At 57.8% G+C, this 57,061-nt stretch carries 53 protein-coding genes and 1 pseudogene (2 of these 54 running past the window's edge); 27 read left to right on the top strand and 27 right to left on the bottom strand.

Annotated elements, in window-relative coordinates:
- The 6 genes from B347_RS0107475 to B347_RS0107450 form a co-directional block, all read left to right on the top strand.
- A protein-coding gene (locus tag B347_RS0107475; protein WP_019409081.1) for an MATE family efflux transporter crosses the window boundary here: on the top strand, positions 1-928 show its 3' portion. It extends 428 nt beyond the left edge of the window; the window shows 928 of its 1,356 coding nt (coding positions 429-1,356); the start codon falls outside the window, past its left edge; it ends in the stop codon at positions 926-928.
- A 138-nt stretch (positions 929-1,066) separates the two neighbouring features.
- Positions 1,067-2,485 (top strand): aspartate aminotransferase family protein, encoded by a 1,419-nt coding sequence (locus B347_RS0107470; protein WP_019409080.1) that lies wholly within the window; start codon positions 1,067-1,069, stop codon positions 2,483-2,485.
- Positions 2,486-2,866: 381 nt separating this feature from the next.
- Positions 2,867-4,069 carry an SfnB family sulfur acquisition oxidoreductase gene (locus tag B347_RS0107465; RefSeq protein WP_019409079.1) on the top strand — a complete coding sequence of 401 codons (1,203 nt, stop codon included), beginning with the start codon at positions 2,867-2,869 and terminating at the stop codon, positions 4,067-4,069.
- Positions 4,070-4,085: 16 nt separating this feature from the next.
- Positions 4,086-4,532, top strand: a complete 447-nt coding sequence (locus B347_RS0107460; protein WP_019409078.1) for a hypothetical protein — start codon at positions 4,086-4,088, stop codon at positions 4,530-4,532.
- 4 nt (positions 4,533-4,536) lie between these two features.
- Positions 4,537-5,937 carry an LLM class flavin-dependent oxidoreductase gene (locus B347_RS0107455; RefSeq protein ID WP_019409077.1) on the top strand — a complete coding sequence of 467 codons (1,401 nt, stop codon included), beginning with the start codon at positions 4,537-4,539 and terminating at the stop codon, positions 5,935-5,937.
- A gap of 73 nt (positions 5,938-6,010) precedes the next feature.
- On the top strand, positions 6,011-7,450 hold the full coding sequence (locus B347_RS0107450; RefSeq protein WP_019409076.1) for an FAD/NAD(P)-binding protein: 1,440 nt from the start codon (positions 6,011-6,013) through the stop codon (positions 7,448-7,450).
- A gap of 50 nt (positions 7,451-7,500) precedes the next feature.
- On the opposite strand, the gene mgrA is transcribed toward B347_RS0107450, so the two are convergent.
- From mgrA to B347_RS25820, 3 genes and pseudogenes are all read right to left on the bottom strand, one after another.
- Positions 7,501-8,538, bottom strand: a complete 1,038-nt coding sequence (gene mgrA, locus B347_RS0107445) for an L-glyceraldehyde 3-phosphate reductase (protein ID WP_019409075.1) — start codon at positions 8,536-8,538, stop codon at positions 7,501-7,503.
- Between the two features lie 217 nt (positions 8,539-8,755).
- Entirely contained in the window at positions 8,756-9,898 is a 1,143-nt protein-coding gene (gene ssuD / locus B347_RS0107440; RefSeq protein WP_019409074.1) for an FMNH2-dependent alkanesulfonate monooxygenase, read from the bottom strand.
- 11 nt (positions 9,899-9,909) lie between these two features.
- A pseudogene (locus tag B347_RS25820) lies at positions 9,910-10,020 on the bottom strand (FMN reductase); the annotation flags it as partial.
- A gap of 402 nt (positions 10,021-10,422) precedes the next feature.
- Here B347_RS25820 and B347_RS0107435 point away from each other — a divergent pair.
- A complete protein-coding gene (locus tag B347_RS0107435) occupies positions 10,423-11,523 on the top strand; it encodes a polyamine ABC transporter substrate-binding protein (RefSeq protein ID WP_026014042.1) in 1,101 nt (366 codons plus the stop codon).
- 95 nt (positions 11,524-11,618) lie between these two features.
- On the opposite strand, the gene alr is transcribed toward B347_RS0107435, so the two are convergent.
- Positions 11,619-12,848, bottom strand: coding sequence for an alanine racemase (gene alr, locus B347_RS0107430; RefSeq protein WP_026014041.1), 1,230 nt, complete (start codon positions 12,846-12,848; stop codon positions 11,619-11,621).
- Between the two features lie 194 nt (positions 12,849-13,042).
- A complete protein-coding gene (locus B347_RS0107425) occupies positions 13,043-14,413 on the bottom strand; it encodes a PLP-dependent aminotransferase family protein (RefSeq protein ID WP_019409071.1) in 1,371 nt (456 codons plus the stop codon).
- A 131-nt stretch (positions 14,414-14,544) separates the two neighbouring features.
- On the opposite strand from B347_RS0107425, the gene B347_RS0107420 reads away from it, so the two are divergent.
- The 3 genes from B347_RS0107420 to B347_RS0107410 all read left to right on the top strand — a co-directional run bounded on the left by B347_RS0107420 (position 14,545) and on the right by B347_RS0107410 (position 17,786).
- Positions 14,545-15,831, top strand: a complete 1,287-nt coding sequence (locus tag B347_RS0107420; protein WP_019409070.1) for a hydroxymethylglutaryl-CoA reductase, degradative — start codon at positions 14,545-14,547, stop codon at positions 15,829-15,831.
- A 90-nt stretch (positions 15,832-15,921) separates the two neighbouring features.
- Positions 15,922-16,401: a hypothetical protein gene (locus B347_RS0107415; RefSeq protein ID WP_019409069.1), complete on the top strand. Its 480-nt coding sequence runs from the start codon at positions 15,922-15,924 to the stop codon at positions 16,399-16,401.
- Positions 16,398-17,786 carry a tripartite tricarboxylate transporter permease gene (locus tag B347_RS0107410; RefSeq protein ID WP_019409068.1) on the top strand — a complete coding sequence of 463 codons (1,389 nt, stop codon included), beginning with the start codon at positions 16,398-16,400 and terminating at the stop codon, positions 17,784-17,786. Before B347_RS0107415 ends, B347_RS0107410 begins: the two co-directional genes overlap by 4 nt.
- A 271-nt stretch (positions 17,787-18,057) precedes the next feature.
- Here B347_RS0107410 and B347_RS26670 read toward each other — a convergent pair whose 3' ends face one another.
- The 3 genes from B347_RS26670 to B347_RS26665 form a co-directional block, all read right to left on the bottom strand.
- Positions 18,058-18,579, bottom strand: a complete 522-nt coding sequence (locus tag B347_RS26670; protein ID WP_026014040.1) for a hypothetical protein — start codon at positions 18,577-18,579, stop codon at positions 18,058-18,060.
- A 159-nt stretch (positions 18,580-18,738) separates the two neighbouring features.
- Positions 18,739-19,377 carry a helix-turn-helix domain-containing protein gene (locus B347_RS0107400; protein ID WP_019409066.1) on the bottom strand — a complete coding sequence of 213 codons (639 nt, stop codon included), beginning with the start codon at positions 19,375-19,377 and terminating at the stop codon, positions 18,739-18,741.
- A gap of 5 nt (positions 19,378-19,382) precedes the next feature.
- Positions 19,383-19,544, bottom strand: coding sequence for a hypothetical protein (locus B347_RS26665; protein ID WP_019409065.1), 162 nt, complete (start codon positions 19,542-19,544; stop codon positions 19,383-19,385).
- A 317-nt stretch (positions 19,545-19,861) separates the two neighbouring features.
- Between B347_RS26665 and B347_RS0107390 the strand changes: the two genes are divergently transcribed.
- From B347_RS0107390 to B347_RS0107375, 4 genes are read left to right on the top strand one after another with little or no spacing between them, the layout of a single operon-like run.
- Positions 19,862-20,899 carry an isopenicillin N synthase family dioxygenase gene (locus tag B347_RS0107390; RefSeq protein ID WP_019409064.1) on the top strand — a complete coding sequence of 346 codons (1,038 nt, stop codon included), beginning with the start codon at positions 19,862-19,864 and terminating at the stop codon, positions 20,897-20,899.
- Between the two features lie 28 nt (positions 20,900-20,927).
- The gene (locus B347_RS0107385) at positions 20,928-21,743 is read left to right on the top strand and encodes a MetQ/NlpA family ABC transporter substrate-binding protein (RefSeq protein ID WP_019409063.1); all 816 of its coding nucleotides are present in this window, start codon (positions 20,928-20,930) and stop codon (positions 21,741-21,743) included.
- Complete coding sequence (locus B347_RS0107380) at positions 21,740-22,720, top strand: methionine ABC transporter ATP-binding protein (protein ID WP_019409062.1); 981 nt, start codon at positions 21,740-21,742, stop codon at positions 22,718-22,720. The genes B347_RS0107385 and B347_RS0107380 overlap by 4 nt, the downstream gene beginning before the upstream one ends.
- On the top strand, positions 22,717-23,388 hold the full coding sequence (locus tag B347_RS0107375) for a methionine ABC transporter permease (RefSeq protein WP_019409061.1): 672 nt from the start codon (positions 22,717-22,719) through the stop codon (positions 23,386-23,388). The genes B347_RS0107380 and B347_RS0107375 overlap by 4 nt, the downstream gene beginning before the upstream one ends.
- A gap of 36 nt (positions 23,389-23,424) precedes the next feature.
- Here the strand turns inward: B347_RS0107375 and B347_RS0107370 are convergent, their stop codons facing one another.
- From B347_RS0107370 to B347_RS0107360, 3 genes are all read right to left on the bottom strand, one after another.
- Entirely contained in the window at positions 23,425-25,851 is a 2,427-nt protein-coding gene (locus tag B347_RS0107370; RefSeq protein ID WP_019409060.1) for a TonB-dependent siderophore receptor, read from the bottom strand.
- 111 nt (positions 25,852-25,962) lie between these two features.
- The gene (locus B347_RS0107365) at positions 25,963-26,943 is read right to left on the bottom strand and encodes a DUF4880 domain-containing protein (RefSeq protein ID WP_019409059.1); all 981 of its coding nucleotides are present in this window, start codon (positions 26,941-26,943) and stop codon (positions 25,963-25,965) included.
- Positions 26,940-27,449, bottom strand: a complete 510-nt coding sequence (locus B347_RS0107360; RefSeq protein ID WP_019409058.1) for a sigma-70 family RNA polymerase sigma factor — start codon at positions 27,447-27,449, stop codon at positions 26,940-26,942. The genes B347_RS0107365 and B347_RS0107360 overlap by 4 nt, the downstream gene beginning before the upstream one ends.
- Positions 27,450-27,678: 229 nt before the next feature.
- Here B347_RS0107360 and B347_RS0107355 point away from each other — a divergent pair, with 229 nt between their 5' ends.
- From B347_RS0107355 to B347_RS0107330, 6 genes are all read left to right on the top strand, one after another.
- Positions 27,679-28,692 carry a helix-turn-helix domain-containing protein gene (locus B347_RS0107355; RefSeq protein WP_019409057.1) on the top strand — a complete coding sequence of 338 codons (1,014 nt, stop codon included), beginning with the start codon at positions 27,679-27,681 and terminating at the stop codon, positions 28,690-28,692.
- A gap of 102 nt (positions 28,693-28,794) precedes the next feature.
- Positions 28,795-29,304: a sigma-70 family RNA polymerase sigma factor gene (locus B347_RS0107350; protein ID WP_019409056.1), complete on the top strand. Its 510-nt coding sequence runs from the start codon at positions 28,795-28,797 to the stop codon at positions 29,302-29,304.
- Positions 29,301-30,251: a FecR domain-containing protein gene (locus B347_RS0107345; protein WP_019409055.1), complete on the top strand. Its 951-nt coding sequence runs from the start codon at positions 29,301-29,303 to the stop codon at positions 30,249-30,251. Before B347_RS0107350 ends, B347_RS0107345 begins: the two co-directional genes overlap by 4 nt.
- A 166-nt stretch (positions 30,252-30,417) precedes the next feature.
- Positions 30,418-32,808, top strand: a complete 2,391-nt coding sequence (locus B347_RS0107340) for a TonB-dependent receptor (protein WP_019409054.1) — start codon at positions 30,418-30,420, stop codon at positions 32,806-32,808.
- A gap of 175 nt (positions 32,809-32,983) precedes the next feature.
- Complete coding sequence (locus B347_RS0107335; RefSeq protein WP_019409053.1) at positions 32,984-33,769, top strand: hypothetical protein; 786 nt, start codon at positions 32,984-32,986, stop codon at positions 33,767-33,769.
- A 23-nt stretch (positions 33,770-33,792) separates the two neighbouring features.
- Positions 33,793-34,848 (top strand): linear amide C-N hydrolase, encoded by a 1,056-nt coding sequence (locus tag B347_RS0107330; RefSeq protein WP_019409052.1) that lies wholly within the window; start codon positions 33,793-33,795, stop codon positions 34,846-34,848.
- Positions 34,849-34,922: 74 nt separating this feature from the next.
- On the opposite strand, the gene B347_RS0107325 is transcribed toward B347_RS0107330, so the two are convergent.
- A complete protein-coding gene (locus tag B347_RS0107325; RefSeq protein ID WP_019409051.1) occupies positions 34,923-35,777 on the bottom strand; it encodes a LysR family transcriptional regulator in 855 nt (284 codons plus the stop codon).
- A gap of 128 nt (positions 35,778-35,905) precedes the next feature.
- Here B347_RS0107325 and B347_RS0107320 point away from each other — a divergent pair, with 128 nt between their 5' ends.
- Positions 35,906-37,408 carry an MFS transporter gene (locus B347_RS0107320; RefSeq protein ID WP_019409050.1) on the top strand — a complete coding sequence of 501 codons (1,503 nt, stop codon included), beginning with the start codon at positions 35,906-35,908 and terminating at the stop codon, positions 37,406-37,408.
- Positions 37,409-37,619: 211 nt separating this feature from the next.
- Here B347_RS0107320 and B347_RS0107315 read toward each other — a convergent pair whose 3' ends face one another.
- From B347_RS0107315 to B347_RS0107300, 4 genes are all read right to left on the bottom strand, one after another.
- Complete coding sequence (locus B347_RS0107315; RefSeq protein WP_019409049.1) at positions 37,620-40,061, bottom strand: TonB-dependent siderophore receptor; 2,442 nt, start codon at positions 40,059-40,061, stop codon at positions 37,620-37,622.
- A 106-nt stretch (positions 40,062-40,167) separates the two neighbouring features.
- Positions 40,168-41,136 carry a FecR family protein gene (locus B347_RS0107310; protein ID WP_019409048.1) on the bottom strand — a complete coding sequence of 323 codons (969 nt, stop codon included), beginning with the start codon at positions 41,134-41,136 and terminating at the stop codon, positions 40,168-40,170.
- Positions 41,129-41,662, bottom strand: a complete 534-nt coding sequence (locus tag B347_RS0107305) for an RNA polymerase sigma factor (protein WP_019409047.1) — start codon at positions 41,660-41,662, stop codon at positions 41,129-41,131. The genes B347_RS0107310 and B347_RS0107305 overlap by 8 nt, the downstream gene beginning before the upstream one ends.
- A gap of 111 nt (positions 41,663-41,773) precedes the next feature.
- Complete coding sequence (locus tag B347_RS0107300; protein WP_019409046.1) at positions 41,774-42,304, bottom strand: glyoxalase superfamily protein; 531 nt, start codon at positions 42,302-42,304, stop codon at positions 41,774-41,776.
- Positions 42,305-42,555: 251 nt separating this feature from the next.
- Here B347_RS0107300 and B347_RS0107295 point away from each other — a divergent pair, with 251 nt between their 5' ends.
- Positions 42,556-43,035 carry an AAA family ATPase gene (locus B347_RS0107295; RefSeq protein WP_019409045.1) on the top strand — a complete coding sequence of 160 codons (480 nt, stop codon included), beginning with the start codon at positions 42,556-42,558 and terminating at the stop codon, positions 43,033-43,035.
- Between the two features lie 6 nt (positions 43,036-43,041).
- On the opposite strand, the gene B347_RS0107290 is transcribed toward B347_RS0107295, so the two are convergent.
- From B347_RS0107290 to B347_RS0107280, 3 genes are all read right to left on the bottom strand, one after another.
- Positions 43,042-43,533, bottom strand: a complete 492-nt coding sequence (locus B347_RS0107290; protein WP_019409044.1) for a hypothetical protein — start codon at positions 43,531-43,533, stop codon at positions 43,042-43,044.
- Positions 43,534-43,650: 117 nt separating this feature from the next.
- On the bottom strand, positions 43,651-44,226 hold the full coding sequence (locus tag B347_RS0107285) for a flavin reductase family protein (protein ID WP_019409043.1): 576 nt from the start codon (positions 44,224-44,226) through the stop codon (positions 43,651-43,653).
- 101 nt (positions 44,227-44,327) lie between these two features.
- Positions 44,328-44,909 (bottom strand): NAD(P)H-dependent oxidoreductase, encoded by a 582-nt coding sequence (locus tag B347_RS0107280; RefSeq protein ID WP_019409042.1) that lies wholly within the window; start codon positions 44,907-44,909, stop codon positions 44,328-44,330.
- A gap of 92 nt (positions 44,910-45,001) precedes the next feature.
- Here B347_RS0107280 and B347_RS0107275 point away from each other — a divergent pair, with 92 nt between their 5' ends.
- The 5 genes from B347_RS0107275 to B347_RS0107255 all read left to right on the top strand — a co-directional run bounded on the left by B347_RS0107275 (position 45,002) and on the right by B347_RS0107255 (position 49,526).
- Positions 45,002-45,631, top strand: coding sequence for a TetR/AcrR family transcriptional regulator (locus B347_RS0107275; protein WP_019409041.1), 630 nt, complete (start codon positions 45,002-45,004; stop codon positions 45,629-45,631).
- 191 nt (positions 45,632-45,822) lie between these two features.
- Positions 45,823-46,719, top strand: a complete 897-nt coding sequence (locus tag B347_RS0107270) for a TauD/TfdA dioxygenase family protein (protein WP_019409040.1) — start codon at positions 45,823-45,825, stop codon at positions 46,717-46,719.
- Positions 46,720-46,755: 36 nt separating this feature from the next.
- Entirely contained in the window at positions 46,756-47,775 is a 1,020-nt protein-coding gene (locus tag B347_RS0107265; RefSeq protein WP_019409039.1) for an ABC transporter substrate-binding protein, read from the top strand.
- 5 nt (positions 47,776-47,780) lie between these two features.
- Complete coding sequence (locus tag B347_RS0107260) at positions 47,781-48,641, top strand: ABC transporter ATP-binding protein (protein WP_019409038.1); 861 nt, start codon at positions 47,781-47,783, stop codon at positions 48,639-48,641.
- Positions 48,642-48,659: 18 nt separating this feature from the next.
- Complete coding sequence (locus B347_RS0107255) at positions 48,660-49,526, top strand: ABC transporter permease (protein ID WP_019409037.1); 867 nt, start codon at positions 48,660-48,662, stop codon at positions 49,524-49,526.
- A gap of 67 nt (positions 49,527-49,593) precedes the next feature.
- Here the strand turns inward: B347_RS0107255 and B347_RS0107250 are convergent, their stop codons facing one another.
- The 8 genes from B347_RS0107250 to cdd form a co-directional block, all read right to left on the bottom strand.
- A complete protein-coding gene (locus tag B347_RS0107250) occupies positions 49,594-50,214 on the bottom strand; it encodes a TetR/AcrR family transcriptional regulator (RefSeq protein ID WP_019409036.1) in 621 nt (206 codons plus the stop codon).
- Between the two features lie 119 nt (positions 50,215-50,333).
- Positions 50,334-51,422 (bottom strand): endonuclease/exonuclease/phosphatase family protein, encoded by a 1,089-nt coding sequence (locus B347_RS0107245; RefSeq protein WP_019409035.1) that lies wholly within the window; start codon positions 51,420-51,422, stop codon positions 50,334-50,336.
- 94 nt (positions 51,423-51,516) lie between these two features.
- Entirely contained in the window at positions 51,517-52,236 is a 720-nt protein-coding gene (deoD, locus tag B347_RS0107240; protein WP_019409034.1) for a purine-nucleoside phosphorylase, read from the bottom strand.
- Between the two features lie 2 nt (positions 52,237-52,238).
- Positions 52,239-53,480 (bottom strand): phosphopentomutase, encoded by a 1,242-nt coding sequence (locus B347_RS0107235; RefSeq protein WP_019409033.1) that lies wholly within the window; start codon positions 53,478-53,480, stop codon positions 52,239-52,241.
- Complete coding sequence (deoA, locus tag B347_RS0107230) at positions 53,477-54,799, bottom strand: thymidine phosphorylase (RefSeq protein ID WP_019409032.1); 1,323 nt, start codon at positions 54,797-54,799, stop codon at positions 53,477-53,479. Before deoA ends, B347_RS0107235 begins: the two co-directional genes overlap by 4 nt.
- Positions 54,799-55,572, bottom strand: a complete 774-nt coding sequence (gene deoC / locus B347_RS0107225) for a deoxyribose-phosphate aldolase (protein WP_019409031.1) — start codon at positions 55,570-55,572, stop codon at positions 54,799-54,801. Before deoC ends, deoA begins: the two co-directional genes overlap by 1 nt.
- Before the next feature lie 65 nt (positions 55,573-55,637).
- Positions 55,638-56,897 (bottom strand): NupC/NupG family nucleoside CNT transporter, encoded by a 1,260-nt coding sequence (locus B347_RS0107220; protein WP_019409030.1) that lies wholly within the window; start codon positions 56,895-56,897, stop codon positions 55,638-55,640.
- A gap of 80 nt (positions 56,898-56,977) precedes the next feature.
- Positions 56,978-57,061, bottom strand: the end of a protein-coding gene (cdd, locus tag B347_RS0107215) for a cytidine deaminase (RefSeq protein ID WP_019409029.1). It continues 333 nt past the right edge of the window; 84 of the gene's 417 nt are visible here — the last part of the coding sequence; its start codon lies off the right edge, out of view — the gene reads right to left on this strand; the stop codon is at positions 56,978-56,980.

Below are 57,061 nucleotides of genomic sequence, written 5' to 3'. Positions count from 1 at the left end.
GCTGCTGGTGTTCATCCTCTTTACACAGTTGCTGCGGGGGGTGAGTGACACGGTATCGCCGTTGTTGGCGTTGATGGTCTCGACTGCTGTGGGTCTGATACTGACCCCAGCATTGATCCTCGGCTGGGCAGGGTTGCCGAAAATGGGCATCCAAAGTGCCGCGCTGGCGGGTTTGGTGAGTAACCTGTTGGCCATGCTGTTTTTGGTGCTGCGCTTGCGTCATAAAAAACATGTCATGTCGCCTGATCGCCAATTGTGGCTGGCGTTGCGCCTGAACCGGGAAATTCTTGGCAAGGTGCTGCGCATCGGCCTGCCGACCGGCTTGCAGATGGTGGTGTTATCGCTGTCGGAGTTGGTGATTCTGGCCTTGGTGAACAGCCATGGCTCCGAGGCGACGGCGGCGTATGGTGCGGTGACGCAAATCGTCAACTACGTGCAATTCCCGGCGCTGTCGATTGCCATCACCGCGTCTATCCTAGGCGCCCAAGCGATTGGTGCCGGGCATCCTGAGCGCATCGGTTCGATCTTGCGCACGGGGTTGATGATCAACCTGTGTCTGACCGGTTTTTTGGTGGTGCTCGGCTACGTGTTGTCCGACTGGTTACTCGGGTTGTTCATCACTGACGTGCAGGCGCATGCACGGGCAGAGCACCTGCTGCACATCATGCTCTGGAGTATTTTGCTGTTTGGCTTCCAGGCCGCGATCAGCGGTGTCATGCGCGCCAGCGGCGTGGTGCTGGTACCGATGGGCATCACTGTATTCTGCGTGCTGTGCATTGAACTGCCAGTTGCCTATGCACTTAATGCCCATTTCGGCTTGGAGGGCGTGTGGATGGCGTTTCCGGTGACCTATATCGCGATGTTGGTGATGCAGACCGTCTACTACCAACTGGTCTGGCGGCATAAGCCTATTCAGCGATTGGTATAGGGATCTAGGGTAAGAGCAGAATTTGCGGGGCAACTGCGCACACCGGCTTTGAAATGGCCGACACTTTTGCGGGTGATCTCCGCTGGCTGGCAATGAACGACTACCCAAACACGCGTGATTAATAAAAGGGGTTTATGTATGTCGAGCAGTGGAATCAGTGAGTCAGCGGTGGCGTTATTCTCCGCCAAAGAGCGTGAACGCTTTACCCACAACAACCCCAAGTCGATTGAGCTGGCGGAGCGTGCTAAGGCCAATCTGTACAACGGCGTGCCCATGCATTGGATGAGCGACTGGTCCATGCCCACGCCGCTTTTTGTGCAGCACGCTCAAGGCGCGCGATTTACCGACGTCGACGGTCATGAGTACATCGACTTTTGCCTGGGCGACACCGGCAGCATGTTCGGCCATTCACCCGCCCCCATCGCCCGTGCGATTAGCGAACAGGCGAGCAAAGGGCTCACCACTATGCTCCCGGGTGAAGATGCGGTGGTCTGCGGCGAACTGCTGGCCGAGCGCTTTGGTTTGCCGTATTGGCAAGTCACCGCCACCGCTACTGACGCCAATCGATATGTCGTGCGCTGGGCGCGGGCGATCACTCAGCGCAACACATTGCTGGTGTTCGATGGCTGCTACCACGGCACGGTCGATGACGTGATGGTGCGTAATCGCGATGGTGCCACCGTGCATCGTTCGGGCTTAGTCGGCCAAGCTTACGACCTGACGCAGTACAGCCGCTCTATCCCGTTCAATGACATCGACGCGTTGGAGGCCGCTCTGGCTCAGGGTGATGTGTGTGCGCTGCTGTGCGAGCCAGCGATGACCAACATCGGCATGGTCCTGCCTGAGCCTGGGTTTATGCAAAAATGCCGCGAATTGACGCGCCAATACGCCAGCCTGCTGATCATCGACGAAACCCACACCATCTCCACCGGCATCGGCGGTTGCACTCGCCTGTGGGACTTGCAGCCGGATTTCTTTGTGGTCGGCAAACCCATTGCCGGGGGCGTTCCGTGCGCGGTGTTCGGCTTTAGCCAGCAAGTGGCGGCGGATATGCACGCTGTGCAGCACAAAAACAGCGAGCAGGGCACTGGCCATGGCCACAGCGGCATGGGCACGACCTTGTCGGCCAACGCATTGGCGATGCATTGCATGCGTGCCAACTTGCAAGATGTCATGACCGAACAGGCCTACCAGCACATCTTGCCGCTGGCGGCCCAGTTAGCCCAAGGGTTGCGGCAGGTGTTTAAGCGGCACGGGTTGCACTGGTCGGTGACAGAGTTGGGGGCACGCTGCGAGTTTCAATTCTGCGCCACGCCGCCCAAGACCGGCGCGCAAGCAGAGGCCGCTTTCCACGACAGCCTGCAAATGGCTTTACACCTGTACCTGATCAACCGTGGGATCCTGATCACGCCGTTCCACAACATGACCTTGTGTTGCCCGCAGACCAGCACTGCCGATGTCGGGCGCTTGATCAGCGAATTGGATCAGGCACTGAGTGTATTGCTGGCAATACCCGGCGCGCGCATCGAACTCCCAGCACACTCCCAAGGCGCCTGAGCCGGTATCTGCCAGACAGACAGGGGCTCGGCCGAACGCAAGGTCGCAGCCTAATCGGCATATACCTGTGCCGATATTTGCCCGACCACGTGTTGTATGTGTGCATCGCCGCGCGTGGTCTCGGCGGTCCCAGGGGTTTAAATAATGAGCGAAGGTCCTTCGGCCCTTATCGCAGCCTGCGGCAACGGCTTCAACGCGGGTACCGCGTGTGTTGCCCAGGCAACTGTTGGCACAGCAACAGCAAGTCGACAGGTTGTTTATTGTTTGTAGCTGCGGTTAGTGTGATTTTGCATATAACCAATTGAATTTAAACGTTATTTAAAAACGGCACGACCTGTGCAATGCCACCTTCAGTGTTTTCCATTGCATTGGAGTTTGCCCATGAGCATTTCTGTATCCCCCCCTGCCAAGGCCCATGTGATCACGTCCGATGCCGAGGCTATTGAGGTGGCTAAAGTGTTGGCGGCACGTTTTGCCGAGGAAGCCTCGGTGCGTGATCGCGACCGCCGCTTGCCGGTGCCTGAGTTGGATGAGTTTGCTGCCAGTGGCCTATGGGGCATTACTGTGCCCAAGGCTTATGGTGGCGCCGGGGTGTCTTATGTGACGGTCGCAGAGGTGATCAAAATCATTTCGGCCGCTGATTCTTCCTTGGGGCAGATCCCGCAAAACCACTTGGGCGTGCTGGACATTCTGTTGCACACCGGCAGCGAAGCACAAAAGCGTTATTACTACGCCAAGGTGCTGGACGGTTGGCGTTTCGGTAATGCTTTTTCGGAGTCCAAAAGCAAGAACGTAGGCGCTTTTCAAACCCGTATTCGTTTTGAAGGCGAACACGCGGTGATCGACGGAGAGAAGTTCTACTGCACCGGCGCATTGTTCGCCCACATCGTTCCGGCCGTTGGGGTCGATGAGCAGAATCGGGCGTTTATCGCCTTCGTTGAACGTGACAATCCGGGGTTGACCATCATCGACAGTTGGGACGGCTTCGGTCAGCGCACCACCGCCAGTGGCGGCGCTGTGCTTGACGCTGTGCGTGTCCCGCTGAGCGCCGTTATCCCTGCACACAAAGCGTTTGACGAACCCACCGCCGACGGTCCGATCTCGCAGATTATTCAGGCCGCAGTGGACACCGGTATCGCCCATGGCGCGTTTGAACAGGCGCTGATCCACGCGCGGCTGGCGCGGCCTTGGGTTGACAGCCAGCAGGAGCATGGCTGGCAAGACCCTTACACGATTGCCGCCATCGGCGATCTGCAATGGCGCCTGCATGGCGCCGACGCGATTTTGGCCAAGGCCGGTCGCGCCATTGACCACGCATTGGCTTCGCCTAGCGAAGAGAGCGTGGCCGAGGCCTCGGTGATCGTGGCCCAGGCCAAAGTGCTGTCGACTGAAATCGCCTTGCTCGCGAGTAGCAAGCTTTTCGAACTGGCCGGCACTCGCTCGGTGCTCGGCAAACACAACCTGGACCGTTTTTGGCGCAATGCGCGGACCCATACCCTGCATGACCCGGCGCGCTGGAAATATCACCTCATTGGTAACCGCCTGCTCAACGGCATTCAGCCCCCACGCCATGCTTGGAATTGATCGAGGAATCACGACGATGAACAGCCCCGCAATTGTTTTGCCCAGCCAGCTTGCCGCAGCAGCGCACGATGTGCGTCTTGCGCGCCAAGGTTTGGAACAAACCGTGATCTTCGTGCGCGAACAGGCGCGGCCATGGGCGCTGAGCGGCCTGAACAAGGCCGTAGACGACCCGTACATTATTGGCAAATTGGGTGATTTGCAGATTCGCATTGACGTTGCCGATGCGCTCTATCAGCGCGCCGAGCAGTTTATTGGCTCAGCCTCCGAGACGTTGGTCGCGACCGCCGAAGCGGTAATCGCCAGCGCCGAGGCGTTGCAGGCGGTGGGCAATGTGCAGCAAGAACTTACTGGCAGTCGTCCGGCGTCGCCCTCCCAAGAAGGTCGCGAACCCTTGCGCTGGCAGTACCAGATTATTGGCAACTACCGTTTAAACGACGTCGTGCCGCCACAGCTTCAGGAGTAACGCGATGTCCCGTGAAATTCGTCTCAACGCTTTTGACATGAACTGTGTGGGCCACCAATCGCCCGGCCTTTGGGCGCACCCGCGTGACCGTTCATGGCAGTACAAAGACCTCGAATACTGGACCGATCTGGCAAAGATCCTTGAGCGTGGCAGGTTCGACGGGCTCTTTATCGCCGACGTGCTGGGCATTTATGACGTTTATCAAGGCAACGGTAATGCGGCGATTCGCCAAGGCGCGCAAGTACCGGTCAATGACCCACTGCAACTGATTCCACCGATGGCGATGGTCACCGAGCATCTGGGTTTTGGCCTGACGGCGTCCTTGTCGTTTGAGCACCCGTATCCATTCGCCCGTCGCTTGTCCACGCTCGATCACCTGACCAAGGGGCGCGCAGGCTGGAACATCGTCACCTCGTACCTAGAAAGCGGTGCCAAGAACATCGGGCAAAAAGCCCTGACCGAACACGACTCGCGCTACGACTACGCCGAGGAGTACCTGGAAGTTTGCTACAAACTCTGGGAAGGCAGTTGGGAGGAGGGTGCCATCCTGCGTGACCGCGAGCGCCGGGTGTTCAGTGACCCGAGCAAAATCCACCAAATCCAGCATGTCGGCAAACACTTCCAAGTACCGGGCATCCACCTTTGCGAGCCATCGCCACAACGTACCCCGGTGCTCTACCAGGCTGGAGCATCCAGCCGAGGCAAGCAGTTTGCCGCTGAGCAGGCAGAGTGCGTGTTTGTGGCGGCGCCGTCCAAAGTGCTGCTGAAAAAGACCGTGGCTGATATTCGCCGTCGCGCTGCCGAAGCGGGCCGCGACCCGTCGAAAATCCTGATTTTCAACTTGCAAACAGTGATCCTCGGCGAAACCGACGCCAAGGCCAAAGCCAAGTTTGAAGAGTACAAATGCTACGTCAGTTACGAAGGCGCGATGGCCTTGATCTCCGGCTGGACCGGGATCGACTTCAGCCAGTTCAAGCCTAACGAGCCGCTTAAACATGTGCACACCAACGCCATTCAATCCGCGGTGGAAACGTTTTCGACAGCTGATCCAGACACCCTCTGGACCCCCAATGCGCTGGCCGATTGGGTAGGCATTGGCGGTTTTGGCCCGCTGTTTGTTGGCAGCCCGCAAACCGTGGCCGACCTGCTTGAAGAATGGGTTGCCGAGACCGACGTTGACGGCTTCAACTTGGCTTACGCGGTGACCCACGAAACCTTTATCGATGCTGTGGACCTGCTGGTGCCAGAATTGCAAAAACGCGGGGTGTACAAAAAGGAATACGCGCCGGGTACTTTGCGCGAGAAGCTGTTTGGTGAAGGCCCGAAACTGGCCGATTGGCACCCGGGTGCTGCGTACCGTAACCTCGGCGAACTGAACCGAGCGCAAGAAAAAGACCGCGCCTGATGCAATGTTGTTCGTTTAAGTGACAGAGGCCCCTGTAGCAGCGAGCTTGCTACATCCAATAGAGAGAATAACCATGAGCGAGCCACACGGCGGACGGGCAACCTCTGCCATCCGCGATGCCGATGTGCTGATTGTTGGCGGTGGTCTGAGCGGCACCTTGCTGGCCATGCAACTGCTGCGTTTACCCGGCGCTCGGCACATTGTTCTGGTCGAGCCGCGTGCCGAACTGGGCCGGGGCGAGGCTTACAGCGCCACTGAGTTGGGACATACCCTTAACGGCAACGCGGCGCGCATGAGCATCGACCCGGACGATGCCGATGACCTGACCCGCTGGCTGCAAGCGCATATTGCGGACGGCGGTTGGCCCGAGTCTGCAGAGCAGCAGGTGCCGGTCGCGCATTTGTTCCCGCCACGCGGGCTGTTTGGCCAGTACGCCCAGCAGCGCTTGGCCGAGGCGTTGGCCATCGGTTCGCGGCAAGGGTCGAGCCTGACCCATGTTCGCGACGAGGTGGTCGACCTGCTAACCGATGAACAGCGGGTGCAGGTGACCCTCAAAGACGGCCGCCAGTTACAGGCCGCTGCGGCGGTACTGGCTACCGGCATGTTCCCGGCGGCGCGCACGGCGCAACGTCAGTCCAGCGGCTTGAACGCGGCGGCGCTGGACCCGTGGGATGTCGAGGCATTGCGCGGCTTGGCGGTGGATGCGCGGGTGCTGATCATTGGTTCTGGGCTGACCATGGTGGATGCGCTGGAGTCACTGAATCGGGCTGGGCATCGCGGGCCAATCGAGGTGTTTTCACGCCATGGCTTGTTGCCGCACGTGCGACGCCAGCCACCGGCTTGGGAAGACTTCTTGACCCTATCGCCCGAGGTGCGCAGTCCGCTGCAACTGCTACGGGCGTTGCGTCGACAGTGCGAACTGGCTGAGGCGGCGGGGGTAGATTGGCAGGCACCGCTGGACACAGTGCGCGTGCATATCGCCAGGCTCTGGAGCCAGGCCAGCGACGCTCAGCGCCGTCAGTTTGTGCGGCATGTGCGGCCGTGGTGGGAAAGCCATCACCATCGCTCGCCGCCACAGGGCAATGCGTTGTTGGAAAAACTGCTAGAGGAGGGCCGCTTAACCATTCGCGCCGCCTCGTTGCAAGGGGTAGACGTGAGTGCCGATGGACGACCGCGAATTCGCTTGCGCTATCGCGGGCAAGCGGACGTTAGAGTGGTTGAGGGCGATGGGTTGATCAACTCCACCGGTATCGAATACGACTGGCGCCGGGTGGATAAAGCCTTGCCGAGGCAGTTGCTGGAGCGCGGCTTGATCCGGCCGGGGAATTTAGGCTTGGGCATTGCAGCAGATCGCAGCGGTGCGGTACTGAACACACACTCAGAGCCTGCGAAGCGTCTGTTTGCCATGGGCCCGCCATTGCGTGGCGAATGGTGGGAAAGCACTGCGGTGACCGATGTTGCCTTGCAGGCTAAGGCCTTAGCGGCCCGTTTGGTGGGGCAAGAGTCTTTGTAGCCTTCAGCCCAACCCTCTCCTTGCGGGAGAGGGCCTGGGCCGGGGTGCTTTTACTCTGCCGTAGACGGCTTCTCCCACAGATTAATCCCGCCTTCCTGCGCAAAACGGTCGATTTCGGCCAATTCTTCAGCGCTAAATGTCAGGTTCTGCAACGCCCCGACGTTCTCGATAATTTGCTCCGGTCGGCTCGCGCCAATCAGTGCTGAGGTCACGCGGGGGTCGCGCAGAGTCCAGGCCAATGCCAACTGGGCAAGGCTTTGGCCACGGCGTTTGGCGATATCGTTAAGTGCGCGTGCATGGGCAATATTGGCTTCAGACAAATGCTTGGCCTGCAACGAACCACCGCCAGGGCGATTGATCCGAGCATCTGCTGGGATGCCGTTTAAATATTTGTCGGTCAACAAACCCTGCGCCAAGGGAGTGAAGGCAATGACGCCGGTGCCCAGCGCTTCTGTGGTGTCCAGCAGGTCTTTCTCGACCCAGCGATTGAGCAGGTTGTACGCCGGTTGGTTGATCAACAACGGCACTTTCCATTCTTTAAGCAGCGCTGCGATTTCGCGGGTCTTGACCCCTGAATACGACGAGATACCGATGTATAGCGCCTTGCCCTGTTGCACGGCGGTGGCCAGTGCGCTGGCGGTTTCTTCGAGTGGGGTGTCTGGATCGAAGCGGTGCGAATAGAAAATATCGACATAGTCCAAGCCCAGGCGCTGCAAGCTTTGGTCCAGGCTTGCGAGGATGTGTTTACGCGAACCGCCACCTAGGCCGAAAGGGCCGGGCCACATATCCCAGCCGGCTTTGCTGGAGATAATCAGTTCATCGCGGTAGTGCTTGAAGTCTTCACGCAGCAAACGGCCAAAGTTGATCTCGGCGCTGCCATAGGGCGGGCCGTAGTTGTTGGCCAGGTCAAAGTGATTGATGCCCAGGTCGAACGCGGTGCGCAACAGGGCGCGTTGGGTGTCGATTGGCGTGCTGTCGCCAAAGTTGTGCCACAGCCCTAGAGACAAGGCGGGCAGTAACAGCCCACTGCGGCCTACACGGCGATAAGGAATGGATTCATAGCGGTTTTCGGCAGCGATGTAAGTCATCGAATAGTCTCTGTGCAAGGGTCGTGAAGACTATGCATTCCGGTTGGCCGGACGCTTCAAGCCTAGATTTAACCAGCGGTGCAGTTCATGGGGCCTGGTTCAGCGAGGCTTAGATTCTCCCTGCCAGCCAATTCGGTCAACCGCACCCGCTGATCTTGTTGAGGGTTTTCGGCTAGCCCCATCGATGTTCTGTTTTTGTGTAAGGGGCGGCGGCGGGTTATTTCGCTTGGCCCGGAAGCACATCATTGGCGATCATTTCGCCAAATGGCCCGGTCAGGTTGGTGATGCCGCGCCCCGCCAGGCTGGCGTAGGGTTCGGGCAGCAACGGGAACACCAGTTCAGCGAAGCGATAGGCTTCTTCTAGGTGCGGGTAGCCAGAGAAGATGAAGCTCTCGATGCCCAGGTCTGCGTATTCCTTGATGCGTGCCGCCACTTGTTGCGGATTACCCACCAGCGCGGTACCAGCGCCGCCGCGAACCAAACCAACGCCCGCCCACAAGTTAGGCGAGATTTCTAGGTTGTCACGGCGCCCGTCGTGCAGTGCCGCCATGCGCCGCTGGCCCTCGGAGTCAAAGCGCGAGAAGGATTTTTGCGCCGCCGCGATGGTTTCGTCGCTGATGTGTTCGATTAGGGTGTCGGCCGCTTTCCAGGCTTCTTGTTCAGTTTCGCGCACGATCACGTGCAGGCGAATCCCGAAGCGTACGGTGCGGCCCAAACGGGCGGCACGTTCACGCACATCAGCGATTTTTTCGGCCACGGCGGCTGGTGGCTCGCCCCAGGTCAGATACACGTCCACCTGTTCGGCTGCCAGTGCGTGGGCCGCTTCGGAAGAACCGCCAAAGTACAGCGGCGGGTAGGGTTTCTGCACCGGCGGGTACAAGGCCTTGGCGTTCTGTACGCGCAGGTGCTTGCCTTCGAAGTCCACCGATTCGCCTTGCAATACCCGGCGCCAGATTTTCAGAAACTCGTCAGTCACTTCGTAGCGTTCGCTGTGATCGAGGAAGCTGCCGTCGCCGCGGTTTTCATCCGGGTCACCGCCGGTCACCACATTGATCAGCACGCGCCCACCCGACAGTCGATCCAGGGTGGCGGCCATACGCGCCGAGACGGTTGGCGAAATAATCCCCGGGCGAATCGCCACCAGGTAGCGCAGGCGTTCTGTCAGCGGCACCAGTGCCGAGGCGATGACCCACGAGTCCTCGCACGAGCGTCCGGTAGGGATGAGCACGCCGTGGTAGCCCAAGTCATCGGCGGCCTGTGCCACTTGTTTGAGGTAGTTGAGCGTGACCGGGCGAGCGCCTTTGGTGGTACCCAAATAGTGGCCGTCGCCGTGAGTCGGAAGGAACCAGAACACATCCATCAAAGAAGTCCTTAAGCGATTTTCAGTAAGTTTTTGGCAGACACGCCAAACAGCGGCGCGGCACGTTCTGCAGCAAGGCGGATGCGAGCTTTCAAGGGCCCACTGGTTATTGGGTAATGGTTGGCTAATGATCAGCAGAATGTAGACAGATACTCCCTGTCAGCAATCTCCGTACCAAATACCAAAGCCCCGCAAACACGAGGGCTCGCAGGGTCATCGAAAGCAGTGTGCTGTTGCTCCGAGTGGTTAATTGCAGATTTGCTGTTGGATTTGCAACAGTTGCTCAGCCAACACTTGGGGCTCAAAGAGGGCTATATCGGACATAGATTCGGACATAAACAATGGCCATAACGATCCCTTTTTGGCCTGCCTACCTCTGTGAGCCAGCGCATCTGTCGGCAAGAATCAAATCAACTTCGCAACCATCAAAGAGTTGTCTTTCAGACCCTTGCCCCTTTGCGGGCTGCTGCCGTGTACAGAACATAACAACTATCGATCTCACGCCAAAGATGGGGAACTCAACCATGAGCACTATGAAACGCTTACTCGGCGCCACGGTATGTGGGTTATCGCTATTGGCCTGCGCCGTGCAGGCTGAGCAGCGCGAACTGCGGGTGTATAACTGGGCGGACTACATCTTGCCGTCAGTGCCCAAGGACTTCGCCAAGGACACCGGGATCAAAGTCAACTGGGATACCTTCGACACTAACGAATCGCTGGAAGCCAAGTTGCTGACCGGCAACTCGGGGTATGACCTGGTGGTGCCGTCCAACCAATTCCTCGACACCCAGATCAAAGCTGGGGTGTTTCAAAAACTCGACAAGTCCAAATTGCCTAACTGGCACCATCAGGACCCAGCCTTGCTCAAACTGCTGGAAACCAATGACCCCGGCAATCAATACGCGGTGCCTTACATGGTCGGCACGGTGTTGATCGGTTTCAACCCGGCCAAGGTCAAGGCGGCGCTGGGTGAAAATGCCCCGGTGGATAGCTGGGACCTGGTATTCAAGCCCGAGAACATGGAAAAGCTGAAATCGTGCGGCGTGGCAATGCTGGATTCGCCTTCAGAAATTTTGCCGCTGGCGTTGGATTACCTGGGACTGGACCCTAACAGCCAGAACCCGGCCGACTATGAAAAAGCCAAAGAGCTGATGTTGAAGATTCGTCCTTACGTTACCTACTTCAACTCGGCCAAATACATGACCGATATTGCCAACGGCGATATTTGCGTGGCGATTGGTTACTCAGGCAGCTTCTACCAGTTTGGCAATCGGGCCAAGGAAGCGGGGAATGGGGTTGTGGTGGATTGGCGCTTGCCGAAAGAAGGCGCACCGATCTGGTTTGATACCTTCGCTATCCCAAAAAGTGCGAAGAATGTCGAAGAAGCTTATGAGTTCTTGAACACGTTGCTGGAGCCTAAAGTCATTGCCTCGATTAGCGACTTCTTGGGTTATCCCAATGCCAACAAGGATTCGCTGCCGCTGATTAACAAAGAGATCACCGGCAACCCGAACCTGACCCCGACGCCTGAAGCCTTGAAATCGCTGTATGTGGTGCAGCCATTGCCACAGAAGCTTGAACGTGTGCGTACCCGGACCTGGACCAGCATCAAGTCGGATAAATAAGTGCTTGTGTAGGTACAAGCTTGCTCGCGATCTTTTAAAAATCAAACGATCGCGAGCAAGCTCATACAGGTGGGCGCCTCAGATCGGAGCTGGTTTTATTCTTCGATCAGCACTTTTGGGTTGGAGTTACCCCACACGGTGTAGAGGTCAGCCAACAACGCGCCGTTGATGTCCTCGACCTCGGCCTGGCTGATTTCAGCCTTGCCTTGCTGACCGAACAGCACTACTTCATCGCCGCTTTTCACATCGGGCGCATCGGTCACGTCCACCATCAAGGTGTTCATCGAAACTTTGCCCACAACGGGTACGCGGTGGCCATTGATTAGCACAATGCCTTTGTTGGTAAACGCGCGGCGATAGCCGTCGGAGTAGCCCACGGTGATGTTAGCCAACTTCGAATCGCGGCCCAGGGTGTAAGTGCGGTCGTAACCCACGGTGTTGCCTTTGGGGTAGCTGTTAACCGACGCCACGTGGGATTTGAATTGCATCACACGCTTGTAGTCGGTGTGCGAAGGCACGGTGTCACCAAAGAGCGCGCCACCAGGGCGGACCATGTCCAGGTGCGATTCCGGTACTTCCAGGGTGGCAAACGAGTTAGCAGCATGCAGGGTGATTTTGCTGCGGTCCAACTGGGCGACGTTCATCAGCCACTCAGCCTGCTGATTGAAAGCCTTGAGCCCGGCGCGCACGTCGTCGGCGTCTTCAACGGCGAAGTGGGTCATGATCGCCCGCACGTCCAGGTTCGGAACCTTAGTAATTGCGACTGCGTCGCGGCGACCTTGCGCGGTGGTCATTTCCACGCCGTTGCGGCTCATGCCGCTGGAGTTCAGGCCTAGGTGCACCACCAGCGGGCGCCCGTGTTTTTCGGCAATCAGACTGGCCTTGACTGCGAAATCGAGGTTGCCGACCAACTCTTCCATGTTGTACGGCAGTGCGGCTTCTAGTTCGCTCAGGGCGGCGGTACGCACGCGGATCAACTGGCCTTTGTAGCCGCTTTCACGCACTACACGGGCTTCTTCGTTGCTGGCAACACCCACGCACGGCACGCCGGTGGCGATGATCGACGGCATCAGCAGGCCAATCCCATGGCCGTAGGCGTCGGCCTTGAGCACGGCACAGATTTTCGATTTGCCAGCGAGGGTGTTTTTTAGAACCTGAATATTGTGTTCAAACGCAGCTTTGTTGATTTCAACCCATGCGTTGCTGTCTTGCGTGTTCACCTGCGCGACACCATTGGTCATCGTCAGGGGCGGTGCGGCGAAGGCGGGGGTTTGCAGCAATGTCATACCCAAAGAGAGGGCGAGCAGGGTGCGAGTAAAGGGCATCATCCGAGTTTCCATACTTTTTTTAGGGGAAGGGGGTAAAACGCGGGCGATACTAGGATCGGCGCGTAGGAAAAGTCACTCCCTAGGCCGCGGATATGACCGAATGTGTCGTCATGCCACAAGGGAGGCCGTTAGCCTATAGGGATGATCGGCCTGAAAGTCAGGCCTTTTTCACTGTCTTCAGGGCATTGCGCTCAGCCCTTGAGCACGGCTTTAAGCAACGGGTCATTCAAGTACGCCACGTTGAGCCGGGTCCAGGGGTTGATGCGCGATTGTTCGGGCGAAAAAATATGCCCCGGCGCGATCATGAAGCCTTTGGGCAACAACTGACGGGTCAACGCTTTGGCATCGTCGGTATGCGCAAAGCGCGCCCACAGATACAGGCTCTGTTCGGGGCGGCAAAACACCTCGGCGCCGATCTCGTCTAGCACTTGCAAACCGGTTGTGGTGGCGACTTTAAGGCGCTCTTGCAGGCGGATTAAATGACGCAGGAAATGCCCCTCCATCAGGATCACATCCACTGTTCGCTCACAGAACTCTGAAGAACTGGTGTGCAGCAGCATTTTCAGATCGCCCAATTCATCGATGACATCCTTGCTGCCGGCGATAAAACCGACCCGCAACGCTGCTGACACTGATTTCGAAAAACTGCCTACATAGAGGGAGCGTTGCAGTTGATCGAGCGCGGAGACTTTGATCGCCGACGCCGGTTTAAAGTCGGCTAGGGCGTCGTCATCGACCAGAATAAAGTGATGTTCCTGCGCCAACTGCACCAGTCGATGGGCCTTGCCGGGCGAAATGTCCGACCCGGTCGGGTTGTGGCCCACAGACTGAATAAAGAACAATTTTGGCTTGTGGGTGCGCAGGTGCTGTTCCAGCACCTGCATGTCTGGCCCATCTGGCAGGCGCGGCACAGGCAACATGTGAGCACCTTGCAATTGCAGCTTGCCGAACAGCGGGTAGTAACCGGGGTCTTCAACCAGTACCGCATCACCTTGGGCGATGAAACGCCGGATGATCAGGTCCAGCGCGTGATTGGCGCCGTGGGTGGTGACGATTTGCCGGGGGCTGGCGGTGATCGAATAGCTCGCCAGTTTCTGCACCAGGTGCTGGCGCAGGCTGGCATTGCCCAGCCGATTGCCATAGCGAAACAGCGTATGGACCCCGGTGCGCATGATCTGTCGAGTGAACTTGTCGAGGCGCAAGTCCATCAGCCATTCCACCGGCGGGAAACCCTCGCCGAGCGGTGAATGCCCCGGCTCGCGAACAAATTGCTGGCGCATCAGCCATATCGTGTCCATGGCCCGGGCATAGGGCAGGGGTTCATCCGGCTCGCTGTGGTTGGGAGCGCCCTGACGCACGAAAAAGCCCTGGCCGTGGCGCGCTTCAACCAGCCCTTGGGACGCCAGTGCTTCGTAAGCGTTGATGACGGTATTTTTGGAGTGACCAAACAAGCGCATGCACTCGCGCAGTGACGGTAAGCGATCACCTATCCGATAGGTGCCGTTGCCAATCTGTTCGACCAGAGAGGCGGTCAGTTGCTGGGCGAGGGTCAGGCGCGCCATGGTCTGCCATCCTGAAGAAATTGAATGAGGGTACAGATTGGGTACTGTTTGTGCGAACTGTACCTTTTGTGCGGGCACAGAGCGATTTAGGGTGGCGCCACAGATAACAATAATGACCACAGGATTGAGCCATGAGTATTGATTCGCGCCTTCCGATGTTTCGCAGCATGGCGCCTGCCGAGCGTCTGGGGCATTTACAGGACCTTCTCCAACTGTCTGCCGACGACATTAGCTTGCTGGCTGATCCGGGCGCGCTGGCGCTGGAAATTGCCGACGGCATGATCGAGAACGTAATTGGCACGTTCGAATTGCCGTATGCGGTGGCCAGTAACTTCCAGATCAATGGCCGTGATGTGATCGTGCCGATGGTTGTCGAAGAGCCCTCGGTGGTCGCGGCCGCGTCTTTTATGGCCAAGCTGGCCCGTGAGGCCGGTGGCTTCCAGACGTCCAGTTCATTACCGTTGATGCGCGCCCAAGTGCAGATCGTAGACGTCGAAGACCCCTTCAACGCCCGTCTTAGCTTGCTGCGTCGCAAAGAAGAAATCATCGAAGTGGCGAATCGCAAGGACCAACTGCTTAATTCGCTGGGCGGGGGTTGCCGGGACATTGAAGTCCACACGTTTGCCCAAAGCCCACGCGGGCCAATGCTGGTGGCGCACCTGATCGTCGACGTGCGGGACGCCATGGGCGCCAACACGGTGAACACCATGGCTGAAGCAGTTGCGCCGCTGATGGAAGAAATCACCGGCGGTAAGGTCCGCCTGCGAATCCTCTCTAACCTCGCTGACCTGCGCCTGGCGCGCGCGCAGATCCGCATTGCGCCCGAGTTGCTGGCCACCCCCACGTTCCAGGGCGAGGCGGTGATTGAGGGGATTCTCGATGCCTACAACTTTGCCGTGGTCGACCCGTACCGCGCCGCCACCCACAACAAAGGGATCATGAATGGCATCGACCCGCTGATCGTCGCCACCGGCAACGACTGGCGCGCTGTCGAGGCGGGTGCCCATGCCTATGCGTGCCGCAATGGCCATTACGGTTCGCTGACCACCTGGGAGAAGGACGGCAAGGGCAATTTGGTGGGTACGCTAGAAATGCCGATGCCGGTCGGGCTGGTCGGCGGCGCCACCAAGACCCATCCATTGGCACAACTGTCGCTGCGCATTCTGGGGGTCAACACGGCTCAGGAACTGGCCGAAATTGCCGTGGCGGTCGGGCTGGCGCAAAACCTCGGCGCGCTGCGGGCGCTGTCTACTGAAGGTATCCAACGCGGGCACATGGCTTTGCATGCGCGCAATATCGCGTTGTCGGCGGGTGCTCGGGGTGAAGAACTCAATTGGCTGGTCAAACAGATGGTTGAAGCCTGCGACGTGCGCGCCGATCACGCGGCGGCGTTGCTCAAACAAAAGCGTGGCCTGTAGCAAGGCCCTGTCGGAGCGAGCAAACGTACGCTCACTGAGAAAGCTGTCTCTCTTCACGTTCATAACAATAAAAGCAGTGGGAGAATTTTTTTGAAACCTGAACTCTACGACGTCTGGGGTGACACGGTGGATGCGCGGCATCTGCTGTACGCCATCGTGATAGGTGCCATCGTCAGCCTTAGCGCCTTTTTTACCGCGCAGCATTTTTTGCTCGAGTGGGTGGCCTCAGCGCAGATGGCGCGGGCCTACGCCATGCTGGTCGGTATTGTCGGCTGTCTGGCGGGAGGCACCCTCAGCGCAATGTTGTTCAAACCCAAGCGGCATGTGGTCGAGCATGAGGCCGACCCGGCGTGGCGTAGCCGGGTGCTAAGTGATTTGCAAAATGAATTCGGCGACCTCGGGCGCCTCGCTGACTTGCCCCCAGAAACCCTCAAAGAACTGCAGGACATGGACCTTTACGACCTGTTCATTGAGTACGAACGGGGCCTAGAAAGTGCCAATAAAGACCCCGCATCAGCCATTCGTGCCGAGTCGTCTACCGACCTTGTAGTCAATGGAGGCCGTTCATGATCGCTTCCTTGTTTGATCAGGTGCTGATTGCACTGGGCATGGGTATTTTGGGGGCGGTGATCTTTGCGGCCATTGGCCTGATTTCCGGCAGTGATGAAACGACCACCCTGGCCCCCCTAACCTTGCTGGTGGTCTTGCTGGGCGTGCCTGCGCCAGGCGTGCTGACGTTTTTCCTGGCGGGCGCCGTGGCCAAACACATGACCCACGCCGTACCCACCGCCTTGCTGGGTATTCCCGGTGACACGATGGCCACGCCGCTGATGCGCGAGGCCAACTTTTTGCGCAACTTGGGGGTGCCCCACATTGCCTTGCGCAAAATGATCTCCGGGGCAGTGATTGCCGCGCTGATTGCGGTGCCCATGGCGGTATTGTTTGCCGTGATGCTGGCCCCGTTCGGCGACAGCATTAAACGCACGGCGCCCTGGATCTTCTTGGCGGCGGCAATTGCCATTGCCTGGTTCTCTAAGGGTCGATTGGCTGCCGTGCTGGCATTGATCCCCTTTGTGTTGATCATCCTGGGCCTGCAAACCCTGACTGGGCAATACGGGGTCAAGCTGAGTGTCAGTTACTTCCTTGGCATCGCTATCGGGCCGTTGATTGCGGCATTGTTTGCCATGCTAGCCCCGGCTGAACGCGAAAAAATGCGCCGCAGCGAAGTCCGGACTTTTTCGTTGTCGCCCGACGTGAAAAATGGCGGTGGCTTCTTCCCCAATCCGCTCAAGGTATTGGACCGCAAGCAAAGCCTGTGGACCGCCATCACCGCGGTCATATCTAGCGCCACCTTTGTATTCAGCCCGGTGGCCATGACCGTGATCATGGGCGAACTGGTTGGCTCGCGGGTCAAGCATGTCTACCACCGCCTGACTACCGTGATTACCGCGCGTAATGGCGTGACCGAGTCCACTTACATTGCTGAAGCGCTGATCCCGCTGATTGCCTTTGGCTTGCCACTGAGCCCGGTGGCTGCGGGGCCGGCTGCGCCATTGTTCAATGCGCCGCCGCGCTTTAGCGTCGATGCCGCATCGGGCGAGGTGCATAACTTGCACACGTTGCTCAACACGTGGGAGTTCTTCGGCTACGGCATGTTGGCGGTGGTGGTTGCCATCTTGATCGCGTACCCCTTTACCATGAATTACGCGTACCGGGCGGCGTCTTACGTGTCGCGAAAAATCAGCCACGAAGCCGTGATCGCGACGTTTGTCGGGCTGATCTTGGTCATCGGTATCTGGGAAGGTGGCTTGCTGGGGTTGTTGGTCATTGTCACTGTCGGGCTGTTGGGCGGTTTTCTCTCACGGTTTTTGGGTTTTAACATTGGGGTGCAATTCATGGGGTACTACACCGCTGTATTGACCGTGCCCGCACTGGTCGCGCTGTTGGGCGCCTGAACGATTGCTCGCCTGATGGGCTGACGGTTAGACCGTTAATTTCTTTCAGGTCTTTAGATATTCCTCGATTGAATATCCATAGCGTCGATTTGGCTGTAACAGCAGATGATTTATGGTTTTTTGAGAGGTATTTACCTGCAATAGCAGATTTAAAGGATGCAGTGCTTAGGTAAAACCATGGTGCAGCGTCCATTTCTGCTGCTCGGCCGGCGCCTTGTACAGGCGCTGGATGGCTCTAGAATCGAACGCAGAATTTCTACATTACGGTCGATTACGGAGTTTCGAACATGATGAACGCCATGCAAATGCCCATGAACAACGCCATGCCAATGATGCCGATGATGGGCATGCCGATGATGATGGCAACCATGACCTGCGCCATGACCGACAAGGGCATGATGTGCACCCTGAAACCTGCTGCTGGCATGGACATGGCCCTGTTCAAAAATAACGCCGAAATGATGGCGATGATGATGAACTGCGGCATGCCGATGATGATGCAGTGCGCCAACATGTCGATGATGTGCATGTCTGAAGACGGCATGGCGATGATGAACAGCATGTCCAGCATGAACATGCCGATGATGATGCCAATGGGCATGCCTATGCCGATGATGAAGTGCGTTATGCAATGCAAAATGGAAGCTGATTGCATGACCTGCATGATGATGCCGATGCCAGGCATGAGCATGGACATGATGAACAACTGCTGCATGCTTATGATGAAAATGATGAACGACTGCGCCATGCCCATGATGATGAGCTGCAACGGCATGCCAATGATGTGCTGCACCTGCTGAAATAAATAAACCGTAGTCGCTGCCATAGGCTGTGAAGGGGTGCCCAGCAAACCGTTTTTTGGATTCGCGCGGCGCCCAATCTTTTGCAACAACAGCGGTCTACCGTTTGAACGCAAAAAGCCCGGACGTTTACCCGTCCGGGCTTTTTGCATTTAATCCAGTCGCTCCGGATAGGTTATGACCAAAAACGCCACGGCCTCGCTGTCCGCCGGGTTTCGATAGCGGTGGGGCTGGTCGGCGTAAAACAGAATCGAGTCACCCGTCGACAGTAAATAGCGCTCCTCGTTAACGCTGACTTCCATCACCCCTTGGGCCACTACCAGGTTTTCCTGGATACCCGGCCCATGCCCCTCAGACACTTCTTCGCCCAAGGCCCTTAGGCGTATTTCGTAAAACTCTGACTGGCGCGCCATGTCGTAAGGGAACAATGCCCGGCTGATAAACGCGCCACTGGCACTGACCAGTCGTTTGCTTTGCTGCGCTGGTAGCAGTTCGACTCCTTCAAAGGCCCGGTTTTCTAGAAACGCGGCCACCGACACTTTCAGCCCCTTGGCGATTTTGCACAGCACTTTGATCGACGGCACGCTGCGCCCGGATTCAATCTGCGCCAGCATTGCCCGGCTCACGCCGCACGCCCGGGCCAGCGCATCAAGTGATAGATAACGCTTACTGCGCAGGCGTTGCAGGTTGTGGGCGACGCATTGGCCAATCGCGTCATCGTCGCCGGTATTGCAGTCTTTAGTTGGGGTTGGAATTTCAGGCAGATAAGGAACCGTGTGCAGGTAGTTCATAGGGCTCACGCCTGGCGAGTATCGCTGGGGCTGCTCACCGAAGGCGCAAAGAACACGGCGATTCCGGCGCGGGCTGCGTACGTGGTCCACATCAGCTCAGCCGCCGCACGTGCCTGACGGCGTTTTCGGTACAGGGTGAAATCAATGACATTGGCAGATACGGACATGGGCAGGTCTCTTGTGCAGTGGCAACTCAATGACTTCACCTTAATCCGTCACTCTTATTTCTATAAATACTCAATTTTCATTTGTTAATTCGATTTTGGACTTAGAAAGCCGTTTAGTCGGACCGTTTAGGCGCGCGCTTTAAACGATCAAAAGATCGCGGGCAAGCTCGCTCCTACTGCAGGGATGAGTCAGTTGTTTTGACTTAAGCTAATTCTAAAAAGGTATTGGATGGAGCTTTTTAAGATCGTTTAGCTTTAATGAAACGCAGGGCAGATGAGTCGCCCGCGATCTTCATTGATTCACGTGGGAGTGAACCATGCCGCATACAAGGGACATCACCGCCTTGCCGATTCTCGACCTGTCGTTGCTTGAAGGCACGCCCGCTCAGCGTCAGAGTTTTCTGGAAACGCTGCGCCACGCGGCCCGGGACGTGGGCTTTTTTTACCTCGCCGGCCACGGTATCGACCACACCCTGTTGGACCACGTGCAGGATAACGCCCGCCAATTCTTTGCTTTGCCTGACGCGGAAAAAGCCGCGGTCGGGATGATCAACTCGCCACACTTTCGCGGCTATAACCGCGCGGCCTCCGAGATCACCCGGGGCAAGCCTGACCTGCGCGAACAGTTTGATCTGGGCGCTGAACGAGATGTGCTGCCCACGGATGAAAACAGCCCCTTTTGGGCACGTTTGCAAGGCCCCAACCAATGGCCGGAGGCCTTACCGGCGCTCAAGCCGCTGCTGCTGGAATGGCAGCAAGCGATGACCGCAATGTCCTTGCGTTTGCTGCGTGCCTTCGCAGAGGCATTGTCGCTGCCGCACAACGCATTCGATCAGTTGTATGGCGACAAACCCAATGAACACATCAAGCTAATTCGCTATCCGGGTCAGGCAGCAGACGCTAGCAACCAAGGCGTGGGCGCACACAAAGACTCAGGTTTTCTGAGCTTTCTGTTGCAGGACCAGCAAGCAGGTTTGCAGGTCGAGGTGGAAGAGGGCCGCTGGATTGATGCATTGCCACGCGCCAACACACTGGTGGTGAATATCGGCGAATTGTTGGAACTGGCCACCAATGGCTACTTGCGCGCCACCGTTCACCGCGTGGTGTCACCGCCTAAGGACAGCGAGCGGTTGTCGATTGCCTTCTTTTTGGGGGCACGACTGGATGCCGTGGTGCCGCTGTACCCGTTGCCGTCAGCCCTGTTGCGTGAAGCGCGTGGTCCGGCCAGCGACCCGGATAACCCGTTGTTTCGCGATGTGGGCTGGAACTACCTCAAGGGCCGCCTGCGCTCGCACCCTGATGTTGCCGAGCGTTACTACGCCGATGCACTGATCCCCAACGCTCTCAGCGCCTGAAACACCCACTCGATCAAGGACTTTGACCATGTTCAAAAAAACAGGATTGACCCTCGCAGTGCTGGGCGGCGTCTTCACGTCTTACGCTGCATTAGCGTTGGAACCGTTGCGAGTGGCAGCCGACGCGGTGCCGCATGCGCAGATTCTGGAATACGTGCAAAAGATCGACCCGCAACTGAAGCTCAAGGTGATCGAACTCACCAGCGGGATCAACGCCAATGAGCTGTTGGCGCATGGCGATGTTGATGCCAACTACACCCAGCATTTGCCGTACCTGAAGTCTCAGGAAAAGGCCTTAGGCAAAACCTTTGCCGTGGCCGCGACGGTGCACATCGAGCCGTTGGGCATCTATTCCCATCGGTATAAAAGCTTCGCCGACGTGCCGGTCAAGGGAACGGTGGCTGTCCCGAACAACGTGACCAACCTGAGCCGCGCCTTGTACCTGCTGCAAGACAACGGCCTGATCAAGCTCAAACCCGGCTTCAACGACCCGGCAGCCGATCAGGCAACGCCCAAGGACATAGCCGAGAACCCTAAACAGCTGAAGATCCTCGAGGTGGAGTCAGCGCAGATTCCACGGGCGCTAGACGACCTTGACCTGGCTGTGATCAACGGCAACTACGCACTGGAAGCTGGATTGGTACCGGCCAAGGACGCGCTGGGGCTTGAGAAAGTCGAGCACAACCCGTACGCCAATATCCTGGTGACCAATCCCAAGCTGCTGGATGACCCGCGCATCAAGCAACTGGCCAAAGACTTGACGTCACCTGAGGTGGCCAAGTTCATCACTGAGACTTACACCGGCTCGGTGTTGCCCGTGACTCAGGTGGACACCACGCAATGATTACCGTCGAGCAGTTGAGCAAAACCTATGCGCCGGGGCAGGCACCTGTGCTGGACCAGGTCTCGCTGAGCATTCCGGATGGCGCGATCTACGGGATTCTCGGGCGCAGCGGGGCGGGCAAGTCGACCTTGCTGCGCTGTCTCAATCTGCTCGAACGGCCCAGTTCTGGGCGTATCTTGCTGGATGGCGCCGACTTGACCGCGTTGTCTGAGCGCGAACTGCGCCAGCAACGCCAGCGCATCGGCATGATCTTTCAGGGCTTCAATCTGCTGCACTCGCGAAATGTGTTTGACAACATCGCCGTGCCGCTGGAAATCGCCAAGGTCAGCAAAGAACAGCGCCGTACGCGAGTTTTGGAGCTGCTGGATCTGGTGGGCCTGAGTGACAAGGCGCAGGCGTTCCCGTCGCAGTTGTCCGGCGGGCAGAAACAACGGGTGGGCATCGCCCGTGCTTTGGCGGCGCGGCCTGCCTACCTCTTGTCAGATGAAGCCACCAGCGCTCTTGACCCACAAACCACGGCCTCGATTTTGGAATTACTGCGCGATATTAATCGCCAGTTGGGGCTGACCATCGTGCTGATCACCCATGAGCTGGACGTGGTCAAGTCGATTTGCGATCACGCGGCCTCGCTGGCCCATGGGCGACTGGTCGAAGCAGGACCGATTGCCCAACTGCTGGCCAATCCAGACTCGGCCCTCGGGCGCTCGTTATTGCCGGGTTACCGCTCGACATTGGGCAGTGCAGAACAAGTGCTGGAATTGAGCTTCTTTGACTCCTTACTGGCCACACCGGTGCTTAATGATTTGGCCCAACAGCACGGCATAAACGTGAATCTGCTGGCCAGTGGTTTCGAGTCTATCGGCGGCAAACCCGTAGGCCGCTTACGCGTTGCATTGCGTGAGCCGGGCAGCGAGTTGAAATTGACTCAAGTGGTGGACTTTCTTAAACAGCGTGGCGTCAGGGTAGAGCGCACATGAACCGACACATCGACTGGAACGACATCGTGCAACTGGTGCTGACAGCCACCGGCGAAACCCTGTACATGGTGCTCTTGGCGGGGTTTTTTACCCTGTTGATTGGCTTGCCGCTGGGGGTACTGCTGTTTATTAGCCGCCATGACGGCCTGTACCCAATGCCCCGGCTTAATAAAAGCTTGGGCGGTTTGGTCAACGTGGGGCGTTCGTTGCCCTTTGTGGTGATGCTGATTGCCTTGATCCCGCTGACGCGGCTCATTGTCGGGACCACCTTAGGCAGCACGGCGGCGGTGGTGCCGATCACCATTGGTGCATTTCCGTTCTTTGCGCGAATTGTCGAAAACGCTCTGGATGAAGTTGATAAAGGCCGCATCGAAGCCATCCTGGCCATGGGCGGTGATAGCTGGCACGTGATCTTCAAGGTGTTGCTGCCTGAAGCGTTGCCGGCATTGTTGGCAGGCATCACCTTGACCTTGGTGATGCTAATTGGCTTTTCATCCATGGCCGGTGTGATTGGCGGCGGCGGATTGGGGGATTTGGCGATTCGTTATGGTTACCAGCGTTTCAACAATCAGGTGATGGTCGCGACTGTGATCGTGCTGGTGATACTGGTGCAGAGTGTGCAAAGCATGGGCGACCGATTGGTCCGCTCGCTGGCGCACCGGCGTTGACACACAGGAGCGAGCACGCTCGCTCCCAAACAGGTTTTAAAAATCCCAGCGGGTATTGAGCATCACATTGCGCGGGTCGCCGTAGTAGGCGGTGTTGTAGAAGCCAATGTTGGTGTAGTAGTACTTATCAAACAGGTTGTTGACGTTCAGGGTCGCTGACAGGTTATCGGTGACTTGGTAGCGCGCCATCACATCGACCAGCCAGTAGGCGTCTTGTGAGAAGTCTTGGTACTGGGCCTTGGTGCGGTTGTAGATATTCTGCCAGCTACGGCTCTGCCAGCGTGCTCCACCGCCAATGGTCAGGCGATCAAGCGGGCCTTGGAATGTGTACGTGGTGTAAGCGCTCAACTGATCTTGTGGCTCCCAGGTTGAGATTTTTTCGCCCTGATGATCGCGGATGATTTTATGCGTGTAACCCGCTTGGGCCTGCCAGCCGGGTGCCAGCTCGCCGGATACCTCGGCTTCAAAGCCCTTGGTCTTGGCTTTGGTGCCGATCGAGGCGTAAAGAATTGACGGGTTAGTCGGGTCGGCGTTGTACTCGGCGTCGGGTTCGGCGCGGTTGTCTTCATGCACTTCGAAGTAAGCCAGGCTGGTGTTCAGGCGCCCACCGTAGAACTCGCCCTTGATCCCGACTTCGTAGTTTTTACCTTCGTCCGGTTGCAACACCTTGTTCTCGCGGTCGCGGTTGTAGGTCTGCGGCATGAAAATGTCGGTGTAGCTGGCATACGCAGTGAAGGTGTCGTTGAGGTCGTAGGTTACCCCCACATACGGTACGACTTTACCTGTCTCGCTGGACTGGTAATCGCCGGTCAATTTGTAGTTGGCGATCCGGCTACCCAGCAACACGTTCAGCTCATCGGTCAGGTTAAAGCGTGCGGTGAAGTAACTGGCGGTTTGCCGGGTCGTGGTGTCGTTGATCTGGGTCGGTGCGCCCCAGTCCGGTTCAGGGATGGCGCCGTTGTAGTTCCAGAAATCGATCACTTTGTTGTTATTCACAAAGGTCGGGTTTCCATAATCCTTGCCTTTCCAATGGGCACTGGAAGCCGATGCGCCAACCACCAGTTCGTGTTCGCGGCCCGCCAGGCTGAATGGACCGCTGAAGTAGGCGTCAGCAGCGTCGGTGCGGGTCGTGCCGGTGAATTTGTTGGCATACACCGATGACAAGCCTGTGGCAGGGAAGGGCCCATCCATGACCGAACCCAGCGGGGCGTCGTAGCTGTTGACCTGATGAGTCAACTGGGCTTTGCCGACCCAGCCGTTGGCGAAGCTGTGTTCTAGGGTTGAGAACACGCTCTGGGTGGTCTGCTCCCAGCGGCTCCAGTTGGCGCCGTTGTTGTAGGAGCGCTTGACGTCGATACGGTCGCCATGACGGTCGAACAGTGGGCGACTGCCAGACCAACCTGAGGCATGCGGGTCATTGTTTTGATAGTCGAAGCCCACGGTCAGTAAGGTGTCGTCGCTGAGGTCGGCTTCGAGCGTACCGAAGTAGACCCCGGTCTTGCGCTCATAGCGGTCCATGAAAGAGTGTTTGTCTTGATAGGCCGCCACTGCGCGCCCGCGCACGTTGCCGCTGTCGGTCATCGGGCCGCTCACGTCGACCTGCGTGCGGTAGTTGTCCCAACTGCCAGCGCCGAGTTCCACACTGGCTTTGAAGTCGTGGGTCGGTTTTTTGCGGATCAGGTTAATGGTGGCACCGGGAGCACCGGCGCCGGTCAGTAAACCGGTTGCACCCTTAAGGATCTCAACGCGGTCGTAGATGGCCATGTCACTCAGGGTTTGCCCCGACGAGTAGGCCGAGTTGCGTAACGTGGGGATACCGTCGTACTGGAAGTTTTCGACCGAAAAACCGCGCGCATAGTAGTTGGTGCGCTCGCTGTCGAAGGTCGAGACGGTGATACCCGGCGTATGGCGCATCACATCGTCGATGGAGCTGAGGCCGAAATCGTCCATGTGCTGACGGGTGATCACGGTAATGGATTGCGGTGTCTCGCGGGGTGACAGCACCAGCCGAGTCGCTGTGGCAATGGTGCCGGGGGTATACGAACCGCTGCCTTCGGTGATCGTGCCTAACTGGTTGGCCGTGACCTGTGTGGACTGCAATTGCAGTTGCCCGTTGCCCTCGTTCGGCTTGGCGATGACCCGATATCCGCCGCCTTCACCGACTGCTTGCAGTCCCAGTGGCGCGAGCACGTGTTCTAGACCATCGGCGACCGCGAAGTTGCCTGTGAGGCCTTTGCTCTGAATGCCGGTGGTCAGTGCCGAGTCAACGGCAATCATCACCCCGGCCTGCTGCCCAAAGTTGCCAAGCACTTGGTCTAGGCTGGCAGGTGCAATGTTGAAGGACTGGCTTTGCGCGTGCTCGCTGGCCGTGGCGGCGAGGGCGGCGTGGCTGGCCGAAGCAAGCGTTAACCCCAATAAAACGGAGCGCAAGGCGCAGGCAAGTGGCGTAAGTCGGATGTGCATAGAGGCTGTCCATGTGTGAAAAGGGGCGGCGGCGCGCTGTTTTTCAGCGTCTTCCCTTAACCTGATGCACGAGATTTAAAAAACTGCCGCTTACGCTGAAAAATAAGTGGTTTAGGCGGGCACCACGTTGGCCCAATAGCCGAATACCCGTTGCACACGAATTGGCAACACCCGTGTTAGCAGCTCGAGGCTGGCATCTGGCTGGTCAATCGAAAACGAACCCGAGACCTGCAAGCTTGCGACCGCAGGATCGCAACGCAATACGCCACGGCGATAGCGGTTGAGCTGGGTGATCACCTGGGCCAGCGGCATGCGTTCGGCGATTAACAGGCCGTCGATCCACGCCTGTGAAGCCGCCGTGACCTGTGCGGGATGTCCAGCGCCATGGCTGTCAACAGTCAGTTGCTGGCCGGCTTGCAGACTGATGTGCTCACCGCGGATGAGTTCAAGCGACGCGCTACCTGCCAGCATTTGCACCTGAGTGCCGGGCAATTCGGGCAGGCCCTGGCTGATGATTAGCCGTGAATGTGCGGCCGGTTGGACGCGGGCGTAAAGGGTGTTCAGGGTTATATGAGCGGGCGCGGCGCTGGTGAGCAGAACTCGGCCCAGATTCAGTGTCAGGTCGATACCCGTCGCGGTGGCCTGGGTATCGAGCGCCGTGTGGGTGTCCAGTGTCAGGCCCACGCCATCGGCCAGATAAAAACGTCGACGTTCGCCGTTGGCGGTGCGGTAGTCACTGAATAGCTCGGGCAGCAGCACCCGTTCCCGCACACCGATGCCTGCGGCCATGACCAGCCCAAGCCCGGCAAAGCCCTTGAGCAGCGCCCGTCGTGACGTAGCATTACGCGCCCTGAGCAAACTGCGGGCACCTTCGGGGGCCAGTAATTGCGTGCTTTCGCGCACATCCCGATTGAGGCCGCTCAAGCGCTGCCAGGCCATTTCATGAATTGCCGATTGCTTGCGCCAGTTGCGGCAGGCCTTATGTTCGGCCTCGGAACACACACCCGACTGCAACGTGACCATCCACAACATAGCTTGCTCGACCACATCCTGATCCAGCGGTTGCGCGTTGGCCGGTTCGAACAGACTCATGCTGCGTAGACTGCGCAATAACAATGACGGTAAGCCTTGAGCATGGCTTTTTGCACCACGTTAACAGTGAGATCCATGTGCTCGGCGATTTGCGGATACGTCAGGCCGTCCAGTTGCGAGAGCAGGAAAATCTCCCGCACCTTACTGCCCAGTCCATCCAACACTTGGCCCACGGCATCCAGCGCTTCGAGCACCAGCAAGCGCGATTCAGGTGAGGGCATGTGTTCGGGTTCCAGCACTGCCAGCGACTCCATATAGGCGCGTTCGAGCGCTTGGCGGCGAAAATATTGACCACACAGACGGCTGGCGATAGTCGTGAGATACGCTCGCGGCTCGCGCAGCAATGGCTGCGAATCGGTGCGCAGCATCCGCACAAACGTATCCTGGGCTAAATCCAGCGCGTGGTCATGATTGCCCAATTTACGCCGCAATAGCTGCACCACCCAGCCATGGTGCTGGACGTACAACTCGCCTACGGTACTGCGTGTGGAAGAGGATGGGAGCATCGATAGCCATTCCAAAGCAGACAGTGACAAAAGATCGCAATGATAGCGCTTCTCATTAACGCGTGCTCGGGAATGTTTCGTTCACAGCAGTTGGGATCGCCTCTCAGCCAGGCGCAGGCCTCGACAAAGGCTACAATTTATCTCTGTAGGACGCCCAGCCCACGTATCATCCGTCCAGGCAAAGCCAAGCGTTTTCGCTGCCCGCTAACTCAATAATAGGGATCGAACCTTGATCGAGCGTCGTCAATTCAGCGGAGGCATGAAGGGCAAGAACCTGCGCTTCTTAACTGACAATCCGGGCGAAACACGGCCAATGGTTCGCACGGGTTTTGTGTTGCTTGAGCACTTCTCGCTGCCAGCCTTCACCCAGGCACTGGATGCCCTCATCACTGCGAATCTGTTGCGCCCCGGATTGTTTTCTACCAAGACCTTTGGTCTGGCAGTAGATGAGGTGGTGAGCGACCTGGGGCTGGTTATTCGCCCCGATGCACTGCTTGATGTGGCACAGCTCCATGAGCTGGACCTGTTGGTGGTGTGTGGCGGTTATCGCACTGAACTGAGAACCGATGAACACTTCATCCACGTGTTAAAAGCCGCTGCTCAGTTGGACATCAGCCTGGGCGGTTTGTGGAATGGCGCCTGGTTTCTGGGCAGTGCAGGATTGCTCGAAGGTTATCGTTGCGCGATTCATCCTGAGCATCGGCCCGCGCTCGCGGAAGTGTCCAAGGCTGCGCACGTGACCAGTGAGCCTTACGTGATTGACCGCGACCGACTGACGTCTTCGAGCCCTTCGGGGGCATTTCAGATGGCCCTCAACTTGATCAGAAGCTTGCACGACAAAGCACTGGTCGAAGGGATCGAAGACATCCTAGCTTTTGAGGAGTCACGTTACCGGCGCATCAAGCCAGCTGAAAAAATCAGCGTCAGCGCGCCGTTACGCGAGGTCGTGAAGCTGATGGAGGCCAACCTCGAAGAACCGTTGGAGCTGGAGCAACTGGCCGTGTATGCGGGCCGCTCGCGTCGCCAGCTCGAACGGTTGTTTAAAGAGCAGTTAGGCACTACGCCGCAGCGCTACTACTTGGAACTGCGCATTACCGAAGCCCGGCGGCTGTTGCAACACACTGAACTGTCTCAGGTGGACGTATTGGTAGCCTGCGGTTTTGTCTCGCCCAGCCACTTCAGCAAATGCTACAGCGCCTACTTTGGTTATCGACCTTCCAAGGAAAAACGATTGGTCAAATAGACCTGTGCCTGACGGGGGCGGGTAAAAAGGGCTTGGTTTCGAGCGGGCGCCTAAATTAGAATCAGTCTCATTTACTGCATTCTTAGCACAGGGTCTCTTGAGATGACTGAAGCCGCGCCGCCCACCGAGCAGACCTTGCATGCCCTGTATCGCGACCACAGTGGTTGGCTGCAAAACTGGCTGAGACGGCGCATGGGCAATGCCTGGGATGCCGCAGACCTGAGTCAGGACACCTTCTTGCGCGTACTTTCAAGCGCTCAGCCGCTGGTAGAGGTACGCGAGCCGCGTGCTTATCTGCTGACGGTGGGCAAGCGCTTACTGAGTAACTTTTACACCCGGCGTAGCCTCGAACAGGCGTATCTGGCAGCGCTGGCGCAGTTGCCGCAAGCGTGTGTGCCTTCTGCGGAGCAACGCTGGTTGCTGCTTGAAACCCTACAGGCGCTGGATGAATTACTCGATGGCATGCCCGCCGTGGTGCGTCGGGCTTTTTTATGGAGCCAGCTTGAAGGACTGGGCTATCGAGATATTGCAGAGCGCTTGAAGGTGTCTGAACGTACGGTCAAACGCTACATGGCTCAGGCCTATGAGCATTGCTTGCTGGCAGAGCTGTGAGCAGCGCCACGGGTGCATCCTCGACGCGCGACATTGCCCGTGCGGCGGCGCAATGGCTGGCGCTGATCGAGTCGGGAACGGCCACGGATACCGATCATTTGCACCTGCAACGTTGGCGCGACAGCCATAGTGCGCACGAAGCGGCATGGCAACGGGTGCAGCAGTTTCGCCAACGGTTTTCAGTGCTGCCTTCAGCCTTGGCAATGGCCACGCTGGATCGTCCGCAAGCGGGGCGGCGTGCTGTTATCAAACAGGTAGTGGGGGTGGCGGTGCTGCTGCCGACGGCCTGGTGGTTGAGCAGACAATTGCCGCTGGAGGTCTGGCGAGCCGATTTGCAGACTGCAACTGGTGAACAAAAACGCCTGCTGCTGGCGGATGGCAGCCTCTTGCAACTCAACACCGATAGCGCGGTGAATGTCGACATGCACGCCCGGCTGTTGATGCTGGTGCGTGGCGAAATGGCACTGAAGGTGGCGGTTAGCGAAGCCTTGAGTATTCAAGCGCCCTATGGCCGCATAAGCCTCAGTCGCGCAGAAGTCTGCGTACGTCTTGGCAGAGATGCGTGTCATGTGTCGGTGGTGAGCGGTGATGTGCAGTTACAGCCTTTGCATGGCCCCGCGTTGCTGTTGCGCGCAGGTCAGCAGATCAGTTTGCGGGCAGCGGGAGCCGGTGCCGTCACCGAGTTTGATGCGCTGTTGCCCGGCTGGCGTCAGCGGGTATTAATGGCGCAAAACCAAGCGCTGGGCGATTTTCTGCGTGAACTGAGCCGCTATCGACCCGGTTTGCTGCGCTGGGAACCGGAGCTTGAAACGTTGCGAGTGACCGGAAGCTTTGGCTTGGACAACACTGATCGGGTGTTGTCGTTACTGGCTGCCAGCTTGCCGGTTGAGGTGCACATGCGTACCCGCTACTGGGTCACGTTGGTGCCACGCAAAAACGTTGCTTAACAACACCGGGTCGAAAAATGCGCGCTTTTGAAGATCAAAAGAGGGCGAGCAATCGAGCGTCGAGCGGTGTCTCTTAGGGGGGATTTGTTGTGGGGTAAACCCTGTCCCTTTTTTTCATCTCGCTTGTCATTGGAGGTAAGTGAATAAAATACGAGAGCGTTGCCCCATGTCTGCAGTTCCCTCTTTATTACGTTTCGGTCTGGTGATGACCCTCACCGCCAGCCCTTTGTTTATCGCCGCCAGTTGGGCACAAACCGTCGAGCGCCGTTCTTATCAGGTGCCCGCTGACAGTTTGGGTGCAGCATTGACCCGGTTTGCCGGGCTGGCAGGGGTCAATCTTTCTATAGATCCGGCGCTGGTCGCCGGCCACTCCAGCAGCGGGCTGTCGGGTGAATATGCGGTAGAAGAGGGCTTTGCCCGTCTGCTGCAAGGTTCTGGCTTACAACTGATCAAGGCCGGGCCCGAGGACTACACCCTGATTGCACGCCCACAGGGCGATGGCAGTCTGCAACTGCCCAGTACCTCGATTCTGGGTGCTGGCGGATCGACAAGTGCTGAGGTCTACGCCGGGGGGCAGGTCGCCCGCCGTGGTTCGCAAGGCTTGCTCGGCTCGCGGGACTTTATGGAAACGCCGTTCAGCATGACCACCTACACCAGCGAAGCGACCAAAAACCTGCAAGCCCGAACTTTGGGTGACCTGATTGCCAGCGACCCATCGGTGCGAGCGACTAACCCGGCCGGTGGCCGCTATGAGCAGTTCACCATCCGTGGTTTTAGCCTGTTTAACAGCGATGTGTCCTATAACGGCCTGTATGGCGTGCTGCCGACATACACCATTGACATGGAAATGGCGGATCGGGTCGATATTCTCAAAGGCCCGAGTCAGCTCATTAATGGCATCTCGCCGCGTGGCAGTGTGGGCGGCGGGATCAATATTGTGCCCAAGCGCGCCACCGATACACCCATCACGGAGTTCACGGGCAGTTTCGCTTCCGGGAGTCAGGTGGGCGGAGCGGTTGATGTCGGCCGACGTTTCGGGGACGAAAACCAGTTTGGCGTGCGTTTCAACGGGGTCAAACAGTCGGGTGACACAGAGTGGGATCACCAGAGCGTCGACCGCGAAATGGCCGTGCTGGGGCTGGATTTTCGTGGTGAGCGCGTGCGCCTTTCAGCCGATATCGGGCACACCGAACGTAACACTGATGCGCCGCAGGAGCGTGTTCAGATCGGCCCCAAGGCGAAGGTGCCGAATGCCAATGATGTACGCCACAACTATGCCGAACCTTGGAGCCGTGCCCACACTAAGGATACGTTTGGCACGTTTAACGGCGAGTTTGATCTCAATGACTCGGTCATGCTCTACGGCGGTGTTGGCCTGCGCAAAAGTAGCCACGACTTCCTCCGGCATGCGGTGCCTGTGACCAACGATGCGGGCGATTTCATCGTTCAGCCGCGGGACTTCACCCGCGACGAAAACGTGCGTACGGTATCGGCGGGCGCGCGCAGCTGGTTCCACACCGGAGACGTGAGCCATGAGGTCAATCTGGCGACCAGCTACTACTCCATGGACTTCACCAACGGCGGCGCTCGTTACGCGACCGCGACAAGCAATATCTATGACCCCGTGGTGACACCTACGCCTGGCACACCAACGCGCATGGACTCTAAGGTCTACACCGAAAACCGTTTCAGTGGCGTGGCGCTGTCCGACACCCTGGGCTTTTTCGACGAGCGCCTGTTGCTGACCCTGGGGGCACGCTGGCAGCGGGTCAAGGTCGATGACTGGAATAACGGCGTTAAAGGAAAAACGGCCTACGACGAAGAAAAAGTCTCACCCTCGGGCGGCATTTTGTACAAGTTGACCGATAACGTGTCGCTGTACGCCAACTATATGGAAGGCCTGAGCCTAGGCAAAATTGCCCCGTCAACGTCAGTTAACGATAACGAGATCTTCCCGCCGTTCATCAGCCGCCAGATCGAAGTCGGTGCTAAGTACGACATGGGGCCGATGGCTTTCACCGCGAGTGCGTTCCGCATCAAACAGCCTGCTTATGAGACCAACAGCACGACGCAGGTCTTTGGCCCCAATGGTAAACGCCAGAACAGTGGTGTGGAATTGAGTGTGTTTGGCGAGCCGCTCAAAGGCTTCAGGGTGCTCGGTGGCGTTATGTACATCGACAGTAAATTGACCAACACCACCAACGGCACCTATGACGGCAATCGGGCGCCTGCAACGCCGGAATACAACGTCAACCTTGGCACTGAGTGGGATGTGCCAGGCGTAGAGGGGCTGACCCTGACCGGGCGTGGTATTTACTCCAGTTCGCAGTATCTTGACCAAGCCAACAGTAAGGAAATCGACCCTTGGGAGCGTTTCGATGTGGGCGCGCGTTATGCCTTCAAGGTTGACGACAAGGCCATTACCTTACGCGCGACGGTCGAAAACGTGATGGATAAAAGGTTCTGGAGCTCAGCGGGCGCCTCGGATGACAGCGAACCGGGGTTGACGCTTTCAACGCCACGCACGTACCTGTTGTCCGCCACAGTAGGTTTCTGAACGCACACCATGCTTGCCTAGTTGGATCAACTAACTGGCTTTTTAAAAGGTTCAAAACAGGTTCAGATTTGTTGTGCTATACCGTTAGGTCAATTATTTAAAGCTGCCAGTTAGGACGACGAAAGCGATGACACTGAGGCTAGTTACGGCTAAGCAGATGTTCAGAATGATGTGCATGACTTGGCCTTTGTTAGGCATGTGTTCCACGGCATTGGCTGAAGAGTCTTTTGGCGATTCAGGGACTGAAAAAGATGAGTGGTTAGTACTGGTGAGTCCCTTTGTCTGGGCGCCGTCCATGAGTGGGCAGGTCGCGTTAGGCGGGATCGATACCAAGGCTGATGTCGGCTTTCGCGAGGTGTTCAATAACCTCAACGAGGTCTTCATGGGCAACCTGGAAATCACCAATCGCACGCTAGGTTTTTATATGGACGGGGTCTACGCCAAGACCGGCCAGTCTGAAAGGGTCTATGGTCAGAAAATCAGCCTCGACATTACCCAGACCACCCTGGCAGGTGGCGTTTACTACCGGGTTTTTGAGCAGGCGCTAGGGGGGAATACAGTCTTTGGTGAGCCACGAACCTGGCGGGTTGAGCCGACCGCTGGCCTGCGCTGGACCAAGCTCTCGACCAAAGTTCACATCGACTCCGTGGGTTTCAGCACCAAGAAAAAAACCGAATGGACTGACCCGTTTGTGGGGTTGCGCATGCAAGCCGACCTGACAGATCGCTGGCTGCTCTCTGGCGCGGCGGATACCGGCGGTTTTGATACTTCGTCAAAGAAAACCTATAACGCTCAGGCCTACCTCGGTTACCGCCTGTACCTATTCGAGCACCCGACCATAGTGCGGTTGGGCTATCGGGTGTTGGCGCAAGAATATCGAAGCCGCGATTTCACCGGCAACACCTTCAAATACGATGTGACCCAGCGTGGGCCGGTGCTCGGCCTGTCCATGCGTTTCTAATGAGCTTTGCAAGGATCAATGGAATGAAAAAACCAGTCATCAAAGCCCTGATTCTGGCGATGTCAGGGTTCGTTTTATCGCTGCCACTGGCGCAGGCCTGTACCCGTTTGGTTTATCTGGGAGACGATCAGAGGGTCATCACGGCCCGTTCCATGGACTGGAAGACTGACGTTGCCACTAACCTGTGGGTGTTTCCGAAGGGCATGCAGCGCAATGGCGAGGTTGGGCCATCGTCCATTAAATGGACCTCAAAATACGGCAGTGTGATTGCCAGCGGTTACGACATTTCGACCACCGACGGGGTAAACGAAGCGGGGCTGGCGGCCAACGTGCTGTGGCTGGTTGAGTCGCAGTATCCGCCGTTCAACAAAGACAAACCGGGTTTGAGCATTGCCGCCTGGGCCCAGTACGTACTGGATAACTTCAGCACCGTGGCCGAAGCGGTGGAAGTACTCAAAACCGAGCCCTTCAATGTGGTCACAGCGCAGGTCCCGGGTGAAAGCCGCTTGGCCACGTTGCACCTTTCAATGTCCGATGCATCGGGTGATAGCGCGATCATTGAATACATCGACGGCAAGCAAGTGATTCACCACAGCCGGGCGTATCAGGTGGTCACCAACTCTCCGGCGTTTGACGCTCAATTGGCCATGAACGCTTATTGGCAGGCGATTGGCGGCACCGTTATGCTGCCCGGCACCAACCGATCGGCCGACCGATTTGCTCGTGCTTCGTTTTACGTGAACGCAGTGCCCAAAAATCAGGACGCACGCCTGTCGCTGGCCAGTGTGTTTAGCGTGATACGTAACGTGTCGGTGCCTTACGGCATCACCACGCCCGGTGAGCCGAATATCTCGTCGACTCGCTGGCGTTCGGTGATTGATCACAAGCAAGGGCTGTACTTTTTTGAGTCCGCTATCACCCCCAATACTTTCTGGGTAGACCTTAAAAAGCTGGACTTCACCCAGGCGACCGGCAAAGTCAAGAAACTTGATTTGGGGCCGGATCAAAGCACCATTTTCTCGGGTGAAGTCTCAAGTCGCTTTCAAGTAACCGCGCCTTTTAAGTTCGAGGGCGCTTGATACCTGCTGTCGGCGCGATCTTTTAAACAACTCAAAGATCGCGCCGACAGGTCTGGTTATTTCACGGCCCGCATTTAATCCGGCTCGCACACGCTCACCAGCAGTTTGCCGAACGCACAGGCCGCTGGGTTTTTGACGGCCATACTCCAGATAAGCCTGAAGTCAGCCTTGGGCAGTGCTGGCAGGCCATATTGGCCGTCAATCACCCGCATGCCCAGCTCCAGATCGCCCTTTGGAAACGCGGTAACGGCAAGCCCGGCCAATACAGCCGCGCGCAGTCCTTGCTGACTGGGCGAGGTAAAGGCTACCCGCCATTTCACACTGGAGCCCTGCAAGGCGTCGATGGCCACTTGGCGGTGCACACACGGCGCAGGGGCAAAGGCCAGCGGGAGAGGGGTGTCTGCACCGAATTCGAAGTCTTGTGCGGCGGCCCAGACAAAATGGGTTTCGCGCAGAACGGTGCCACACGCCGGGCTGCCCGGCAACGCCAGGACCACGGCCAGATCGAGTTTGTCAGTGTCTACTTGCGCCCGCAGGTCCAGATACGGGCAGACGGTAACGTCGAGGCGTACCGCCGGAAATTGTCGGGTAAAGCGAGTCAGTAACGGCGGCAAGCCATCGCCGATAAAGTTCTCGGGCAGACCAAAGCGCACGGCTCCAGTCACCGATGACGTCTCAAAACGGCGGATCAAGGCATCGTGCGCCTTGATGATGCATTCGGCGTAGCGCAGAAAATCTTCGCCGTCTTCGGTCAGGGTCAAGCGTCGGGTGGTGCGGGTCAAGAGTGGGGTGCCCGCCTGTTGTTCAAGGCGGCGGATCTGATGACTGATCGCGGATTGGCTCACGTGCATGCGCTCGGCAGCACGGGTGAAGCTGCCAGTCTCTTTGATCGCAATAAGCGCCCGCAACAAGGTTGGGTCGTAGTCCATTTGGCCAACTCATGATGAAAATTAATAAAACCTACGAAATTAAATCATTTTTGTCATCTTCTGCTTGCTCCCAGAATGCCCTCGGTCGCCTCAAGGCGCAGCCCATCCCTCTGATCTGGAAGATACTGATGCGGTTTTCGTCGTCACAAAAAGATGTGTTTACCCTTGCCGCCGTGTGCATGGCCGCGTTGATGTTTGGCTTGGAAATATCCAGCGTGCCCGCCATTCTGCCGACCCTTGAAGCCGTGTTGCTCAGCAGTTTCAACGATCTGCAATGGATCATGAATGCCTACACCATCGCCTGCACCATGGTGCTAATGGCCATCGGCACCCTAGCAGACCGCTACGGGCGCAAGCGGGTATTCATGATCAGCCTGGTGTTGTTTGGCATGACCTCGCTGAGTTGTGGACTTGCACAAAATAATGACGTGTTGATTGCCAGCCGATTTCTGCAAGGCATGGCAGCGGGTGCGATGTTGATCTGTCAGGTGGCCGTGTTGTCGCACAGGTTTCAATCAGCGGCGGCACGGGGAAAGGCATTTAGCGCCTGGGGAATTGTGTTCGGAATGGGTCTGGGATTCGGGCCGATTATCGGTGCGGGCATCGTGGCAGTGTCGAGTTGGGAGTGGGTGTTTCTGGTGCATGCGCCGATTGCCGTACTGGCGCTGGGACTGGTAATTGCCGGGGTCGATGAGTCAAAAGACCCACAACGTCGACGCCTAGATGTGTTGGGTATGACGTCGCTGTCCTTGGCAGTGTTGGGGCTGTCGTGGTTTCTGACCCAAGGCGCTGCTACGGGTTTCAGTACCCGCGAAGCCATGTTCAGCCTGTTGGTAGCGGTCGTCAGCGTTAGCGCTTTTGTGCTCACACAACGGCGCGGTGTCGATCCAATGTTCGACTTTTCGGTGTTGCGTATTCCGCGTTTTTCGGGCGCCTTGGTGGGCGCAGCTGCGATGAATTTCAGCTTCTGGCCCTTCATGATTTACCTGCCCTTGTACTTTCAGAACAGCCTTGGCTACAGCAGTGTTGGCACCGGTCTGGCGTTACTGGCCTACACACTGCCGACCCTAGTGGTGCCACCGTTAGGCGAGCGCCTGGCGTTGCGCTATCGGGCTCAAGTGGTGATACCTGCCGGGCTGTTCACTATCGGCCTGGGCTTCTGGCTGATGAAATGGGGCAGCAGCGTCGAGCAGGCCAGTTGGTTGACCCTGCTGGCCGGCTGTGTGCTGGCTGGGACCGGGCTGGGGCTGACCAACACGCCGGTGACCAATACCACCACGGGTTCGGTGCCCAGTGAGCGCTCCGGCATGGCCTCGGGTATCGACATCAGCGCGCGCATGATCAGCCTCGCGCTCAATATCGCGCTGATGGGCTTTATTTTGGTGGAGGGCACCCTGTCTTCTCTGCGTAGCCAAATGCCTGGTGTGGTCGATGAGGAGCAACTGAGAGCGCTGGCGCAGAATATTTCGGCGGGAAATCTCAGCGCGGCAGGGCAGGGCGCTGCGTTGGCGCACGGTTTTGGTTGGGTGATGGTCTATGGCGCGATTGCTGCTTGGGTGTTGATGGCGGTGAGTGGCTGGATTTTTTGGCGGGGCAAACGCAGCACATACGGCGTTGAGTGTCGACCCTAAGACGGTCACGTACGGGTGCAGTGGCAGTTGCGTGCGCTGAACACTGTGGTCGCTTTAGAACTGCATCGGGTTAATAGAAGCCGAGCGTTTGTTCGCGATCTTTTAGCAATAAATATCAAAAGATCGCGAACAAGGCGCTGTTACCGAGTAATAGCCTCTCTTAAACAGGCGCGTTTGGCGATGCGGTGCATAACGCTGTCTGCGGGGAACATCAGAAATCCCAGCGTGTGGTCACCATGAAGTTACGCGGCTCGCCATACACCGCCGAGTTATAGAAGCCAATATTGGTGTAATAGGACTTATCGAACACGTTGTTCACGTTCAGGGTGGCCGACAGGTTTTTGCTGATCTGGTAGCGAGTCATCAGGTCAACGACCCAGTAGTCTGGCTGCTCAAATTTCTGGTATTCCTTGTGCGGTGAGTTGTAGATGTTTTGCCAGGCGGTGTTCTGCCAGCGAGCACCGCCCCCGACGGTGAACTTGTCCAGGTCACCTTTGAGTTTGTAGCTGGTGGACACCTTGAGCTGATCCTGCGGTTCGAAGGTGGATATTTTCTCGCCGTTGTCATCGCGCACGATTTTGTGGGTATACCCTGCTTGTACCTGCCAGCCTGGGCTGAGTTCGCCCGACATTTCAAGTTCAAAGCCTTTGGTCACAGCCTTGGTACCGATGAACGCATAATTCGGTGGAGTAGGGCTCAAGTTGTTGTAGGCATCATCAGGCACCGATCGGTTGCTTTCCTTGACTTGGAAGTAGGCAAAACTGGCATTCAGGCGGCCGTCAAAATACTCCCCTTTAAGTCCGATTTCGTAGTTTTCACCTTCATCCGGTTCGATCAGCCGCTCATTCCTGTCGCGGTTGTAGTTTTCCTGCGGCATGAAAATGTCGGTGTAGCTGGCGTAGACCGAGTAGGTGTCGTTGAGGTCGTAGATGGCACCGACATAGGGAATGAATCGACCCGACTCGCGAAAGGACGGCGTAAGTCCGGTCATGTGATAGTCCACCACGCGGCCACCGACCAGCACTTTCAAGTCATCGCTGACGTTGAAACGAGTGGTCATGTAGGTGCCCGTTTGGCGAATCACGTCGTCGGTGTATTGGCCAACAGGACCCCAAGCTGGTTTTTCGGCGTGGCCGTCCCAGTTTCCAAAGTCCACCACGTTGGGGTTCTGGTAGATGGGGTTCCAGTAGCCCCGGCCTTTCCAGTGCGCTGAGCTGATGGAGCCGCCCAACACCACTTCATGCTCGCGCCCGAACAGCTGGAACGGGCCGCTCACATACAGGTCGGCGGAGTTGCTGCGGGTGTCGCCCACATAGCGCTGGGCGGTGATCGGCGTGGTGCCGTCTGCGTAAGGGTAAGCGCCCTGAATTGAGCCCATTTGTGCATCGTAACCATTGAGTTTGTGGTCAAGTTGCAGCTTGGTCACCCAACCGTCGCCCATGTCATGTTCCAGGGTGGCGAAAACGGTGCGGGTGTACTGGTCCCAACTGCTCCAGTCTGTGCCGTTGTTGAACGAGCGCTTGACGCTGTTGAGGTCGCCCTTGGAGTTGATCAGCGGAAAACTGCCGGACCAGCTGGAGCCCTTGGGGGTGTTGTCTTGATAGTCGCCGCCGATGGTCAGCAGCGTGTCGGGCGTCAGGTCAAATTCGAGAATGCCGTAGTAGACCGATGTTTTACGCGAGTAGTGGTCCATGAACGAGTCTTTGTCTTGGTAGGCGGCTACCGCTCGACCGCGCACGTTGCCGGTTTCGGTCAAAGGGCCGCTCACGTCGACTTCACTGCGGTAGTTGTCCCACGAGCCCGCGCCCAGCGAGGCGTGGCCCTTGAACTCGGAGGTCGGTTTTTTACGCACCAGGTTGAGGGTGGCGCCCAATGAGCCGGCCCCCGTCAGCAAGCCAGTTGACCCCTTGATCACTTCAATGCGGTCGTAAATCGCCGTGTCGCTCAAGGTATTACCCGCTGAATAACCGACGTTGCGTACAGCTGAAGGGATGCCGTCGTACTGGAAGTTGTTGATCGAGAAACCGCGCGCGTAGTAGTTGGAGCGGTCACTGTCGTACGCCGACACAGTAATACCGGGGGTGTTACGCATCACATCGTCGACGTTATTGAGGCCGAAGTCGTCCATGTGCTGGCGGGTGATGACGGTGACGGATTGTGGCGTCTGGCGCGGGGTCAGAATCAGCCGCGTGGCGGTGGCAATGGTGCCCGGCGTGTAAGAACCCGAGCCCTCGGTTACGGTGCCCAACTGGTTGGTGGTGATTGCTGTTGCACCGAGTTCCAAGGCGGATCCTGCCTGGGGCAGCGGTGCCAAGAGCACGGCATTTTCGCCGCTTGGCTGCGCTTCAAGGCCGGTACCGCTCAGCAACTGTGCCAGCGCTTGGCGGGCGGTCATGGTGCCGTTGGCGCCCGGCGACACAACCCCTTGGGCCATGTCTGAGGAGTATGCGATTTGCAGGCCGCTTTGGGTGCTCAACTGGTCTAGCGCACTGGCCAGGGGCTGGCTTGCAATGGCGAACGTATGGGTCTTAAGCGCTTGATTGCTGACGGATTTAGCGGTGGGCTCGACGGCCTGAACGTTGCTGTATGCGAGGAAAACAGCCAGCGCCAACGCGCTGCGTGCATAAGTGGTGCTAAGGGTTGGAAAGTACATGCGAGCCCCGAGTGAATAGGAAGTATTTGCAACAACAAACACCTTGACGGGTTGAGCTCGCGAAAACCGTAAAACTATTTAAAAAATAGGCATGTCGCCGTTTGCTTTAGTGAATCACCAGCATGCCACCCGGCAAACGTGTCAGTTGGGTAGACGTCACCTTGTTCAGGGCTTGGACGATAGCGACAGGATTATCCAGTTGGTAATTACCACTGACGCGGTGTTCGGCTGCGTCGCCGTTGAACAACACAATGGGGTGCGGGTAATAGCGTGCGAGGGTGTTCAGGACTTGAGCCAATGGCTGGTCCTGAAATGACAGTCGGCCTTTCACCCACGCTATTTGCCGTTCAGCGCCTTCGGTGTTCACGGCTTGCAGGTGAGTGTTTTTGAGTTGCTGCCAGTTACCCGCCAGCAACAGGCTGTGTTCACCTGTTTGGCCAGCAAAGCGAACCTTGCCTTCACGCACTGCGACGGTTACGTCCGAACCTTGCAGCCCAACGCTGAATTGGGTGCCCACTACGGTCACGGTGGCATCAGCCGCCGTAATCGTCAGTGGGCGCGAAGGATCATGAAACGCTTCGACATAGAGCTCGCCGCGCAGCAAGCGCACGCGGCGGTGGTCGTTGTTGATGTCAGTGCTGATTGCGCTGTGGCTGCCCAGAACTATCTGCGAGCCGTCTTCTAGGGTTATGCGCCGAACCTCAGCAACGGCGGTTATTTGATCGGCGCGCAGACGCATTGGCAGGTCGGAGAGCCAGCCACTGGTGAGCATCATCAGCAACATGGCAGCCGTTGCCACCAGCCACGTTTTACGCGGTGTACGGGCAGGGCGTGCTGTGGCGGCGGGCAGGTCGATATCAAGGCTGCGCAGCGCCTGCTCGAACTCATGGCTTTGCCACAAGGTTTCAAGGGTCTGGTACGCAGCAGCGTGTTCTGGGTTTGCCTGGCGCCATTGCTCAAAGCGTTGACGCAGTGCTGGCTGTTGCGCCATCTCCTCGCGCTGGGCAAACCAATCGCTGGCCTGGTGCTGCACATGCTCGCTGGGCACAACTGGGGCGTCAGGTAAGTCAGTCATGGGAGGCTTGCTTCTGGATGGCTTTGGCGCAGGCATTAAGCGCAGTACGCAAATCTTTTTCAACCGTGCTGATCGAAACACCCAGGCGCTGGGCGATTTCTACTTTCGACAAATCATGCAATTTGCTCAGCACCAGAATCTGTTGTTGGCGCTTAGGCAACGTGGTCAGCGCTGCCTGAAACTGCTTCATCGACTGCTGGCCTTGCAACTGACTGTCGGGGCCGGGTGCGTTGGTGGCGATTTCGGTGAGGTGGCGCTCATCACTGACTTGGCATTCGAAACGCCTTTTGCTGCGCAAACTGCGCAGGTGATCGAAGGCCAGATAGCGGGCGGTCTGATACAGAAAGGGGTGCAGGTATTCGATAGGTCGGGTGTTCAAGGCATTGGCCACCTTGACATAGGTTTCCTGCGCCAGGTCTTCCGCCAGACTGGCGCACCCCACCACCCGCGATAACATCCGAACCAGCGCACTGCGCTGGTTGATGTACAGCTCGCTCAGCTTTTGCTGACTGTCCTGTGTGCTCATGCCGAACCGCTCCCGCCATCCCTACGCATATCCAGCGTGCCCGGCGAGCATTCTATTGAGAATTAATATCATTACCACACAATTTTTTACCACCCCTTGCGAATGGGCAGACTAGCGTTGGCAGAATCGAATCCGATTGCCGAACGGGTCGTACACTTCCAGCACTTGTCCCCAGTCTTGCTTAACGATCTGTGGACGCCCGTAGCCGTAGTGCTTGGCCAATAATTCATCGCGAAATTGCTCGATGCCGTGCATCGGTACAAAGAGCGTCGCGCCGGGGCTGGCGTCGCCGTGATGTTCGGACAGGTGCAACTCCAGGCCATTACGGCTGATGCCCAAATACAGCGGCATGCCGGGCTCGAACCGATGTTCGAACTCCACGCTGAAACCCAGAAAGTCCAGATAGAACTCGCGCGCCTTGGTCTCGTCAAACATTCGCAATATAGGAATCGGTTTGTCGAAAGTGACACCCGGATGGGAGGTGTCATGCGCCAGCAGGGCGGACGCGGTGTTCCAGTCCTTGTAGCCCAGTTGCTGCGCAACCAGTTCAAGCGCAGCGCTGTGCGGTATCTCGTGATTACGCACTGACAGTGAAGTGCGCAGTTGTTTGGCCATGTGTTTGGCCTGTTCGATTGTAAACATAGTGCCTCCTGCCATCGAGGTAGGTGGGTGCTCGCGTTGCCAAGCCTCGATGCTCAAGAGAGACAAAAGGGGGTTGGAAAATCAGTCATGCTTTCACCTTCCCAGCGGGAGCGAGCGGCGGGCAGCATCGGCCCGGTGCTGAGCATACCCAAGCCAGCAACAGCGTGAAAGTGGTCTACAAAGTAAGGGCGTTGCTTGCCGGTGGAATACGTGTTGGGCATGATCGTGGCTCGCCAACAGGAAGGGCTCCCATGACCACCTCTGTATTGCATCTGATGTGCGGCAAGATCGCTTCGGGAAAATCGACGCTGGCAACAGCACTGGCTGAACAGCACGCGGCGATTTTGATTGGCGAGGACCGCTGGCTGGCAGCGCTGTATCCCGATGAAATTCATTCGGTGGCAGATTACGTGCGCAGTGCCCGGCGAGTTCGCCAGGTGCTGCAACCGTTGGTGACCCAGCTATTGGGTTCAGGGGTGAGTGTGGTGCTGGATGTGCCGGCCAATACGGTCGCTGATCGCCAATGGCTCCGAGCCTTGGCCGATGGCGCGCACGTGCCACATTGTCTGCATTACCTGGCTGTCGATGACGACACGTGCCGCGCCCGGTTACGAGCGTGCAATGCCACGGGGGATCATGATTTCGCCGCGACCGATGCGGAGTTTGACCTGATTACGAGCTACTTCCAGCCCCCTGATGAGCAAGAAGGGCTGACCATCGTTGCTCACTGAGAGGGGTCAGGCGGAGGTGCTGACCATCGAACCCGAACGGCTGCTGCCTTGTGCCGTTAAGACTTGGAGCAGGGCAGCGGTTGCTTCTTGTATCGCTGAAGAGGTGATGGCAACAGCAGCTTGAGCCGCAGTCAAGGCGGCGGCCTTGGCCTCTGGCGCCTGATTGCTGGACTGAATTCTTTGCATTTCTTGTATCTGTTTCTGCAGTTGTTTCTGCAGTTTTTCGATTTGCTTTTTCAATTGTTTAACGATGTCGGAGCTGTCATCGCTATCATCCGCAGGTGCTGACGCTGAACCTCGGGCGGCACGGGGCTTCACGTCGCTGGGAGTTGTCGACTCGGCATCAGCCACGCCAGCAGTGTCGGCGTTTGGAATCACGGTCTTAGTGGTGGTGCCGGTCACACCTGGAATATTCACGCTGGCGGTGCCTGATGTGTTCAGGTTTGACGCACCGGGAACGTTCAAGCTGGTTGCCAGGTTATTTATGCTGCCGAGCATGATGTTTCATCCTTTAAGCCCAAGGTCTTCACAGGTCATCGGCCACACGAACAGGGGCTTTAGGGCCGTTTTAGAAAAAAACAGAGCCCTGTAGCCGCTTCGCTCCTCAGTGGGGCTTCACAGTTCAACATCCAGCGCTTCACCGGTCGCGTAATAGTGACCGCCCGCGATGTAATGCAGGCTGCGCCATGCCGGATCAGCATTTTCGAAATGCCAGTGCCCGTCCTTGAATACCCGGGTGTCGGCCCAGGCCGCGACCACTTCCCCTATGAACAAGTCATAGGCGGTCTGGTTGTGGGGTTCGGGGATCAGTCTGCACGCCAGCCAAGCGGAACACCCGGCTACAAACGGCTGGTCATGCCCTTCGATTTCAAACAGCTCAACGCCGCAGTCGCTGAGTTTATTCGGGTCGATATTTAGGCTTAGGCTGCCAACCTGACTGGTCAGTTTGAGCTGCGCCACGGTTGGCACCTGAATCACAAACAGCCCGCTTTGTTCTACCAACTCACGGGTTTTAACGTTCTTGTCCAACACGACAGTGACTTTTGGCGGGGCAAAATCCAGCGCGCAAGCCCAGGAGGCCGCCATGACGTTCTGCACGCCTGCATGGCGTGCCGACACAAGAATGGTCGGGCCGTGATTGATCAGTCGATAGGCTTTGTCCAAAGGGACGGCGGTAATGTGCTTGTCCATGCTGACTCCTGAAAAGGGTTTCGAGTACCTGGCCTGCGCGTTACCGGTCAGGTACTCGGCCGATAATGCCGGATTTGCTCAGCCTCGTCAGCGCGGGTTGCTCAAGAGAAAAGTGTTCGCCCCAAGGCCTGTGCGGTCTTCAGATGAATCGCCGGATCTTGGGTTTCGGAGTCCGGCAGCAGGTTCGAGGTCATGACCTGAGCGCCGCAATAATCGAAAATGCCGTGTTCTATTTGGGTCTTCATGGCTTGGGTGTAGCCGCGCCGCTCAAACGTTTCGCCGTCAGCCCCGCCGAGCGCGATGAGGTGAACACGCAGGTGGCTGAGCTTTTTTTCCAGCGGGGCATCGGCACTGAAATCAAACGCCCAGCCATTGGCAAACACGCGGTCGATCCACCCCTTGAGCAATGCCGGCATTGACCACCAGTAAACGGGGTAGACCAGCACCAGCGCATCGGCGCGATCGATTCGCGCCTGTTCAGCCAGTACGTCTGCCGGCGGTGCTGCCTGCTTGTGATGCACCGCCGAGTCCGCTGCACTAAACCGTGGGTCAAAGGCCTGCGCTGACAGATCGGCGATTTCAAAGGTATGGCCTGCACCCTCCAAGCCTTGCGCAACGTGAGTGGCCAAGCTATGGGTCAGAGAGAGGGGGTTGTGGTGGGCAACAACGATCAGTGCGTGCATGTTGAACATTCCTGTGACGGATTGAGGGCTGGGGATGAGCTCTATATACTCTTGGTAAGTTACGCTCCGTAAGTTACTTTTGGTATATTGCGATGTCAAGCACCGAAACACGTACTCAGGATTCAAGCAAACAGCCCCGTCGTCGCCTGTCCAGGCAGGACCGGCAACGTCAATTACTGGATGTCGCCTGGCAATTAGTGCGCGCGGAGGGAACCGACGCCCTGACCCTCGGGCGGCTGGCTGAACAAGCAGGGGTGACAAAACCAGTGGTCTACGACCATTTCAGCACCCGGGCCGGGCTGCTGGCGGCGCTCTATCAAGATTTCGATGCGCGTCAGACAGCATTGATGGATGCTGCCCTGCACACCAACGAGCCGACCCTTATCAGCACGGCCCAGGTCATTGCTGGGTCTTATGTGGATTGCGTGCTGCTGCAAGGCAACGAGATACCCGGTGTGATAGCAGCGCTGACCAGTTCGCCGGAACTTGAGCAGATCAAGCGTGAGTATGAGGCGATCTTCTTGGAAAAATGCCGCTCGGTACTCTCACCTTTCACCCGTGACGGGGGCATTACAACCGCTCATTTACGCGCGATGCTCGGTGCTGCAGAGGCCTTATCTCAGGCTGCTGCAACTGGGGAAATCACCCCGAAACAGGCACAGGAGGAGCTCTTTGACACGATTATTGCCATGGTCGAAAGAAGTGCTCGGGTTATTGACTGAGGGCCGTATTCAACGCGTCATATCGTTATTCATTAAAGGTATTTAAATTTAATTTCTTATACCTATAAAGTCATCTCCCTGCGTACAGGCCGACCAATCGGCGCGCCGCACGAAATGAACGAACACGGGATCACCGTGAGTTTCTGATCGAGGTGCGCGCCATTGATTGCGCACCGTGTGGGAGTGACATCATGTCTGCACAGTCTGCCTCTGCGAATGCCCTTAGCATCGCCCATCAAGCCTTTGAAGTTCGCCCGTTCAGTGGCGCTGTAGGCGCTGAAATAATCGGTCTTGATCTGGCGCTGCCAGTCAATGATCAGGATTTTGCCCGTATTCACCGCGCTCACCTTGAACATCACGTGGTGGTGTTCCGTGATCAGCGCATCACAGCCCAACAGCAGATCGATTTCAGCCGCCGCTTTGGCGTGTTGCAAATTCATGTACTCAAGCAGTTCTTGCTGACCGGCCACCCTGAAATTCTTATCGTTTCCAACATCATTGAAAACGGCCAATCCATCGGCCTAGGGGATGCTGGCAAGTTCTGGCATTCCGATCTGTCTTACAAAGAACTGCCAAGCCTAGGCTCGATGCTGCATGCCCAGGAGTTGCCGTCCGAGGGCGGCGACACGCTGTTTGCCGACATGCACAAGGCCTGGGATGCGTTGCCGCAAGCACTGCGTGCAGCCGTTGAAGGTCGTTCGGCTGCGCACTCGTATACCGCGCGTTACAGCGAAACTAAATTCGAAGGCAACTGGCGTCCCACCTTGACCCCGGAGCAACTGGCTCAAGTCAACGAAGTGGTGCACCCCATCGTGCGTACACACCCGGAAAACGGGCGAAAGGCACTGTTCGTCAGCGAGGGTTTTACCACCCGCATCGTCGGCTTACCTGAGGACGAAAGTCGACAATTGCTGGCTGAGTTGTACGCCCACAGCGTGCTGCCAGAGAACATTTACCGCCACCAATGGCAGCCCCATGACTTGGTGTTTTGGGACAACCGTTCACTGATTCACTTGGCTGCTGGCTGTCCAAGCCATCTGCGCCGCAAGCTGTACCGCACCACTATTCAGGGCGACGCCCCTTTCTGATCGGCCACGGTATGCCTGCATACCAGGAGCATTTCTATGTCTACCTCTATCAAGTCTCTGGCCGTCAGTATCGGCCTGGGCATCAGCCTGCTCGCCGGTAGCTTTGTCGCTCCGACCGTGGCTAACGCCGAAGGCGAGATTCGTATCGCCGAACAATTCGGCATTGTGTATTTGTTGCTTAATGTGGTGCGCGATCAACAGCTGATCGAGAAGCATGGCAAGGAACAGGGCATCGACATCAAGGTCGACTGGACCCAGCTGTCTGGCGGTGCAGCGGTCAATGATGCGTTGCTTTCAGGGTCTATCGACATCGCCGGTGCCGGAGTTGGCCCGCTGCTGACTATCTGGGACCGCACTCACGGCAAGCAGAACGTCAAAGCCGTGGCTTCTCTGGGCAACTTTCCGTACTACTTGGTGAGCAACAACCCGCAGGTTAAGACCATCGCTGACTTCACTGAAAAGGACCGGATTGCCGTGCCAGCGGTGGGTGTTTCTGTGCAATCGCGCTTCCTGCAATACGCGGCAGCCAAGCAATGGGGCGACAAGGAATACAACCGCCTCGACAAATACACGATTGCAGTTCCACACCCCGATGCCACGGCGGCATTGATTGCGGGCGGCACCGAGCTGACCGGGCATTTCTCCAACCCGCCATTCCAGGAACAGGCGCTGAAAAATCCGAACGTACACGTGGTGCTCAATACCTACGACCTGCTAGGCCCGAACTCACCCACCGTACTGTTTGCTACTGAAAAATTCCGCAAGCAAAACCCTAAAACCTATACCGCCTTTGTAGAGGCCCTGCGCGACGCTGCTGAGTTTGCCCAGAACGATAAAGGGGCGGCAGCCGATACCTATATCCGCGTCACCCACTCCAAAGTGGATCGTGCCGAGTTGCTGAAAATCATCGAGAACCCGCAGTTCGAATTCAGCATCACGCCGAAAAACACCTACCCATTGGCGGACTTCATGTACCGCGTGGGGGCGATAAAAAACAAACCTGAATCCTGGAAAGACTATTTCTTCCAGGACGCGAAGCCGCTGCAAGGGAGCTGATTAACATGAACGCGTCTGTGCAAGGCCACGCGGCCAGCTATCTGACAGCTAACGTCCCGGCACTGCTGTCGGTTGATCACGTGAGCCTTGAATACCGCCCCCCGCAACGCGTGGTGCGGGCGACTCATCAGGTCAGTTTCGAAATTGATCCGGCCGACCGTTTTATCTTGCTTGGGCCTTCGGGGTGCGGTAAATCGACCTTGCTCAAGGCCGTCGCCGGATTTATCGAACCCTGCGAAGGGCAGATCCGCCTGCAAGGGCAACCCGTCACGGCGCCAGGCCCAGATCGGATGGTGGTGTTTCAAGAATTCGACCAACTGCCGCCCTGGAAGACGGTGAAGCAGAACGTGATGTTTCCGCTGCTGGCTTCCAAAACCCTTAATCGTCGAGACGCGCAAGAGCGGGCGCTGCACTACCTGGACAAGGTCGGGCTGGCAGCGTTTGCCGATGCTTACCCACACACCTTGTCGGGCGGGATGAAGGCCCGCGTGGCGATTGCCCGCGCTCTGGCGATGCAGCCGAAAATTCTGCTGATGGATGAGCCCTTCGCGGCGCTCGACGCACTGACCCGGCGCAAGATGCAGGAAGAGTTATTGCTGCTCTGGGAGGAAGTGCGCTTCACCTTGCTGTTCGTGACGCACTCTATTGAGGAAGCGCTGGTGGTGGGCAATCGGATCTTGCTGCTGTCGCCGCATCCAGGGCGTGTACGGGCCGAAATCAACTGCCATCAGTACAACTTGCACAGCCTCGGCGGCGTGGATTTCCAAGCGTCGGCGCGGCGTATTCATCGGCTGCTGTTTGATGAAGATGAAGCGCTGCACACCGAACAGACACTGAACTTCAACGATATTCGAATCGCTTATTGAGCCTTGGAGTGTTGCCCGATGAGCTATTCATCACCTGTACGTCAAGAATACGAAGTGGTACTGGAACCCTTGTTGAGCGTGCCGCTGGAGCGGGAACTGCCGCTTGGCCAGCGCCTATGGCAGCAAGGTTGGGTCCGCAAGGGCTTGATCTTGATATTGCTGGCGGTGATCTGGGAGTTGGTGGCGCGTTATCAGGACAACGACTTACTGCTGCCCAGCTTCCTGCAAACCGCCAGTGCGTTGTACGACGGCCTGATTAGCGGCGAGCTACTCAGCAAGGTCACAATTTCGTTGGTGGTGCTGCTCAAGGGCTACCTGATCGGCATTGTCTTGGCCTTCGCCCTGACTACGTTGGCGGTCTCGACCCAGTTTGGTCGCGACCTGCTGAGCACCTTGACCTCGATGTTTAACCCGCTGCCGGCAATTGCCTTGCTGCCGCTGGCGTTGCTGTGGTTCGGGTTGGGGCAGAACAGCCTGATTTTTGTGCTCGTGCACTCGGTGCTTTGGGCCTTGGCTTTAAACACCTACGCGGGGTTTCTCGGCGTCTCGGAAACCCAGCGCATGGCCGGGCGTAACTACGGCTTGAAAGGCATTCGTTTTGTGTTGTTTATCCTGATCCCGGCGGCATTGCCGTCGATCCTGGCCGGGCTGAAAATTGGCTGGGCATTTGCCTGGCGCACCCTGATTGCAGCCGAGTTGGTGTTTGGCGCCACCAGTGGCAAAGGCGGGTTGGGGTGGTACATCTTCCAGAACCGCAACGAGTTGTACACCGACAAAGTGTTTGCCGGGCTGGCGGTGGTGATCCTGATCGGTTTGCTGGTCGAAAACTTGGTGTTCGACACGCTGGAGCGGGTGACGGTGAAGCGCTGGGGCATGCAGCGCTGATCGTGCTCAACCTGGGCTCGGTGATGTTCACCATCACCGAGCATACCGTCAGCCTAAACAACAGCCTTTAAGGCTCCAGCCCGATCCCGCGCAATATCACGGCAGTAATGGTTTGCACGGCCTGGTCGAATTGATGATCAGACAAGGGTTGGTGACCGTTGAGCACGTGGACCTGGTAGTCGAAGTCGGCGTAGTGCTGGGTCGAGGCCCAGATCATGTACAGCAACGCCGAAGGCTCGACGGGGTTAATGCGCTTTTCGTCGACCCACTGGCTAATTTTCGCTTCCATGAACTTGGCGCCCTTGGACATGTGTTCTTCGAGCATGTCCTGAAACAGTGGCGCACCGCGCATGATCTCGTTGGCCCAGAGTTTTGAACCGTGGGGGCGCAAGCGCGAGTGCGTCATTTTTTTCATCACATAGCTGGTGAGCACCACGCGTGGGTCGTCGAAGCGCACAAAGCAGTCGCCTTCGAGGTCCCAAGTGTCGAGCAGGTTAACGAGCACTTCGCGGTACAGCTCTTCTTTGGTGGTGAAGTAGTAATGCAGGTTGGAGCGTGGCAGTTCGGCGTGCAGGGCAATGTCAGCCATTTTGGTCCCGGCATAACCCTGTTCGGCAAAAATTTTCTCCGCAGCTAGAAGGATTTTTTCGACGTTCTTTCGACGGATTTTAACTTTTGGGTTGGTCATCGAGTTCCGGATTCAGGACGATGGGGTAGCCTAAGAAATATGCGTGGGTAGCATAGATCAAATTTTTCAGGACAATCAGGTCAGCCGCCTGAACAGACGGCTGATCCACTCGCCTTTAGTCAATGCCCAGGGCGGAAAATTTCTGCGTACAACGGCCAGTGATCAGAAACACCTTCAGCATGGCGGGCGCTGTCAAAACGTGCCGGGCTGCCCCAGCGGTTAACTTGATACGTGCTCCCGTTAGGCAGGCGAATGCTCGCCGGATCAACCTGCCAGCCATTAAAGCCACTCGCCGTGGTCATTTGCTTGGGGAACAGCAGCATGTCGAAGAACGACCACTCGCGTTTGGTGTGGTAGTAGTAGCTGCCTTTGCAGTCGTTACAGCCAATGAACTGCGACACGGCCCAGGTGCTGGCCAAGTCTTTAGCGATATAGCCGTTCTGTTTTTCTTCACCGGCATTGATGTTGAAGTCACCACCGACAATCGGCAGTACATCGCTTGGCAGTTCGCTTTTGAGTTGCGCCAGGTACGCAACCGCTTGTTGCCGTAGGTAGCCCGGAGCACCGCCGGATGGCAAGTGCACGGCGAAGACGGCAGTTTTCTGGCCATCGGGCAGCAGCAAACGCACTTCGAGAATGCCACGGGTTTTGCTGACACGGTCTTGGTCTTCAGTGCCAAGTGCCTTATAGGGCACGCGGTGCAGGCGGGCCTTGTCCCATTGCGGCAAGCGACTGAGCACGGCAGTGTCGATCCCGCGTGAATCCCAGCCTTCGATCAAGACGCGGGTCTGGTAATCAGACGTATCGAGATGGCTATTAAGCTGCTCGATTACGTGGATATTTTCGACTTCGTCGAGCATCAAAATATCCGGGCCACGGCCTTGATTGATCTGCTTGATCACGGCGCTTAAGCGCTTGAGTTTTTCGCTGAGCAGGGCATCGGTCCAATCGTTTTCTTCGCATTCCTTACGCCACGCCGCAACGTCAATGCGGGTGCACGTGGCGAGGTATTCCGGGTGCGCCTTTTTCACGCTTAAGGGCAGGTAGGCATAGTCTTCCTTACCCTCGTCGTGCACGGTGTCGAACAGGTTTTCGACGTTGTAGGTCATCAATGACACCCGTGCCGTTTCTGGCGCGTGGTGCGTGGTGCAGGCGCTAAGGCACAGAACACCCATGGCAACGGCTAAATGAGCACGCAGAGATTTCATCGTCGATCTATCCAGACAAGTTAGGGGGAACACTCCCTGTAGGCACGAGTTTGACTCTCGATCATTTGAGCCTCTAAACGCTCGCGCCCACAGTCTATTTAGGTTGAGGCCCGGCAAGCGCCTCTAGGCTTAAACGCATCATGGCGTTGAGGTCGTCCTGGCGTTGCTGGGCGGAGAGCCGTTCGCCGGTGAGGATGTGGTCGCTCACCGTCAGCACCGTCAGCGCTTTTTTGCCCAGTTCAGCGGCGACGCCGTACAGCCCGGCAGCTTCCATTTCTACTGCCAGCAACCCCATTTTCTGCAGGCGGCCGAATAGGCCATCCTGCGGCTCGTAGAACAGGTCGGCTGAAAAGACATTGCCCACATGCACCGCCAGGTTTTGCGCATCGGCGTGGCGTACCACGCGCTCAAGCAGGCGGTAATCGCAGATGGCGGCAAAGTCATGACCCACTAGGCGCTTGCGATTGACGTTGGAGTCGGTGCAGGCGCCCATAGCGATTACCAGTTCACTGAGCTGGAGGTGCGGTTGTACTGCACCGCAGGTGCCGATGCGGATAATCCGCTCCACGCCAAATTGACTGAACAGCTCATGGGCATAGATGGAGACCGACGGTATGCCCATGCCCGAGCCCATGACCGAGATCCGCTGCCCTTCGTAGAGACCGGTAAAACCGAGCATGTTGCGCACGCCGTTAACCTGAACCACGTCGCTTAAGTAGGTGTCGGCCAGCATCTTCGCGCGCAACGGGTCGCCGGGCATCAGCACGGTTTCAGCGAAAGCGCCAAGCTCGGCATTGATGTGTGGGGTGGCCATAATCAGGTCTCTCGTGGAGGGGCGCGGTGAAGAAAAGACCGCCCATGGGAGCACGGCGGTAGCCCAAAGAAATCGGCCAGGGTCTGACCAAAATCGGCAAAACTGTCGCGTTGGCCGAGGCTGCCGGGCGTGATGCCTGCGCCTAAGGCCAATACAGGAATGTGTTCGCGGGTGTGATCACTGCCCGCAAAGCTGGGGTCGCAGCCATGATCGGCGCCGATCAACAGCAGGTCGTCGGCCCGCATCTGCGCGAGTAACTCGGGCAGTCTGCGGTCGAACGCTTCCAGCGCGGCGGCATAGCCGGGAATGTCACGGCGGTGCCCGTAAAGCATGTCGAAATCAACAAAGTTGCTGAATATCAGCGTGTTGTCAGGGGCATCGGCCAAGGCGGTGAGCGTGGCGTCGAACAACGCTTCGTTACCATCGGCTTTGTACAGTTTGCTGATGCCGCGATGGGCAAAAATATCGCCGATCTTACCCACGGCAAACACCTGGCCACCGGATTCACACAGGCGCTCGAGTAACGTCGGCGCCGGTGGCGGGACGGCGTAATCACGGCGATTGCCGGTACGCACATAGGTGCTCGGGCTGTTGCCCTTAAAGGGGCGGGCGATGACCCGGCCAATGTTGTACGGGTCGCACAATTCGCGGGCGATCTCGCACAGCGTCAGCAGCCGCTCTAGGCCAAAGTCATCTTCATGGGCTGCGATTTGCAGCACGCTGTCGGCCGAGGTGTAGAGAATCGGCTTGCCGGTGCGACGATGTTCGTCGCCCAAGTGTTCAAGGATGGTGGTGCCGGATGCGTGGCAATTGCCCAGAATACCGGGCAGGTCGCCACACGAAATCAGTGCATTTAACAGCGTTGGCGGGAAGCTGTTGGTGCGTTCGCTGAAGTAACCCCATTCGAACAGCACTGGCACCCCGGCCATTTCCCAGTGCCCGGACGGTGTGTCTTTACCGCTCGACAACTCGCGGGCGTAGCCGTAAGCACCGAGTACTTGAATGTCGTCGTGCAGGCCGGGCGGGAACTCACCGGCGCTTAATGCCGCCGCATGGCCCAGGCCTAAGCGAGCGAGGTTAGGCACGTGCAGCAACCCGTGCCGCTGGGCGTTGTTTGCTTCACCATGGGCACAGGCCTGGGCGATGTGCAACAAGGTGTTGGCGCCGCTGTCGCCAAACGCTGCGGCATCGGCGCTGGCACCGATACCGAACGAGTCGAGCACTAGGAGCAGTGCCCGGCTCATGATGCTTCCAGAAACAGCTGTACGATCAGCGGTGATGTGCTCTCGGCCTGCTCGGCGATCTCATACGCGGCGAGTACGGCCTTGGCGGCCTGCTCGGCTTTGAACGGGTTGCTGGCGTGGACCCGTGCCAGCGGCTGGCCTGCCTCGACATGTTCGCCGGGGAGGACCAGTTGGCTGAGGCCGACGCTTGGGTCGATCACGTCTTGCGGGTGCAAACGGCCGCCGCCCAGCGAAACCACGCTGATGCCGATGGCACGGGTATCAATGGCGCTGATCACCCCCGACACGGGGGCCAAGACCGGCAGCACTACGTCGGCGGTCGGTAAATAGGCCTCTGGCCGATCAACCAGATCGGCCGGGCCGCCGAGGGCTTCGACCATGCGCGAGAAGCGGCGCAGGGCTTCACCGTTGCACCACACTGTGAGCAACTGTTCGCGGGCTTGCTCGGCAGTCGACGCCAGACCGGCACACAACAGCACCTGGATGGCCAGCGCCAGGGTGACTTGCCACAGACGTTCACTGCGCACCTCGCCGCGCAACAAGGCGATGGCTTCTTCGACTTCTAGCGCGTTACCCGCCGAACGTGCCAGGGGCTGGTTCATGTCGGTAATCAGCGCACGGGTTCGCACACCGGCACCGTTGGCCACGGACACCAGCGCATCGGCCAGGGCTGTGGCATTGTCGGCGGTGGACATAAATGCACCGTTGCCCACCTTGACGTCGATCAGCAGTACATCAAGGCCTGCGGCGAGCTTTTTGCTGAGGATCGAGGCGGTGATCAGGTCAATGGATTCGACGGTGCCGGTCACGTCGCGAATCGAGTAAAGGCGCTTGTCTGCCGGGGCCAGATCGCCGGTCTGACCAATGATCGCGCACCCGACGTCAGCGACGATGGCCTGCAACCGCTCGGGGGAGGGCAGGCTGTCGTAGCCGGGGATGCTGTCAAGTTTGTCGAGGGTACCGCCGGTGTGGCCAAGGCCGCGTCCCGAGATCATCGGCACGTAGCAGCCGCAGGCCGCCAGCAGAGGCGCCAAAGGCAGGCTGACCATGTCCCCGACGCCGCCGGTGGAGTGCTTGTCGACCACCGGGCCTGGTAGGTTCCAGGTCATAACTTGGCCTGAGTCACGCATAGCCATGGCCAGGGCGACGCGCTCCTCGACATTCATGCCTTTGAGCATGACGGCCATGGCAAACGCGGCAACCTGGCCCTCGCCGATGCTGTTGTCGGTAATACCGGAAACGAAACGCTGGATGTCGCCTTCGCTCAGCGCCAGACCTGCGCTTTTGCGGCGAATCACTTCTTGTGGCAACCAGTTCATCAGTACGCTCCTTGCGTTGGGGTTTCGGCACTCAGGCCTATGTGTTGCAGCGTGTTGTCGAGCAGGCTGGACGCGCCAAAGCGCAGGTGGCGCGGGCTGACCCAGTCTTTGCCGAGAATGCGTTCGGCCAGGTGCAGATACACCGCCGCGTCACTGAGCAAGCGCATGCCGCCAGCGGGCTTGAGGCCAACCTCGGGGTTGGTTTCGGCGATAACGTGCAGCATCAACTCAGCGGCTTGCGCGGTGGCGTTGACCTTTACCTTACCGGTGCTGGTCTTGATAAAGTCGGCGCCTGCTTCGATGGCGTCGATACTGGCCCGGCGAATGAGCAGCGCGTTGAGTTCGCCGGTTTCGAGAATCACCTTGAGCAGCGCACGGCCTTTGCACAGTGACTTGCAGGCCGCGACCAATTCGCGCCCGGGTTGTTCTTCGCCAGCAATAAGGGCGCGGTAGGGGTAAACCACATCAATCTCGTCGGCGCCATTTTCCAGCGCTTCGCGGATGTGTGCCAGCACCTCGGCCAACGGCAAGTTGCCGCCGGGGAAGTTGCACACGGTGGCGACGCGTATTGTGTCGCCGCCCAGGGTATTTAGGGTGTGGCGGGCCAAGCTGACGAACTGCGGGTAGACACACACTGCCGCGACCGGGCCGACGGGGGTCATTGCCTTGCGGCACAGCGCCACGATGGTGGCGTCGGTATCGTCAGCGTTGAGTGAGGTCAGGTCCAGTAGGGAGATGACTTGGCGTGCCAGGATGTGTTCGTTGTCATTCATGTCATTTCTTCGATCTTTCAGAGGCGCCACGTCATTGGCGGGCGCCTGTTGGGGTAGTGGGCGCGTCAAAGGGAAATAAACACGCCCGCCAGTGCAGCACTCATAAGGTTAGACAATGTGCCAGCGGCGACTGCGCGAAGCCCCATGCGAGCCAGGTCTTGGCGACGGGAGGGGGCCATGACCCCAAGGCCGCCGAGAATGATGCCAATCGATGACAAGTTGGCAAAACCGCACAGGGCAAAGGTCACGATCACTTGGGTGTGCGCCGACAGCACCGTGACGCCTTTGGCTGCGGCTTGCACGGGGTCTAGATAAGCTGCGAAGTCGACATAGGCGACGAACTCATTGAGGACCAGTTTTTCGCCGATAAATCCGCCGGCAATGGTGGCTTCGTTCCACGGTACGCCCAGCAAAAAGGCCAAGGGCGCAAACAGGTAGCCGAGGACCAGTTGCAGGCTCAGGTGCCCAAAGCCGAACCATGCGCCACACCAGCCAAGAATGCCATTGAGCATGGCGATCAAGGCGATAAAGGCCAGCAGCATTGCGCCCACGTTGAGGGCTAGGTGCAGGCCGTTACTGACACCCAGTGCGGCGGCGTCAATGACATTGGCTGGCTTGTCGTCGGGGTACACCTCGACGTCGCTGGGGTCGTCATGGGGCACATGGGTTTCGGGCTCCATCAGCTTGGCCATTAGCAGCCCGCCGGGTGCCGCCATAAAGCTGGCGGCAATCAGGTACTTGAGTTCGATACCCAAGCTGGCGTAACCAATAAGCACCGAACCTGCGACCGACGCTAACCCGCCAGCCATGACCGCGAACAGCTCGGAGCGTGTCATGTTGGCCAGAAATGGGCGCACCACCAGCGGGGCTTCGCTCTGGCCAACAAAGATGTTGGCGGTGGCCGACATCGATTCGGTGCGACTGGTGCCCAAAATGCGCTGCAACCCGCCTCCAATGACCCGAATAATCACGTTCATCACCCCCAGGTAGTACAGGATGGCGATGAAACTGCTGAAAAACACAATCAGCGGTAACACTCTGATCGCAAACACGAACCCTTGATTGCCGAAGACCTCAAACATCTTTTCACTGGCTAACGGGCCGAACAGAAAACTGATGCCTTCGTTGGCATAGCCTTGCAGCGATGACACGGCATCGGAAATCCCGGTCAACGTCGCTTGCCCCCACGGCACATACAGCGCGAATGCACCAACGCCTGCTTGCAGTAAAAAGGCTCCGCCCACTGTTTGTAACTTGATCGCCCGTCGGTTGCTGGACAGCAATACCGCCAGAAGAATCAATACCACTACACCAATGAAACTCATTGACTTACATCCGCATGGGTAACGTATCAAAGTCGCCTGCCGTTTCTTGAGGACGGTGTGGCGGGAAGGGCAGTGGGTCGTTAAAAACGAAAAGCGCCGGGTAGCAGTTGCTCGATGGTCCAGTCGCGGCTGGCCGATTCTTGATGCCCGACGCAATACACCGG

This window comes from Pseudomonas psychrophila HA-4 (assembly GCF_000282975.1).
In the GTDB taxonomy this organism is placed as follows: domain Bacteria; phylum Pseudomonadota; class Gammaproteobacteria; order Pseudomonadales; family Pseudomonadaceae; genus Aquipseudomonas; species Aquipseudomonas psychrophila_A.
This window is presented reverse-complemented; position numbering and strand designations above follow the sequence as displayed.

Bases quoted from the DNA above. Each gene is read 5' to 3' on its own strand.
- B347_RS0107390 (WP_019409064.1), top strand. From the start codon at position 19,862: ATGCCGCATACAAGGGACATCACCGCCTTGCCGATTCTCGACCTGTCG.
- B347_RS0107380 (WP_019409062.1), top strand. From the start codon at position 21,740: ATGATTACCGTCGAGCAGTTGAGCAAAACCTATGCGCCGGGGCAGGCA.
- B347_RS0107320 (WP_019409050.1), top strand. From the start codon at position 35,906: ATGCGGTTTTCGTCGTCACAAAAAGATGTGTTTACCCTTGCCGCCGTG.
- B347_RS0107450 (WP_019409076.1), top strand. From the start codon at position 6,011: ATGAGCGAGCCACACGGCGGACGGGCAACCTCTGCCATCCGCGATGCC.
- B347_RS0107250 (WP_019409036.1), bottom strand. From the start codon at position 50,214: ATGACCAACCCAAAAGTTAAAATCCGTCGAAAGAACGTCGAAAAAATC.
- B347_RS0107305 (WP_019409047.1), bottom strand. From the start codon at position 41,662: ATGAGCACACAGGACAGTCAGCAAAAGCTGAGCGAGCTGTACATCAAC.
- B347_RS0107360 (WP_019409058.1), bottom strand. From the start codon at position 27,449: ATGCTCCCATCCTCTTCCACACGCAGTACCGTAGGCGAGTTGTACGTC.
- B347_RS0107350 (WP_019409056.1), top strand. From the start codon at position 28,795: ATGACTGAAGCCGCGCCGCCCACCGAGCAGACCTTGCATGCCCTGTAT.
- B347_RS0107300 (WP_019409046.1), bottom strand. From the start codon at position 42,304: ATGTTTACAATCGAACAGGCCAAACACATGGCCAAACAACTGCGCACT.
- mgrA (WP_019409075.1), bottom strand. From the start codon at position 8,538: ATGACTTACATCGCTGCCGAAAACCGCTATGAATCCATTCCTTATCGC.
- B347_RS0107285 (WP_019409043.1), bottom strand. From the start codon at position 44,226: ATGGACAAGCACATTACCGCCGTCCCTTTGGACAAAGCCTATCGACTG.
- B347_RS0107325 (WP_019409051.1), bottom strand. From the start codon at position 35,777: ATGGACTACGACCCAACCTTGTTGCGGGCGCTTATTGCGATCAAAGAG.
- B347_RS0107400 (WP_019409066.1), bottom strand. From the start codon at position 19,377: ATGAACTACCTGCACACGGTTCCTTATCTGCCTGAAATTCCAACCCCA.
- B347_RS0107425 (WP_019409071.1), bottom strand. From the start codon at position 14,413: ATGGCGCGCCTGACCCTCGCCCAGCAACTGACCGCCTCTCTGGTCGAA.
- B347_RS0107340 (WP_019409054.1), top strand. From the start codon at position 30,418: ATGTCTGCAGTTCCCTCTTTATTACGTTTCGGTCTGGTGATGACCCTC.
- B347_RS0107385 (WP_019409063.1), top strand. From the start codon at position 20,928: ATGTTCAAAAAAACAGGATTGACCCTCGCAGTGCTGGGCGGCGTCTTC.
- B347_RS0107370 (WP_019409060.1), bottom strand. From the start codon at position 25,851: ATGCACATCCGACTTACGCCACTTGCCTGCGCCTTGCGCTCCGTTTTA.
- B347_RS0107315 (WP_019409049.1), bottom strand. From the start codon at position 40,061: ATGTACTTTCCAACCCTTAGCACCACTTATGCACGCAGCGCGTTGGCG.
- B347_RS0107435 (WP_026014042.1), top strand. From the start codon at position 10,423: ATGAGCACTATGAAACGCTTACTCGGCGCCACGGTATGTGGGTTATCG.
- B347_RS0107290 (WP_019409044.1), bottom strand. From the start codon at position 43,533: ATGCTCGGCAGCATAAATAACCTGGCAACCAGCTTGAACGTTCCCGGT.
- B347_RS0107270 (WP_019409040.1), top strand. From the start codon at position 45,823: ATGTCTGCACAGTCTGCCTCTGCGAATGCCCTTAGCATCGCCCATCAA.
- B347_RS0107465 (WP_019409079.1), top strand. From the start codon at position 2,867: ATGAGCATTTCTGTATCCCCCCCTGCCAAGGCCCATGTGATCACGTCC.
- B347_RS0107420 (WP_019409070.1), top strand. From the start codon at position 14,545: ATGAGTATTGATTCGCGCCTTCCGATGTTTCGCAGCATGGCGCCTGCC.
- alr (WP_026014041.1), bottom strand. From the start codon at position 12,848: ATGCCCTTTACTCGCACCCTGCTCGCCCTCTCTTTGGGTATGACATTG.
- B347_RS0107265 (WP_019409039.1), top strand. From the start codon at position 46,756: ATGTCTACCTCTATCAAGTCTCTGGCCGTCAGTATCGGCCTGGGCATC.
- B347_RS26665 (WP_019409065.1), bottom strand. From the start codon at position 19,544: ATGTCCGTATCTGCCAATGTCATTGATTTCACCCTGTACCGAAAACGC.
- B347_RS0107280 (WP_019409042.1), bottom strand. From the start codon at position 44,909: ATGCACGCACTGATCGTTGTTGCCCACCACAACCCCCTCTCTCTGACC.
- B347_RS0107460 (WP_019409078.1), top strand. From the start codon at position 4,086: ATGAACAGCCCCGCAATTGTTTTGCCCAGCCAGCTTGCCGCAGCAGCG.
- B347_RS0107295 (WP_019409045.1), top strand. From the start codon at position 42,556: ATGACCACCTCTGTATTGCATCTGATGTGCGGCAAGATCGCTTCGGGA.
- deoA (WP_019409032.1), bottom strand. From the start codon at position 54,799: ATGAACTGGTTGCCACAAGAAGTGATTCGCCGCAAAAGCGCAGGTCTG.
- B347_RS0107470 (WP_019409080.1), top strand. From the start codon at position 1,067: ATGTCGAGCAGTGGAATCAGTGAGTCAGCGGTGGCGTTATTCTCCGCC.
- B347_RS0107375 (WP_019409061.1), top strand. From the start codon at position 22,717: ATGAACCGACACATCGACTGGAACGACATCGTGCAACTGGTGCTGACA.
- B347_RS0107245 (WP_019409035.1), bottom strand. From the start codon at position 51,422: ATGAAATCTCTGCGTGCTCATTTAGCCGTTGCCATGGGTGTTCTGTGC.
- B347_RS0107365 (WP_019409059.1), bottom strand. From the start codon at position 26,943: ATGAGTCTGTTCGAACCGGCCAACGCGCAACCGCTGGATCAGGATGTG.
- ssuD (WP_019409074.1), bottom strand. From the start codon at position 9,898: ATGGATGTGTTCTGGTTCCTTCCGACTCACGGCGACGGCCACTATTTG.
- deoD (WP_019409034.1), bottom strand. From the start codon at position 52,236: ATGGCCACCCCACACATCAATGCCGAGCTTGGCGCTTTCGCTGAAACC.
- deoC (WP_019409031.1), bottom strand. From the start codon at position 55,572: ATGAATGACAACGAACACATCCTGGCACGCCAAGTCATCTCCCTACTG.
- B347_RS0107410 (WP_019409068.1), top strand. From the start codon at position 16,398: ATGATCGCTTCCTTGTTTGATCAGGTGCTGATTGCACTGGGCATGGGT.
- B347_RS0107260 (WP_019409038.1), top strand. From the start codon at position 47,781: ATGAACGCGTCTGTGCAAGGCCACGCGGCCAGCTATCTGACAGCTAAC.
- B347_RS0107255 (WP_019409037.1), top strand. From the start codon at position 48,660: ATGAGCTATTCATCACCTGTACGTCAAGAATACGAAGTGGTACTGGAA.
- B347_RS0107235 (WP_019409033.1), bottom strand. From the start codon at position 53,480: ATGAGCCGGGCACTGCTCCTAGTGCTCGACTCGTTCGGTATCGGTGCC.
- B347_RS0107275 (WP_019409041.1), top strand. From the start codon at position 45,002: ATGTCAAGCACCGAAACACGTACTCAGGATTCAAGCAAACAGCCCCGT.
- B347_RS0107310 (WP_019409048.1), bottom strand. From the start codon at position 41,136: ATGACTGACTTACCTGACGCCCCAGTTGTGCCCAGCGAGCATGTGCAG.
- B347_RS0107455 (WP_019409077.1), top strand. From the start codon at position 4,537: ATGTCCCGTGAAATTCGTCTCAACGCTTTTGACATGAACTGTGTGGGC.
- B347_RS0107330 (WP_019409052.1), top strand. From the start codon at position 33,793: ATGAAAAAACCAGTCATCAAAGCCCTGATTCTGGCGATGTCAGGGTTC.
- B347_RS0107335 (WP_019409053.1), top strand. From the start codon at position 32,984: ATGACTTGGCCTTTGTTAGGCATGTGTTCCACGGCATTGGCTGAAGAG.
- B347_RS0107220 (WP_019409030.1), bottom strand. From the start codon at position 56,897: ATGAGTTTCATTGGTGTAGTGGTATTGATTCTTCTGGCGGTATTGCTG.